51 protein-coding genes and 1 riboswitch (2 of these 52 running past the window's edge) are annotated in these 57,296 nt (G+C 64.4%); of the genes, 18 read left to right on the top strand and 33 right to left on the bottom strand.

Translation table 11 applies throughout. From position 1 onward, the window contains the following. The 3 genes from CUJ91_RS06890 to CUJ91_RS06880 form a co-directional block, all read right to left on the bottom strand. Positions 1 to 87, bottom strand: partial view of an NAD(P)-dependent oxidoreductase gene (locus CUJ91_RS06890; RefSeq protein WP_107708385.1) — the start only. Its footprint begins 561 nt before the window's first position; the window shows 87 of its 648 coding nt (coding positions 1–87); the start codon lies at positions 85 to 87; its stop codon lies off the left edge, out of view. A gap of 163 nt (positions 88 to 250) precedes the next feature. Further along, entirely contained in the window at positions 251 to 706 is a 456-nt protein-coding gene (locus CUJ91_RS06885; protein ID WP_006052942.1) for an Rrf2 family transcriptional regulator, read from the bottom strand. Positions 707 to 829: 123 nt separating this feature from the next. Continuing rightward, complete coding sequence (locus tag CUJ91_RS06880; protein WP_107708386.1) at positions 830 to 1,306, bottom strand: BCAL1086 family glycoprotein; 477 nt, start codon at positions 1,304 to 1,306, stop codon at positions 830 to 832. Between the two features lie 209 nt (positions 1,307 to 1,515). On the opposite strand from CUJ91_RS06880, the gene CUJ91_RS06875 reads away from it, so the two are divergent. Both CUJ91_RS06875 and CUJ91_RS06870 read left to right on the top strand, forming a co-directional pair. Next, complete coding sequence (locus tag CUJ91_RS06875) at positions 1,516 to 2,097, top strand: DJ-1/PfpI family protein (protein ID WP_029969212.1); 582 nt, start codon at positions 1,516 to 1,518, stop codon at positions 2,095 to 2,097. A gap of 117 nt (positions 2,098 to 2,214) precedes the next feature. After that, on the top strand, positions 2,215 to 2,541 hold the full coding sequence (locus CUJ91_RS06870) for a hypothetical protein (protein ID WP_006052945.1): 327 nt from the start codon (positions 2,215 to 2,217) through the stop codon (positions 2,539 to 2,541). Between the two features lie 172 nt (positions 2,542 to 2,713). Here CUJ91_RS06870 and CUJ91_RS06865 read toward each other — a convergent pair whose 3' ends face one another. After that, complete coding sequence (locus CUJ91_RS06865; protein WP_029969211.1) at positions 2,714 to 4,414, bottom strand: sensor histidine kinase; 1,701 nt, start codon at positions 4,412 to 4,414, stop codon at positions 2,714 to 2,716. Positions 4,415 to 4,832: 418 nt separating this feature from the next. On the opposite strand from CUJ91_RS06865, the gene CUJ91_RS06860 reads away from it, so the two are divergent. From CUJ91_RS06860 to CUJ91_RS06850, 3 genes are all read left to right on the top strand, one after another. Further along, the gene (locus CUJ91_RS06860) at positions 4,833 to 6,035 is read left to right on the top strand and encodes an ammonium transporter (protein ID WP_107708387.1); all 1,203 of its coding nucleotides are present in this window, start codon (positions 4,833 to 4,835) and stop codon (positions 6,033 to 6,035) included. 89 nt (positions 6,036 to 6,124) lie between these two features. Then, positions 6,125 to 6,230, top strand: a riboswitch (Fluoride riboswitch). Between the two features lie 75 nt (positions 6,231 to 6,305). Beyond that, complete coding sequence (gene crcB, locus CUJ91_RS06855) at positions 6,306 to 6,686, top strand: fluoride efflux transporter CrcB (RefSeq protein ID WP_006052948.1); 381 nt, start codon at positions 6,306 to 6,308, stop codon at positions 6,684 to 6,686. A 76-nt stretch (positions 6,687 to 6,762) separates the two neighbouring features. Then, entirely contained in the window at positions 6,763 to 7,236 is a 474-nt protein-coding gene (locus CUJ91_RS06850) for a PRC-barrel domain-containing protein (RefSeq protein ID WP_006052949.1), read from the top strand. 123 nt (positions 7,237 to 7,359) lie between these two features. Here the strand turns inward: CUJ91_RS06850 and CUJ91_RS06845 are convergent, their stop codons facing one another. Continuing rightward, positions 7,360 to 7,638, bottom strand: coding sequence for an ElaB/YgaM/YqjD family protein (locus CUJ91_RS06845; RefSeq protein ID WP_029969205.1), 279 nt, complete (start codon positions 7,636 to 7,638; stop codon positions 7,360 to 7,362). A gap of 235 nt (positions 7,639 to 7,873) precedes the next feature. Between CUJ91_RS06845 and CUJ91_RS06840 the strand changes: the two genes are divergently transcribed. Further along, complete coding sequence (locus CUJ91_RS06840; RefSeq protein WP_006052951.1) at positions 7,874 to 8,326, top strand: DUF3597 domain-containing protein; 453 nt, start codon at positions 7,874 to 7,876, stop codon at positions 8,324 to 8,326. A gap of 64 nt (positions 8,327 to 8,390) precedes the next feature. Here CUJ91_RS06840 and arsN2 read toward each other — a convergent pair whose 3' ends face one another. Further along, positions 8,391 to 8,819, bottom strand: a complete 429-nt coding sequence (arsN2, locus tag CUJ91_RS06835) for an arsenic resistance N-acetyltransferase ArsN2 (protein ID WP_244230980.1) — start codon at positions 8,817 to 8,819, stop codon at positions 8,391 to 8,393. A 44-nt stretch (positions 8,820 to 8,863) separates the two neighbouring features. After that, entirely contained in the window at positions 8,864 to 10,126 is a 1,263-nt protein-coding gene (locus CUJ91_RS06830) for an MFS transporter (protein ID WP_181324918.1), read from the bottom strand. A gap of 304 nt (positions 10,127 to 10,430) precedes the next feature. Between CUJ91_RS06830 and arsH the strand changes: the two genes are divergently transcribed. From arsH to CUJ91_RS06790, 8 genes are all read left to right on the top strand, one after another. After that, on the top strand, positions 10,431 to 11,132 hold the full coding sequence (arsH, locus tag CUJ91_RS06825) for an arsenical resistance protein ArsH (RefSeq protein ID WP_232292400.1): 702 nt from the start codon (positions 10,431 to 10,433) through the stop codon (positions 11,130 to 11,132). Positions 11,133 to 11,141: 9 nt separating this feature from the next. Then, the gene (locus CUJ91_RS06820) at positions 11,142 to 11,492 is read left to right on the top strand and encodes an ArsR/SmtB family transcription factor (protein WP_006052955.1); all 351 of its coding nucleotides are present in this window, start codon (positions 11,142 to 11,144) and stop codon (positions 11,490 to 11,492) included. Positions 11,493 to 11,556: 64 nt separating this feature from the next. Next, positions 11,557 to 12,072: an arsenate reductase ArsC gene (locus CUJ91_RS06815; RefSeq protein ID WP_107708390.1), complete on the top strand. Its 516-nt coding sequence runs from the start codon at positions 11,557 to 11,559 to the stop codon at positions 12,070 to 12,072. Between the two features lie 2 nt (positions 12,073 to 12,074). Next, on the top strand, positions 12,075 to 13,148 hold the full coding sequence (arsB, locus tag CUJ91_RS06810; protein ID WP_053857902.1) for an ACR3 family arsenite efflux transporter: 1,074 nt from the start codon (positions 12,075 to 12,077) through the stop codon (positions 13,146 to 13,148). A 464-nt stretch (positions 13,149 to 13,612) separates the two neighbouring features. Then, positions 13,613 to 14,449, top strand: a complete 837-nt coding sequence (locus tag CUJ91_RS06805) for an IclR family transcriptional regulator (RefSeq protein ID WP_107708394.1) — start codon at positions 13,613 to 13,615, stop codon at positions 14,447 to 14,449. Positions 14,450 to 14,878: 429 nt separating this feature from the next. Then, positions 14,879 to 16,306 carry an MdtA/MuxA family multidrug efflux RND transporter periplasmic adaptor subunit gene (locus tag CUJ91_RS06800; RefSeq protein WP_107708396.1) on the top strand — a complete coding sequence of 476 codons (1,428 nt, stop codon included), beginning with the start codon at positions 14,879 to 14,881 and terminating at the stop codon, positions 16,304 to 16,306. Between the two features lie 18 nt (positions 16,307 to 16,324). After that, positions 16,325 to 19,447 carry an MdtB/MuxB family multidrug efflux RND transporter permease subunit gene (locus CUJ91_RS06795; protein ID WP_029969190.1) on the top strand — a complete coding sequence of 1,041 codons (3,123 nt, stop codon included), beginning with the start codon at positions 16,325 to 16,327 and terminating at the stop codon, positions 19,445 to 19,447. Positions 19,448 to 19,451: 4 nt separating this feature from the next. Then, a complete protein-coding gene (locus CUJ91_RS06790) occupies positions 19,452 to 22,772 on the top strand; it encodes an efflux RND transporter permease subunit (protein ID WP_107708400.1) in 3,321 nt (1,106 codons plus the stop codon). Between the two features lie 44 nt (positions 22,773 to 22,816). On the opposite strand, the gene CUJ91_RS06785 is transcribed toward CUJ91_RS06790, so the two are convergent. The 3 genes from CUJ91_RS06785 to CUJ91_RS06775 all read right to left on the bottom strand — a co-directional run bounded on the left by CUJ91_RS06785 (position 22,817) and on the right by CUJ91_RS06775 (position 25,356). Continuing rightward, positions 22,817 to 23,281 (bottom strand): hypothetical protein, encoded by a 465-nt coding sequence (locus tag CUJ91_RS06785; RefSeq protein ID WP_107708402.1) that lies wholly within the window; start codon positions 23,279 to 23,281, stop codon positions 22,817 to 22,819. A gap of 22 nt (positions 23,282 to 23,303) precedes the next feature. Then, a complete protein-coding gene (locus CUJ91_RS06780) occupies positions 23,304 to 23,864 on the bottom strand; it encodes a peroxiredoxin (protein WP_006051082.1) in 561 nt (186 codons plus the stop codon). Between the two features lie 157 nt (positions 23,865 to 24,021). Beyond that, a complete protein-coding gene (locus tag CUJ91_RS06775; RefSeq protein WP_107708404.1) occupies positions 24,022 to 25,356 on the bottom strand; it encodes an EAL and HDOD domain-containing protein in 1,335 nt (444 codons plus the stop codon). A 298-nt stretch (positions 25,357 to 25,654) separates the two neighbouring features. Here CUJ91_RS06775 and CUJ91_RS06770 point away from each other — a divergent pair, with 298 nt between their 5' ends. Both CUJ91_RS06770 and CUJ91_RS06765 read left to right on the top strand, forming a co-directional pair. Continuing rightward, entirely contained in the window at positions 25,655 to 27,493 is a 1,839-nt protein-coding gene (locus tag CUJ91_RS06770) for a putative bifunctional diguanylate cyclase/phosphodiesterase (protein WP_107708405.1), read from the top strand. Positions 27,494 to 27,584: 91 nt separating this feature from the next. Then, a complete protein-coding gene (locus CUJ91_RS06765; RefSeq protein ID WP_006051085.1) occupies positions 27,585 to 29,042 on the top strand; it encodes an HDOD domain-containing protein in 1,458 nt (485 codons plus the stop codon). Positions 29,043 to 29,196: 154 nt separating this feature from the next. On the opposite strand, the gene CUJ91_RS06760 is transcribed toward CUJ91_RS06765, so the two are convergent. The 15 genes from CUJ91_RS06760 to CUJ91_RS06685 all read right to left on the bottom strand — a co-directional run bounded on the left by CUJ91_RS06760 (position 29,197) and on the right by CUJ91_RS06685 (position 46,230). Further along, positions 29,197 to 30,612: an EAL and HDOD domain-containing protein gene (locus CUJ91_RS06760; protein ID WP_107708407.1), complete on the bottom strand. Its 1,416-nt coding sequence runs from the start codon at positions 30,610 to 30,612 to the stop codon at positions 29,197 to 29,199. Positions 30,613 to 30,918: 306 nt separating this feature from the next. Further along, complete coding sequence (locus CUJ91_RS06755) at positions 30,919 to 31,713, bottom strand: ABC transporter substrate-binding protein (protein ID WP_053857895.1); 795 nt, start codon at positions 31,711 to 31,713, stop codon at positions 30,919 to 30,921. Positions 31,714 to 32,012: 299 nt separating this feature from the next. Further along, positions 32,013 to 33,065, bottom strand: a complete 1,053-nt coding sequence (astE, locus tag CUJ91_RS06750) for a succinylglutamate desuccinylase (RefSeq protein ID WP_029969182.1) — start codon at positions 33,063 to 33,065, stop codon at positions 32,013 to 32,015. Next, positions 33,049 to 34,389, bottom strand: a complete 1,341-nt coding sequence (astB, locus tag CUJ91_RS06745; protein WP_006051089.1) for an N-succinylarginine dihydrolase — start codon at positions 34,387 to 34,389, stop codon at positions 33,049 to 33,051. Before astB ends, astE begins: the two co-directional genes overlap by 17 nt. Positions 34,390 to 34,398: 9 nt before the next feature. After that, positions 34,399 to 35,862, bottom strand: coding sequence for a succinylglutamate-semialdehyde dehydrogenase (gene astD / locus CUJ91_RS06740; RefSeq protein WP_107708520.1), 1,464 nt, complete (start codon positions 35,860 to 35,862; stop codon positions 34,399 to 34,401). Between the two features lie 2 nt (positions 35,863 to 35,864). After that, positions 35,865 to 36,902, bottom strand: coding sequence for an arginine N-succinyltransferase (gene astA / locus CUJ91_RS06735; protein WP_107708409.1), 1,038 nt, complete (start codon positions 36,900 to 36,902; stop codon positions 35,865 to 35,867). After that, positions 36,899 to 37,975, bottom strand: coding sequence for an arginine/ornithine succinyltransferase subunit alpha (gene aruF, locus CUJ91_RS06730; protein ID WP_053857893.1), 1,077 nt, complete (start codon positions 37,973 to 37,975; stop codon positions 36,899 to 36,901). Before aruF ends, astA begins: the two co-directional genes overlap by 4 nt. 68 nt (positions 37,976 to 38,043) lie before the next feature. After that, complete coding sequence (locus tag CUJ91_RS06725) at positions 38,044 to 39,279, bottom strand: aspartate aminotransferase family protein (RefSeq protein WP_029969174.1); 1,236 nt, start codon at positions 39,277 to 39,279, stop codon at positions 38,044 to 38,046. Between the two features lie 141 nt (positions 39,280 to 39,420). Continuing rightward, entirely contained in the window at positions 39,421 to 40,470 is a 1,050-nt protein-coding gene (locus CUJ91_RS06720) for a GlxA family transcriptional regulator (protein ID WP_006051094.1), read from the bottom strand. A gap of 49 nt (positions 40,471 to 40,519) precedes the next feature. Continuing rightward, entirely contained in the window at positions 40,520 to 41,311 is a 792-nt protein-coding gene (locus tag CUJ91_RS06715) for an ABC transporter ATP-binding protein (RefSeq protein WP_107708412.1), read from the bottom strand. 44 nt (positions 41,312 to 41,355) lie between these two features. Next, the gene (locus CUJ91_RS06710; RefSeq protein WP_107708414.1) at positions 41,356 to 42,069 is read right to left on the bottom strand and encodes an ABC transporter permease; all 714 of its coding nucleotides are present in this window, start codon (positions 42,067 to 42,069) and stop codon (positions 41,356 to 41,358) included. 4 nt (positions 42,070 to 42,073) lie between these two features. Continuing rightward, positions 42,074 to 42,763, bottom strand: a complete 690-nt coding sequence (locus tag CUJ91_RS06705) for an ABC transporter permease (protein ID WP_006051097.1) — start codon at positions 42,761 to 42,763, stop codon at positions 42,074 to 42,076. A 325-nt stretch (positions 42,764 to 43,088) separates the two neighbouring features. Continuing rightward, positions 43,089 to 44,042, bottom strand: a complete 954-nt coding sequence (locus CUJ91_RS06700) for a patatin-like phospholipase family protein (RefSeq protein WP_006051098.1) — start codon at positions 44,040 to 44,042, stop codon at positions 43,089 to 43,091. A 47-nt stretch (positions 44,043 to 44,089) separates the two neighbouring features. Next, positions 44,090 to 44,641 carry an outer membrane protein assembly factor BamE domain-containing protein gene (gene bamE, locus CUJ91_RS06695; protein WP_107708417.1) on the bottom strand — a complete coding sequence of 184 codons (552 nt, stop codon included), beginning with the start codon at positions 44,639 to 44,641 and terminating at the stop codon, positions 44,090 to 44,092. A gap of 611 nt (positions 44,642 to 45,252) precedes the next feature. Further along, entirely contained in the window at positions 45,253 to 46,230 is a 978-nt protein-coding gene (locus CUJ91_RS06685) for an ABC transporter substrate-binding protein (protein WP_107708420.1), read from the bottom strand. A gap of 179 nt (positions 46,231 to 46,409) precedes the next feature. Here CUJ91_RS06685 and CUJ91_RS06680 point away from each other — a divergent pair, with 179 nt between their 5' ends. After that, positions 46,410 to 47,375: a LysR family transcriptional regulator gene (locus CUJ91_RS06680; protein ID WP_107708422.1), complete on the top strand. Its 966-nt coding sequence runs from the start codon at positions 46,410 to 46,412 to the stop codon at positions 47,373 to 47,375. On the opposite strand, the gene CUJ91_RS06675 is transcribed toward CUJ91_RS06680, so the two are convergent. The 4 genes from CUJ91_RS06675 to CUJ91_RS06660 form a co-directional block, all read right to left on the bottom strand. Next, positions 47,363 to 48,964 carry a rhodanese-related sulfurtransferase gene (locus CUJ91_RS06675; RefSeq protein WP_107708424.1) on the bottom strand — a complete coding sequence of 534 codons (1,602 nt, stop codon included), beginning with the start codon at positions 48,962 to 48,964 and terminating at the stop codon, positions 47,363 to 47,365. The genes CUJ91_RS06680 and CUJ91_RS06675 overlap by 13 nt on opposite strands. Then, the gene (locus CUJ91_RS06670) at positions 48,961 to 49,569 is read right to left on the bottom strand and encodes a cysteine dioxygenase family protein (RefSeq protein WP_107708522.1); all 609 of its coding nucleotides are present in this window, start codon (positions 49,567 to 49,569) and stop codon (positions 48,961 to 48,963) included. The genes CUJ91_RS06675 and CUJ91_RS06670 overlap by 4 nt, the downstream gene beginning before the upstream one ends. A 193-nt stretch (positions 49,570 to 49,762) precedes the next feature. Further along, complete coding sequence (locus CUJ91_RS06665; protein WP_244230978.1) at positions 49,763 to 50,611, bottom strand: class II aldolase/adducin family protein; 849 nt, start codon at positions 50,609 to 50,611, stop codon at positions 49,763 to 49,765. An 11-nt stretch (positions 50,612 to 50,622) separates the two neighbouring features. After that, entirely contained in the window at positions 50,623 to 51,699 is a 1,077-nt protein-coding gene (locus tag CUJ91_RS06660) for an LLM class flavin-dependent oxidoreductase (protein ID WP_107708426.1), read from the bottom strand. A 316-nt stretch (positions 51,700 to 52,015) separates the two neighbouring features. Here CUJ91_RS06660 and CUJ91_RS06655 point away from each other — a divergent pair, with 316 nt between their 5' ends. Then, positions 52,016 to 53,011 (top strand): LLM class flavin-dependent oxidoreductase, encoded by a 996-nt coding sequence (locus CUJ91_RS06655; RefSeq protein WP_006051107.1) that lies wholly within the window; start codon positions 52,016 to 52,018, stop codon positions 53,009 to 53,011. 64 nt (positions 53,012 to 53,075) lie between these two features. Here the strand turns inward: CUJ91_RS06655 and CUJ91_RS06650 are convergent, their stop codons facing one another. The 4 genes from CUJ91_RS06650 to CUJ91_RS06635 all read right to left on the bottom strand — a co-directional run. Continuing rightward, positions 53,076 to 53,846 carry an alpha/beta hydrolase gene (locus tag CUJ91_RS06650; protein ID WP_107708428.1) on the bottom strand — a complete coding sequence of 257 codons (771 nt, stop codon included), beginning with the start codon at positions 53,844 to 53,846 and terminating at the stop codon, positions 53,076 to 53,078. A 165-nt stretch (positions 53,847 to 54,011) separates the two neighbouring features. Next, positions 54,012 to 55,415 carry an NAD-dependent succinate-semialdehyde dehydrogenase gene (locus tag CUJ91_RS06645; protein WP_107708430.1) on the bottom strand — a complete coding sequence of 468 codons (1,404 nt, stop codon included), beginning with the start codon at positions 55,413 to 55,415 and terminating at the stop codon, positions 54,012 to 54,014. Between the two features lie 97 nt (positions 55,416 to 55,512). Next, positions 55,513 to 56,319 (bottom strand): helix-turn-helix transcriptional regulator, encoded by an 807-nt coding sequence (locus tag CUJ91_RS06640; RefSeq protein WP_029969150.1) that lies wholly within the window; start codon positions 56,317 to 56,319, stop codon positions 55,513 to 55,515. Positions 56,320 to 56,706: 387 nt separating this feature from the next. After that, positions 56,707 to 57,296: the 3' portion of an alkene reductase gene (locus CUJ91_RS06635; protein ID WP_107708432.1), read on the bottom strand. It continues 568 nt past the right edge of the window; only the last 590 of its 1,158 coding nucleotides appear in the window; its start codon lies off the right edge, out of view — the gene reads right to left on this strand; it ends in the stop codon at positions 56,707 to 56,709.

The following is a 57,296-nucleotide window of genomic DNA, read 5'->3' as shown; positions in this document are numbered from 1 at the left end:
ATGCCCGCGACGCGCCGCTTCGGCCGCAATTCGCGAACCGATCATGCCGGTCGCGCCGAACAATGCGATCTTCAACTGCCTGCTCATTTCAATGCTCCTGTCATTTGTTTATATGTAACCAAGATGATTACATATATGCCGCAAAAAAGAGGGGCCTCGGCCCCCGTCTGTCATTCCGCGCTTATTGCGCGCTCATTGCATGCGCATTAGCAATCATCGGCGAACGCGGTTTCTGCGCCAAGCACCCGCGTCATCCATGCGGCCGCCGCTTGCGTTCGCGCGCTCGCTCCGCGCGCAGCAAGTCCGCCGTCGCGTCGGCCAACGTGCGCTGCGCGAGCGACGCCTCCATCGCCTGCTGCGCTTCGTCGATGATTCCGCGCAGCACGACCTGGATGTTGCGCCCCACCATGCACGCCGGATTCGGCTCCTCGCGATGAAGCGCGAAGAGCTGCGCGTCGTCGACTGCGCGGTACACGTCGAGCAGCGAAATCTGCTCGGGCGCGCGGGCGAGCAGCGCGCCGCCGCCCGCGCCGAGCTGCGAGGTCGTGAGGCCGGCTTCGGCCAGCATGGTCAAAAGCCGCCGGATCAGCGCGGGATTCGTATTCACGCTGCCCGCGATCATCTCCGACGAAAGCGGCGTGCCCTCCTGCAAAGACAACAGCGCGAGCACATGCACCGCAAATGCAAACCGGCTACTGGTGTTCACAACAACCCGCCCTGCGACGACAATGTGTAACCATAGTAATTACATTTATCGGCACTGTCAAACCCGTCCGCTCTTCCCGGCCGAACGCACGAACGCGCGCGATGGAATCGGCTCACGCGCATCTCACTTGTCCATCTGCTTTTGCGCATCGCCGCCGTAGCCCGAACCGGACGACGAAGCCGCTGCGCTCGTCGACGAAGCCGAGCTTTGCGCCGACCACTGCTGCAGTTTGCGCCCCGCGTTTTCCAGGCTCTCGCCGGTCAGCGACGCGGCTTTGCCGAGCTGCGCCTGCGCCGCGCTGGCGGCGTTCTGCAGATTGGCCTGAGCGCTCGACGCGAGCGCATTCGGATCGATCGTGACCGTCGGCGCCGAAGCCGATTGAATGTTCTGCTGCGCCGCGGATTTGGTTTCGTCGACCTTCTGGCCGACGTAGCTCGCGGCCTGATCGAGCTTCTGCGACGCGGCCTGCGCGGCGTCGTTGAGCTTGCCGGCAACCTGCCCCGCCGACGCATCGTTCTTCTGGCAGGCCGCGAGACCGGCGAATACGAACAGGACCACGGCGGCACGGCGCAGCAACGGCGAACGGATGGATGAATTCATGTGTGTATGTGAACCGCGCGAAGCGGCCTCTCTGACGAAAACGCGCTCATCATACGCTGTTGCCGCCGCCTGCCGGACAACGGCTTCATGCGCGATAAATCGACGCGCACGGCGGGCGGCGGCCGTCGCGGTTCTGTCAAAGCTTGTGCGGTAGACTGGCCAACGCAATCGAGCATTGCTGTGTTCACTTGACCCACTGGAGGCATACGATGGCGGCAAAGAAGATTCTGTTTCTCACCGGCGATTTCGCCGAGGATTACGAAACGATGGTGCCGTTTCAGGCGCTGCAGGCAGTCGGACACGTGGTCGACGCGGTGTGCCCGGACAAGAAGGCCGGCGACCGGATCAAGACCGCGATTCATGATTTCGAGGGCGATCAGACCTACACCGAAAAGCCGGGGCATCTGTTCGCGCTGAACGCATCGTTCGAAGACGCCGATCCGCGTCAGTACGATGCGCTCGCGATTGCCGGCGGGCGCGCGCCCGAGTATCTGCGGCTCAATCCGAAAGTCATCGACATCGTGCGGCAGTTCGCCGAAGCCGGCAAACCGATCGCCGCGATCTGTCACGCCGCGCAGTTGCTCGCGGCCGCGGACGTGATCCGCGGCAAGCGCATCTCCGCGTATCCGGCCTGCGCGCCCGAGGTGAAGCTGGCCGGCGGCGAGTACGCCGACATTCCCGTCGACGCCGCGATCACCGACGGCAACTTCGTGACGGCGCCCGCGTGGCCCGCGCATCCCGAATGGCTGCGTCAATTCCTCGTTCTGCTCGGCACGCGTATCGAGCTTTGAGCCGGCTCAAATGCCGCGGGCGGCCACGGCGGTCGCGCGCGGCATTTGAGAGTCGTCCTATGGTTCGCGCCGGAGGGCCTTCCTATAGTCACGGGCTGACTTGTGGAGCGCTTTTCGATGGAACTTACCGACTGGATCGTCATTCTCGCCGTCGCGTTGATCGCGATTGCTTTTCGCTGCGCGCGCACGCCGGCCGGCTGGGCTCGTGAAAACCGCGCGCGGCGCCTCGCCGGCACGCGAATGCTGGTGCTGGCAGCCTGCTCGGTCTGGGCGGCTTTGTTGATTCTGGCGCGCTGCGTGTTCGCGCTCGACGGCCTGCTCGGCCTGCGCCCCACGCTCTACCAGGTGCTCGTCGTGGTCGCCGTTCTGCTTGCCTGCGCGTGCTACTGGTCGGTTCGCGGCCGGCAACTGCTGAAGTCGCGCCGTTTGTTTGCTTCTTGCTGAGCTGATGTAGCCTGCGGTCACGCTGGCCCACCATCCTGATCGGTTCCGAGCCATCACCTCGGTTTCCGCTTCACGCAACCTTCCTGATTTTCGATTCGCTCGCGCCTGCGCCGTCCGCAGGCCGTCGCGGGTGCTCCCGCATCACCCGCTCGACTGCAACCCACGTCAGCCCTTACGGGCCCATCCGCAGATTCCCCGGCTTGTCCATCGCCTGATCGTTGGCCGCCACGGATAGCGGTCGCCCGCCGCGCCCTTCACCGCCTTCACGCGCTCGCCCCGCCGCCGGCCGGGCCCCCGCTTCGGGCAGCGACAGATAGAACGTCGTGCCCACGCCTTCGGCCGACTCCGCCCAGACCCGCCCGCCGTGCCGCTCGACGACGCGCCGCACCAGCGCGAGCCCAATCCCCTCGCCCGCGGCCGCCGTGCCGTGCAAGCGCTGAAACGCGTTGAATAGCCGCGGCAGCGCGATCGCCGGAATGCCCAGGCCGTTGTCGCGCACGTAAAAGATCCGCAGCGACTGAACGCCCGGCGGCGCGGGCGTCGTGCCGATTTCGATCCGGCCTTCGCGCGACGGGTCCAGATAATTCACCGCATTGCCGATCAGATTCGCGAACACCTGCTCGAGCGCGGTCGGATCGCCCCACACGGCCGGCAAGTCGCTCACCTGCACCTGTGCCCGCCGCGCGCGGATCGAGCCCTGCATCGCGTCGATCACGCGCGGCACGATATCGCGCACCTCGACTTTCTGATGCCGGTATTCGACGCGGCCGATGCGCGACAGCCGCAACAACGCGTCGATGATGTGCGACGCGCGCAGCACCGCCGTCTGCAGATAATGCAGCGCTTCGCCGATGTCCTCGTCGACCACGCGCTCGATGCGTTGCCGCATCTGCGCGTCGATCGACGAATCGCTCAGGGCCGCGCGCAGTTCGTCGCACGCGCGGATCAGTTCCTTCGAAAAGCCCTGCAGATTGACGAGCGGCACACGCAGATCATGCGACACGCTGTAGATGAACATCTCGTTTTCCTGCGTCTGCTGCCGCAGCGTCTCGTTGATGCGCGCAAGCTCGTCCGCGCGGCGCGCAAGGTCCGCCTGAAAGCGCGCCTGGATGCGCTCGGCTTCGAGAAGACGCCGGCTGGTCTCGTGCAAGGTCAGGTCGAGTTGCGCGATTTCGTCGTGGCCCGGCCCGATCGGCGCGAGCGGCTCGTTGCCGGCAAGGCGCCCGGCGTTGTCCGACAGGACCGCAAGCCGGCCACGCAAGCCGCGCGTGAAAAGCCACACGGCCAGCGCCACAAACAGCAGAGAGCCGAACACCGCCGCGCCGACCAGCGCCTGTTGCCGCTCGCGCGCGGCGTCGGCGGCATTGGCGCGCTGGCTGTCGAGACGCCGCTCTTCCGCCTGGAAGGCGGCCACCTGCTGGCGAAAGCGGTCGAGCACGTCGGTCTGCGCAAGATCGCCGAAGCGCTCGACGATGTCGTTGCCGCGCCCCGAGCGCAGCATGTCCTGCATGCGGTCGGACCATTGCCGATAGGCCTGCACCGCCTGGCGTACCTGGACGACGCGTTCGACCTCGGCCGGGTTGTCCGAGACGAGTTCCGCGAGCTGATCGATCCGCCGGTCGACATCGACCCAGACGGAGAGCGGTGTCACAAAGTGGTTGTCGCCGGCAAGCACCGCGCCGCGCAGCGCGACAGACTCGCCGAGTACCGGATCGAGAATCGACGTGGTCTGGCGCAGCACTTCCTGACCGTGGACGGCCCAGCGCTCGGCGTCGGCCGCGTCGGACTGCGCCTTGACCAGTCCTGACAGAAGCGCCAGTTCGAAGACCGCCGGAATCGCGATCAGCAGCAGGCCTTTAGTGGTAAGTCGCATGCGAGCGCATTGGAAGGTGGGCCGCCAGTCGTGTACGGGACGGGACATTATGTCGGCGTTTGCTGCGGAAACAAAGGGTCGGGCTAGCGCCCAAACTTTGGCGGCAGGCGTGTCGATGCAGGCTGCAGGTCGGGCTGCACCGATGTGCTCGCACACCTTCAGGCTCGACGCCGCGCCCGTAAGCCGGACGAAAACTTTGGACCCGTAATGGATCATAGGAACCAAAACGGGACGTTTCCGCACATCTTTTGTGCTTGGACGCGTGCATTGAAGGTGCAGACTGCGCGACTCGGGGCTCGCCGTCGCAGGCGACAATCCCAATCCGGTGCCCGTTTGCACTGCGTTCGCCGGACAAGCACCTTTTTGGCCCGCTTCTTGCATCCAATGCCCGACTTTTTGGCATAAGCGGAAACAACCGATGGCTAGCTTGAAAACCGGCACCGATACGCTCTTTCTTTTGCTCGGGGCCGCCATGGTGCTGGCGATGCACGCGGGATTCGCCTTTCTCGAGCTCGGCACCGTGCGCAAGAAGAACCAGGTCAACGCACTGGTCAAGATTCTGGTGGACTTCTCGGTCTCCACGATCGCCTATTTCTTTATCGGCTACACGATCGCGTACGGCGTGCAGTTCTTCGACAACGCCGGGACGCTCGCCGCGCACAACGGCTACGCGCTCGTGCGCTTCTTTTTCCTGCTGACGTTCGCCGCCGCGATTCCCGCGATCGTCTCGGGCGGCATCGCCGAGCGCTCGAAGTTCAATCCGCAGCTTTTCGCGACCTTCGTGCTGGTCGGCTTCGTCTATCCGTTCTTCGAAGGCATCGCGTGGAACGAGCGCTTCGGCGTGCAGGCGTGGATCGCGCAGATGTTCGGCGTGCCGTTCCACGACTTCGCCGGTTCGGTCGTCGTGCACGCGTTCGGCGGCTGGGTCGCGTTGCCGGCCGTGCTGCTGCTCGGCGCGCGCCACGGCCGCTATCACCGCGACGGCGGGATTGCCGCGCATCCGCCGTCGAATATTCCGTTTCTGGCGCTCGGCGCGTGGGTGCTGGCCGTCGGCTGGTTCGGCTTTAACGTGATGAGCGCGCAGACCGTCGACAAGATCAGCGGACTCGTCGCCGTCAATTCGCTGATGGCGATGGTCGGCGGCACGCTGACCGCCTGGCTCGCGGGCCGCAACGATCCGGGCTTCACGTACAACGGGCCGCTCGCCGGGCTGGTCGCCGTATGCGCCGGCTCGGACCTGATGCATCCGCTCGGCGCACTCGTCACGGGCGGCATCGCCGGCGTGCTGTTCGTCTATATGTTCACGTGCGTGCAAAACCGCTGGCGCATCGACGACGTGCTCGGCGTGTGGCCGCTGCACGGTCTGTGCGGCGCGTGGGGCGGCGTCGCGGCGGGCATCTTCGGCTTGCGGGCGCTCGGCGGAATGGGCGGCGTGTCGTTCGGCGCGCAGGTGCTCGGCACGCTCGGCGGGATTGTCGTGGCGACGCTCGGCGGCACGCTCGTGTACGGCGCGATTCGCCTGACGGTGGGCCTGCGGCTCGACCAGGAGGACGAATACAACGGAGCCGACCTGTCGATCCACAAGATTTCCGCGACGCCGGAGCGCGAAAGCCTCGGCTGACGCAGCGGCTCGCGTGGGCGCAAGCCAATGCTCGTGGGCAAGCCGCGGCCTGGTCCGACCTGTCCCCATAGAGCCGCCGAATGTTAGACTTGCGCGCTGGAGATGGCATTCTCCAATGGGTGTCCGGCGTGCGCTTCAACGCACACGCTCGCGCCAATCCATTAACCGCCTCGTGCTGATGATGCCTGCTTCCCCGGACCCATGCGGAGGCGGCATCGCGTCTTCCCGCTCAGCCCGGCTTGTCGACTCCGGTTTCAGCAAAGTCCACTCATGTACTGGTCCATCTTGGCCGTCGCTATCGGCGGTGCGCTCGGTTCGCTGTTTCGCTGGTTTCTCGGCCTGCGTCTGAATGCGCTATTTCCGTCGCTGCCGCTCGGCACCTTTGCCGCCAATGTGATCGCCGGCTACGTGATCGGCGTGGCCGTCGCCGGCTTTGCGCGCGCGCCGCAGATCGCGCCGGAATGGCGGCTCTTCGTGATCACCGGGATGATGGGCGGACTCTCCACCTTCTCGACCTTCTCCGCCGAAGTCGTGCAGCATCTGCAGGACGGCCGCCTCGGCTGGGCCGCGGGCGAAGTCGCGATCCACGTCGGCGCATCGCTTTGCATGACGGTTCTCGGCATCGCCACGGTCGCGCTTTTATCGCGTTGAGAGAGCGGTTTTGCCGCCGGGCGGGCACATCGCTTGCGCACCTTCGGACGCACCCTTTTCGTTAAGGAGGTGAAAGATGGGCTCAATCAACCCGCAAGGCGCCACTCGAGGCGGAGCGAAGATTGTCGGCGGCGGCATCGGCGAAGGTCCGGGGCCGGAAGTCATGGCGGCTGCCACGCTGGACGGAACGAAGGTGATGTCGTCGGATGGTGAACATGTCGGCAAGATCTCCGACATCATGCTCGACGTGCGCAACGGACGCATCGCCTACGCGGTGCTGTCGGAAGGCGGTTTTCTCGGGATGGGCGCGAACCTGCACGCCATTCCGTGGAGTGCGCTGACGCTCGACACCGACCAGAAGTGCTTCTTCGTCGACATCACCGCACAGCGCCTGAAGGACGACCCGGGTTTCGACAAGGACCACTGGCCGTCGATGGCCGACCGTGCCTGGGGCGAATCGACGTACAGCTACTACAACCGGGAACCGTATTGGTCCGCGACACGCGGCGTCGTCGAGGACGACCCGGCCATCCGGCCAAGCGAACACTAATGCAGGATGACGCTCGCGAAGGAGCGCGCGTCTGACTGACCATGCCACCGCGTCGCAATGCGGTGGCATGGATCGCGCGCAAGCAACGCACGATCCCTCTTCACATGGCGCAACGCGCGTGAGTTAGCGCGCAGCCAGCATGCCGATGATGAGCCCGCCGATCAGCGCCATCGTCACCGCTTTCCACGGACTGTCGTGAACGAAATCATCGGTCGATTCGGACACGACGCGATATTTCGTTTTGACCACGTCCTGCGCGTCAGCAAGTTTGTCCTTCAATTCCGAGAGTTTCATCGTGCTGCGGGCACGCAATTCGTCGCTGCCGTTGGGTCGTCCCGCGAGGCTGTCGTCGCGCGACGCATCGGCGGAACCGGAACTGGTGGATTGATAAGACTCGGCCATTTTCAACCTCCCTCTCTTTGCGTTGAGTGGACAACGTTCAGCAAACCTTGTGCCTCGCGTGCGGCTTATCGTTATTAGTTAGGATGGCGATGCTTTTTTACTGCGCACGCAAATGTCTGATCAGTGACTGCGCCCCAGCAGACGACGGCATCTATGCCGAAGCCGGCCGCACAGGCACAGCCATTGCGCTCCGTGAAGGCCGGCCGCATTGGCCGGTACGAACGAGGAGCGACACATGAGCATTTTTTCAAGCATTCTCAACAAGATTTTCCCGCACGATCATCCGGCCAACACCGGCTCCGGCGCAGCGGCCGGCGCGGCGGCCTCGCCCACTGCGGCACCCGGCAGCGCGAGCGCTCCGGCGGGCACGCCGGCCACGCCATCCACCACGGCCGCCGGCAATTCGCAACCGCCTGTCACGCCGATGCCGACCGTCGACGTCGAAGCGGTGCTCGCGAAAATGCAGGAAAGCAGCGGCGAAAAGTTGAACTGGCGCACATCGATTGTCGATCTGCTGAAACTGCTCGGTCTCGACAGCAGCCTTGCCGCGCGTAAGGAGCTCGCGTCGGAACTGCACTACACCGGCAGCACGGAAGACTCGGCCGCGATGAACATGTGGCTGCACAAGCAGGTCATGCAGAAGCTCGCGGAGAACGGCGGCAAGGTGCCGGACGATCTGAAGAGCTGATAGGCCGGCGCGATAGTTGGTGTGCAACGCCGCGGTCACCCGCGGCTTTTCGCGCGACCGATTGCTACAACGTCTTCCTCATGCAAGCGGCAGTCGCCGGACACAGTTGCGCGAACTGCGTGGTGGACTTCACTTCCGCGGCCACTTTGCTTCTGTCGACATCCACGTAGCCCATGCGCCTGAAGAACCCGGCCGCGGTCGTCGTAAGCAGCCACAAGTCGGATATGTCCGACGCTCGCGCCATCGACTCTGCATGAGCGACCAGCATGGTGCCCAATCGCGCGTGACGAGCGGTCCGCGCGACTGCCAGCGAGCGTAGCAACGCATCGACTCCCAACCGCTCGAGCCCAACGCTGCCGACAATCCTCCCACCCTCGTCTTCCGCGACGAGGAAGTCCGCGAGCATGGCTGCATTCACATCGGCGACCGGGAGTTCGTTTTCTGCGAGCAATGCCTTGATGGCCTCAAGGTCTTCGCTTTGTGCAGCGCGCATCTTCATAGTCGATGTTGTCCCCTGTGACGATCCCTGAAGCGAAGTCAGGCGGCTCGGACTGTCGCGTGTCGGCTAAACCGGATAGCCGCAAAGAAAGCAATTGCCGACAGTATCGAGACGAGAAACACTGTCCACTCGACGGCCACGTAACCGTGCGTAAAGCTCCATATGCTGGCAGCGGCAATCGGTGCTACGCCCTTCGCAACGTTGGACGGAAACGAAAGCATGCCACTGACCGCGCCGTAGCCTTCGGTCCACATCAGGTCCTGAACAATGGTGCCGCGAAGGATCGTCATCATCCCATTCGCAGCGCCGTAGCACAGCGCGAAGAGCCATAGCAGCGCGGCCGAATGACCCGCGCCGATCAGGATAAGCGTCGAGACCGGGAACAACGTCACGATGACGATACCCACCGTGCTGATATGCACCCCTCGACCGAACATGAACCAGATTGCTCGAGCGGCGACCTGCGCCGGTCCGATGAGCGCCATGGTTGTCACGAGCACTGCGTTCGATATGCCGCGCTCGACCATGAGCGGCACGAGATGAAATGTGAGCGCGGCGAACGTCGCGTAGTAGGCGGTGAAGCAGACGGCGAGCGCCCAGAAAACGGGCGAACGAAGCGCGCGTTGCGTAGCGGCATCGTTCGTCTGTTTCACTTCGGCGCTGGTCGGCCGTGCTTCGGCGTCAAGCCTCGATGAACGGATTGCCGCCACGTGAACAGGAAGGCATATAAACACATTCAATGCGGCGAGGACAACAAGCGACGTGCGCCAGCCGACGGCGCCAACGAGGAACTGCGTCAACGGAATAAAGACCGTGCTCGCGAATCCGGCGACCAATGTAATGAGCGTGATCTTGGTGCGGAAGCTTCGCGGATAACGGTGCGTCACGACCGCGAACACCGGGTCATAAAACGTGGCGGCCATCGAAACGCCCAGGCCAATCCACACGACGAAGAGCACCGTCAACGATTGCGCATCGGCCCACAGCAGCAGCATCGCCGCGGCGATGATCGAGCCGAGGGCCATGACGCGGCGGCCAAATCCGTGGTCGATCCAGCGGCCGATCGGATAGGCCGCGACGCCCGAAACGAGTAAGCCCACGGAAAGCGCCGCGTTCATCGCCGTCCGGCTCCAGCCCATGGCCTGCTCCATTGGCACGACCAGCAGCGAAAAGGAATAGTAGACGGAGCCCCACGATACGAGTTGAGCGACGGCTAGTGCCCACGTCACCAGTCTGTCGCGACTGTCCGTTGTTTCTGTGTCGGCTCTTGCGCTCTCGTCCGGATTCGACGTCGTGCTCAATTTTTTTGGCCTTTCATTTGGCTTCGTGGATTAAAGGTCCGGAGTGCAGCCTTTCTTTTCACGCCGTGGTCGTTACTTTGACATTTCCAGAATACCGGAAACGTCATAGAATGCAAAGCACCAACAGTGATGTATTGCTCGTCATCCGCCGCAATGCCCGCGTTGACTCGCCAAACATCCGTGTGCAATTGCAAAGATCAAATAGCAAGGTAATCAGATGACCGTTGATGCAACGAAAGACGACCACAGCTTTCCGGCCGCCAGGACAGATTTTTTCGACACCGATATCGCAGCGCGCCTCGGCATGAATGGGCAACCGCCCGTGAGGATTTTGCTGCTCTACGGTTCGCTGCGTGAACGCTCGTATTCGCGGCTGCTAGTCGAGGAAGCCGCCCGCCTGCTGCAGACGTTCGGCGCTGAAACGCGGATTTTCGATCCGCGCGGTCTGCCGCATGCAGACGACGTCGACGTGAAGAACCATCCGAAAGTAAAAGAGTTGCTCGAGTTGTCGCTGTGGTCCGAAGGACACGTGTGGTGCAGCCCCGAGCGCCACGGCACGATCACCGGTTTGATAAAGACGCAGATCGATCATCTGCCGCTCGTCAGCGGCGGCATCCGCCCGACACAGGGGCGCACGCTTGCCGTCATGCAGGTCAGTGGCGGTTCGCAGTCGTTCAACTCCGTCAATCAACTGCGGCAGCTCGGACGATGGATGCGCATGTTCACCATTCCCAATCAGTCGTCGGTAGCCAAGGCGTTTGAAGAGTTCGAAGAGAACGGGCGAATGAAACCGTCCTCGTATTACGACCGCCTCGTCGACGTCATGGAAGAACTCGTGAAGTTCACGCTGCTGCTTCGCGGCCGCGCCGATTATCTCGTCGACCGGTACAGCGAACGCGTGAAGGAAGACCGTCTGCTCGACCCGGCGACCGACTTGGTGACCGACCCAACATCGCAGGCAATTACCGACCATTCGCGGAAAGAAGCACAGACGAGCAACCAATAAAGGTACGTCATGGCAACGTTCGATTCGAAGCTCGCAGTCAAGGCGCTGGCAGCGCTCGCGCATGAGACTCGCCTCGCCGTCTTCCGCCTTCTGGTTACGGCGGGCCCCTCGGGCATGAGTCCGGGCGCCATCGCCGAACAAATGGGACTGCCCGCGCCGACGCTGTCGTTCCATCTGAAGGAGCTTGCGCACGCGGGGCTTATCGAGGGAAAAAGTCAGGGGCGGTTCATCATTTACAGCGCCAGTTATGACCACATGCTGACGCTCATGGACTTCCTGATGGAGAACTGTTGCGCCGCGGATCAGGCAGAGCAATGCGACTGCGCGATCAATGAGACCCAGGCGTGGAGGAAGCCTTAGTGAAGCGCTTCTGCAGATGTCGATTTAAAACTCAATCGCGGCGAGACGTCGTCAGGAGAAATGTGTGACAGAAAACCGAAAGTACAACGTCTTGTTCCTTTGCACCCACAACTCGGCGCGTTCCATCCTTGCCGAGGCTGCGCTTAATCAGCTCGCCGGTGACCGCTTTGTCGGGTACAGCGCGGGCAGTCATCCGGGAACGGCGCCGAACCCCTACGCAATCGCCTTGCTCAAATCGCAAGGTATCGAAACGGACCGGCTGCGCAGCAAGAGCTGGGACGAATTCGCTAAAGACGGCGCGCCGCAAATGGACTTCATCTTCACAGTCTGCGACGATGCAGCCGGTGAAGTCTGCCCGATCTGGCCGGGCCATCCTGCGAAAGCACATTGGGGCGTCGCGGACCCATCGAAGGCAAAAGGTTCGGACGACGACAAGCGCGAGGCATTCCTGCAAGCCTTCGTGCAGATGAAAAAGCGCATAGAGCTTTTCACGAATCTCCCGCTCGAAAAGCTCGACGGTCTCGCCATCCAGCAGCAGATGCAAAGTATCGGCACGTCGCTGCGTGAGAAGGGAGAGTAACGATGGCGGGCAGTCAAACCGTCGCGAAAGCCGCGCGGCGCGCGCCAGGCGGCATCGGATTTTTCGAGCGCTATTTGTCGCTGTGGGTCGCGCTCTGTATCGTGGTTGGCATCGTGCTTGGCAAGCTGTTGCCCGGCGCAGTCCACACCGTGTCGATGCTCGAATTGGCCCACGTCAACATCCCCGTCGGCATTCTGATCTGGGTAATGATTATTCCGATGCTGTTACGCATCGACTTCGCGTCGCTCGGCAAGGTGCGGACTCAACTCAGGGGCATCGGCGTGACGCTGGTCATCAACTGGGCGGTGAAGCCGTTCACGATGGCCTTCCTCGCGTGGGTCTTCGTGCGGCACGCGTTTGCGTCGCTCTTGCCCGCCGACCAGTTGGACAGCTACGTCGCCGGGCTGATTTTGCTGGCCGCAGCACCTTGCACCGCGATGGTCTTCGTCTGGAGTCAATTAACGAAGGGCGACCCGTACTTCACGTTGTCGCAGGTCGCGCTGAACGACCTGATCATGGTGTTCGCGTTCGCGCCCGTGGTTGGCCTGTTGCTGGGCATCTCGAACATCGCCGTACCGTGGGATACGTTGCTGACTTCGGTGGTGCTCTACATCGTCGTGCCGGTCATCATCGCGCAGCTTGTCCGCAGGGCGCTTTTGCGCCAGGGCGAGGCGGCGTTCCAACGCGCGCTGACGAAGATCGGACCGTTCTCCATCGCGGCGCTTTTGCTGACGCTCGTGTTGCTGTTTGCCTTCCAGGGCGAGCAGATCATCGCGCAGCCGGTTGTGATCCTTCTGCTTGCAGTGCCGATCCTGATTCAGGTTGTGGTGAACGCTTCGCTCGCCTACCTGGCGAATCGGCAACTGGGCGTGTCGCATGAAGTCGCCGCGCCGTCGTGTCTCATCGGCGCGTCGAATTTCTTCGAGCTGGCTGTGGCAACGGCAATCAGTCTCTTTGGCCTGAAGTCCGGGGCGGCGCTAGCCACTGTGGTTGGCGTGCTCATCGAAGTGCCGGTGATGCTCGCAGTCGTGAAAGTCGTCAACTCGTCGCGGCGCTGGTATCAACGAGAGTCCTGAGCGAGCTCAGCCGCGCGCACAAAAAAAAGGCGCCACGTTTCCGTAGCGCCTTGAAAAGTTCTAGCCATTCCGAGGGCCGTGCTAGAACCTGAGAGACGGTATTTCGAAGAGAACCAGGCGACCGGGCGGTCACGCGAACTACGCGGTGCAAAGCATTTGATTGCCGCGGCAGACCGGGAGCCAACTCACCGCATTGGCACGGTGGAAAGCCAACGCTCGCGGCAAGAAACCGCCAACCCTGCTACTTTCTTTCGAAATGAGGTTCCATTTTTTATGGTTATGCTGACTAAGTCAAGCAAAATCTAAACAGCCGCCGCGCGCCGCGGAAAAAAATTCCGATACAATGAATAATACGAAGAAATCTGTGACAAGGCGCTCACGGCGGCGCATTGCGGCGTGCCAAACCCGCGCGCTCCGCTGTCCGTCCCGGCGCTGGTAATCTGAAATATCGTTCCACAATTTACATGAATCCACGAACGCGATCCCGCTCCGCCGCCGAGACCGTCAAGGACAAAGACGGCTCCGGCGACGAGGTCACCGCGCTGGCGCGCGGCCTGACGGTGCTGCGCTCCGTTGCCGCGGCGGACGCGCCGCTCAGCAATCGCGAGCTGACCGAAATCACGGGCATTCCCAAACCCACGGTGTCGCGAATCACGGCGACGCTCGTCGGCACCGGCTTCCTGTTCCGGCTGCCCGACAGCGAACGCTTCGTGCTGACGTCGTCGGTGCTTGAACTGAGCAACGGCTTCTTGCGCAACTTCGACATTCGCGCGCGCGCCCGGCCCTTTCTGATCGAACTCGCCGAGCGCACGCGGCTCTCCGTGCATCTCGCGGTGCGCGACCGTCTCGACATGGTGGTGATCGACGTGATCCGGCCGCGCTCGGCCGTGCTCGTGTCGCGCCTCGAAGTCGGCGCGCGCATGAGCCTGAGCCGCACCGCGATCGGCCGCGCGTATCTCGCCGCGCTCGACGAGCCGGATCGCGCGAAACTGCTGACCGGCCTGCAGGCCGCCGAAGGCGACGACTGGGGCCACGTCGGCGGCCCGCTCGAAACGGCGCTGCAGGAAACCATCGAGCGCGGTTTTGCCGTCGCGACCGGCGAGTGGTACGACGGCCTGAACGCCATCGCGCTCGGGTTCACCGGGCCGTCGGGCGAGCGCTACGCCGTCAACTGCGGCGGCTCGGCCGACCAGTGCCCGCGCGATTGGCTCATCAGCCGCGCGGGGCCCGATCTGCTCGATTGCGTCGCGCGCATCGTGCTGGAAATCGGCGGCACGCCAGGGCGCCGCCTCGACAACTGAAAGCGCCGCGCCGCCAGCCGCCCGCTTCAACCGGACCGCTGCGATCCCGTCACCGACACTGTCTCCATCCTGTAACCGGCGTAATCAAAAGAAAAATACACGGGTGGACTGTTACAGAGCGCGGGACGTAGGATCATGCATTCCTGTCGCGGGGCGCCCGCGCAGTGCGGCGCGAGGCGCCTGATACAGCCTGCCGGAGCCCGGCATGCGCGGCCTTCACCTTAGGCGCGCGGCGCAAGCCTCTTCGCTTGCATCTCCGGTAGCATCGCGGTGAATCTGCGCGGCCGGTCCGCTGTCGAGACCGCCTGTCATGCGATCCGCAAGTGTGAGCGTCAGGCACGCGCCCGGCAATCGCCCAACAAGCGCCAGGCCGCGATGCGGCACAATCGCGCGTACGCCTCACTTCCAAGCCAGTCACTGACCGAACCGATGGACGAACAACAACAGCATTCGGAAACTTCACGCCCCGCCGCTCCGGCTTCCCCGAAGTCCCCCGGCGGCGCTCCAGGCCGTCCGACGGACAAGCGGGACACACCGCCTGGCGTCGTCAAGAGCCATCGCGGCCGCAATATCGCGCTGATTGTCCTCGCGCTGCTGATCCTCGGCTTCGTGCTGTGGCGCTGGCATCCGTGGGGCTCGCCGGACGGCGCGTCGGCGCCGGGCGCGAGCGGCACGCATAGCGGCCGGGCCGGCCGCGGCGGTCCCGGCGGCATGGCCAACATGCCGCAGCCGGTTCATGTCGCGACGGCGACGCAAGGCGAAATGCCGGTCGTGCTGACCGCGCTCGGCACCGTCACGCCGCTCGCGAGCGTGACCGTTCTGCCGCAGTTGAGCGGCATCCTGCAGGACGTCTACTTCAAGGAAGGCCAGATGGTCAAGAAGGGCGACCTGCTCGCGCAGATCGACCCGCGCCCTTATCAGATCTCGCTCGACAACGCCCAAGGCACGCTCGCCCGCGACGAAGCGCTGCTGCAAACCGCGCGTCTGGACCTGAAGCGCTATCAGACGCTGCTCGCGCAAGATTCGATTGCGAGCCAGCAGGTCGATACGCAGGCGTCGCTCGTGCGTCAGTACGAAGGCACCGTGAAGTCGGACAAGGCCAACGTCGACACCTTCAAGCTCGACCTCGTGTATGCGCGCATTACCGCGCCGGTGTCGGGGCGCGTCGGCTTGCGCCAGGTCGATCCGGGCAACTACGTGACGCCGAGCCTGACCAACGGCATCGTCGTGATTACGCAGTTGCAGCCCATCAGCGTGATCTTCACCACGTCGGAAGACAACCTCCAGCAGATTCTCGAGCAGACGCAAACCGGCGCCAAGCTGTCTGTCACCGCGTACGACCGCAGCAACACGAAGTCGCTCGAAGGCGGCGCGCTCGAGACGCTCGACAACCAGATCGACACCACCACCGGGACGGTGAAGCTGCGCGCGCTCTTTCAGAACAGCAGCAACCTGCTGTTCCCGAATCAGTTCGTCAACACACGCCTGCTCGTCAATACGATCAAGGACGCGGTGATCGTGCCGACCTCGGCGGTGCTCAACGGCTCGATGGGCCAGTTCGTGTATGTCGTGAAAGCCGACAACACGGTCACCGTGCGGCCGGTGAAAATCGGGCCCGTCGACGGCGAGCGCACCAGCATCAAGTCGGGCTTGCAGGTCGGCGAGCGCGTCGTGATCGACGGTTCGGACCGCCTGAAGGAAGGCGCGAAGATCACCATTCCGGCCGACAAGCCGCGCGGCGCTTCGGGCGCGCGTGGCGCGTCGGGCGCATCGGGCGCGTGGGCTGCTTCGGCCGCTTCGGGCGCCTCCGGCGCGCGCGCGCATCACGGCAGGCACGCGTCGCAAGCGTCGCAATAAAGGCACGGCACTTACCGCATGAATCCATCCCGCGCTTTTATTCTGCGTCCCGTCGGCACCGCGCTGCTGATGGCGGCAATCATGCTGGTCGGCCTCGTCGCGCTGCGCTTTTTGCCGCTCTCGGCGCTGCCCCAGGTCGACTATCCGACCATCCAGGTGCAGACGTTCTATCCGGGCGCGAGCCCGGACGTGATGACGTCATCCGTGACTGCGCCGCTCGAGCGTCAGTTCGGACAGATGCCGTCGCTCAATCAGATGTCGTCGCAAAGCTCGGCCGGCTCGTCGATCATCACGCTGCAATTCAACCTCGATCTGCCGCTCGACATCGCCGAGCAGGAAGTGCAGGCCGCGATCAACGCAGCAGGCAACCTGCTGCCGTCCGACCTCCCCGCGCCGCCGATCTACGCGAAGGTGAATCCCGCCGACGCGCCGATCCTCACGCTCGCGATCACGTCGAAAACCTTGCCGCTCACGCAGGTTCAGGATCTCGCCGACACGCGTCTCGCGCAGAAAATCTCGCAGGTCGCGGGCGTGGGTCTCGTGAGTCTTTCCGGCGGTCAGCGGCCGGCCGTGCGGATTCAGGCGAACCCGCGCGCGCTTGCCGCGTACGGCCTGAATCTCGACGACCTGCGCACCACCATCTCGAACCTGAACGTCAACACGCCGAAGGGCAACTTCGACGGTCCGACGCGCAACTACACGATCAACGCGAACGACCAGTTGACCGACGCCGACGCCTACAAGAGCGCGGTGGTCGCGTACAAGAGCGGCCGCCCGGTGATGCTGACCGACGTCGCGACCATCGTGCAGGGTCCGGAAAACACCAAGCTGGGCGCGTGGGTCGACGGCACGCCCGCGATCATTCTGAACGTGCAGCGCCAGCCTGGCGCGAACGTGATTCAGGTGGTGGACAACATCAAGAAGTTGCTGCCGCAATTGCAGCAGTCGCTGCCCGCCGCGCTCGAAGTGCGCACCGTCACCGACCGCACCACGACGATCCGCGCCTCCGTGCGCGACGTGCAGTTCGAACTGGCCATGTCGGTCGTGCTCGTCGTGCTGGTCATGTACCTCTTTCTCGCCAACGTCTACGCGACCATCATTCCGAGTCTCTCGGTGCCGCTTTCGCTGATCGGCACGCTCGCCGTGATGTACCTGTGCGGCTTCTCGCTGGACAATTTATCGCTGATGGCGCTGACCATCGCGACCGGCTTCGTGGTCGACGACGCGATCGTGATGATCGAGAACATCGCGCGTTACGTGGAAGAAGGCGAGCCGCCGCTCGAAGCCGCGCTGAAAGGCTCGAAGCAGATCGGCTTCACGATCATTTCGCTGACCGTCTCGCTGATCGCCGTGTTGATCCCGCTGCTGTTTATGGGCGACGTGGTCGGCCGCCTGTTCCATGAGTTCGCAATCACGCTCGCCGTGACCATCGTGATTTCGGCGATCGTGTCGCTCACGCTCGTGCCGATGATGTGCGCGAAGCTGCTGCGCCACACGCCGCCGCACGAAAGCCACCGCTTCGAGGCGCGCGCGCACCGCGCAATCGACTGGGTCATCGCGCGTTACGCGGTCGCGCTCACCTGGGTGCTCGATCGCGAGCGCTCCACGCTGGTCGTCGCGGTGCTCACGCTCGTGTTGACGGCGCTGCTTTACGTGTTCATTCCGAAGGGCTTCTTCCCGGTGCAGGACACGGGCGTGATCCAGGCGATCACGCAGGCGCCGCAGTCGGTGTCGTATGCGTCGATGGCCGAGCGTCAGCAGGAACTCGCCGCCCAGATCCTGAAGAACCCGGATGTGCAAAGCCTGACCTCGTTCATCGGCGTGGACGGCAGCAATATCACGTTGAACAGCGGCCGCATGCTGATCAACCTGAAACCGCGCGACGACCGCAGCAGCACCGCAAGCGAAGTGATCCGGCAATTGCAGCAGGACGTCGCGCATATCGCGGGCGCGTCGCTGTACATGCAGCCGGTGCAGGATCTGACAATCGATTCGACCGTCAGCCCCACGCAGTATCAGTTCATGCTCACGGACCCGAACATGAGCGAGTTCACAACGTGGGTGCCGAAGCTCGTCGAGCGGCTCAAACAGGCGCCCGAACTCGCCGATGTCGCCACCGACCTGCAGGACAACGGCCAGTCGGTGTATGTCGAGATCGACCGCGCGACCGCGTCGCGTTACGGCATCACACCCGCCACCGTGGACAGCGCGCTTTACGACGCATTCGGCCAGCGCATCGTCTCGACTATCTTCACGCAGTCGAACCAGTACCGCGTGATTCTGGAAGCGCAGCCGTCGATGCAGCATTACACCGAGTCGCTGAATTCGATCTATCTGCCCTCTTCCACGTCGTCCGGCGGCCAGGTGCCGCTCTCGGCCATCGCGAAGTTCATCGAAAGGCCGGCGCCGCTGCTCGTCACGCACCTGAGCCAGTTCCCCGCGACCACGGTCTCGTTCAATCTCGCGCCCGGTTCGTCGCTCGGCGCGGCCGTGAAGGCGATCGACCAGGCGCAGAAAGACATCGGCTTGCCGGCGTCGTTCCAGACGCGTTATCAGGGCGCGGCGCTCGCGTTCCAGGCCTCGCTGTCGAACGAACTGTTCCTGATTCTGGCCGCCATCGTCACGATGTATATCGTGCTCGGCGTGCTGTACGAGAGCTTCATTCACCCGATCACGATTCTGTCGACGCTGCCCTCGGCGGGCGTGGGCGCGTTGCTCGCGCTGCTGATCACGGGTCACGATCTCGACATCATCGGCATTATCGGCATCGTGCTGCTGATCGGTATCGTGAAGAAGAACGCGATCATGATGATCGACTTCGCGCTCTACGCCGAACGTGAAGAAGGCAAGGCGCCGCGCGAGGCGATTTACCAGGCGTGTCTGCTGCGCTTCCGGCCGATTCTGATGACCACGCTCGCGGCGCTGCTCGGCGCGCTGCCGCTGATGCTCGGCACCGGCGCAGGTTCGGAGTTGCGCCGGCCGCTCGGCATCGCGATTGCCGGCGGTCTGATCGTGAGCCAGTTGCTGACCTTGTTCACCACGCCGGTGATCTATCTCGCGTTCGACTCGCTCGCACGCCGCGCGCGCGAACGGTTCAATCGCGGCGGCCCGACGGCCGGCGCGACCGACGCAGGGAACTGATGCGATGAACCTGTCGCGTCCTTTTATCTCGCGCCCCGTCGCGACCACGCTGCTCGCAATCGGCATTGCGCTGTCTGGCATCTTCGCGTTCATGAAGTTGCCGGTCGCGCCGCTGCCGCAAGTGGATTTCCCGACCATTTCGATCCAGGCGTCGTTGCCGGGCGCGAGCCCCGATACGGTCGCCACCAGCGTCGCGAGTCCGCTCGAACGGCATCTCGGTTCGATCGCCGACGTCACCGAAATGACCTCGATGAGTTCGGTCGGCTCCGCGCGCATCACGATGCAGTTCGGCCTGAACCGCAATATCGACGGCGCCGCGCGCGACGTGCAGGCGGCCATCAACGCCGCGCGCGCCGACCTGCCGGCGAGCCTGCGCAGCAACCCGACGTACCACAAGGTGAATCCCGCCGACGCGCCGATCATGATTCTCGCGCTGACGTCGAAAACGCTGACCGCCGGCCAGTTGTACGACTCCGCGGCGACCGTCCTGCAGCAGTCGCTGTCGCAAGTCGAAGGTGTCGGCGAAGTGGACGTGAGCGGGTCGGCCAATCCCGCGGTGCGCGTCGAACTGGAACCGCAGGCGCTGTTCCACTACGGCATCGGTCTCGAGGACGTGCGCGCCGCGCTCGCCGCGGCCAACGCGAACAGTCCCAAGGGCTCCATCGAGTTCGGCGCGAACCGCGTGCAGATCTACACGAACGACCAGGCGAGCAAGGCGTCGCAATATCGCGACCTCGTGATCGCGTATCGCAACGGCTCGGCGGTCAGACTCTCGGATGTCGCCGAAGTGGTCGATTCCGTCGAAGACCTGCGCAACCTCGGTCTCTTCAACGGCAAGCGCTCGGTGCTCGTGATTCTGTACCGGCAGCCGGGCGCGAACATCATCGAGACAATCGACCGCGTCACCGCGATGCTGCCGCAACTGCACGCGTCGCTGCCCGCCGACGTGGACATCACGCCGACCGCCGACCGCTCGACCACGATCCGCGCGTCGCTCAAGGACACGCAGTACACGCTGATGATCGCCGTCGCGCTCGTCGTGATGGTGGTGTTCCTGTTCCTGCGCAACTGGCGCGCGACGCTTATTCCGAGCGTGGCCGTGCCGATCTCGATCATCGGCACGTTCGGCGCGATGTATCTGCTCGGCTTTTCCATCGACAACCTCTCGCTGATGGCCTTGACCATCGCGACCGGCTTCGTGGTGGACGACGCCATCGTGGTGCTGGAAAACATCTCGCGTCATATCGAGAACGGCGTGCCGCGCATGAAGGCCGCGTTCCTCGGCGCGCGCGAAGTCGGCTTCACGGTGATGTCGATCAGCATCTCGCTCGTCGCCGTCTTTCTGCCTATCCTGCTGATGGGCGGCATCGTCGGACGGCTGTTCCGCGAATTCGCGCTGACGCTGTCGCTCGCAATCGGCGTGTCGCTGATCGTCTCGCTCACGCTCACGCCCATGATGTGCTCGCGCCTCTTGCGCGAGCCGCACGAACAGAAAGAGGAAGGCCGCTTCGGGCGCTGGCTCGAACGCGGCTTTGCGTCGATGCAGCGCGGCTACGAACGCACGCTCGGCTGGGCGCTGCTGCATCCGCGGCTGATCCTGATGGTGCTGCTCGCGACCATCGGCCTCAATGTGTGGCTCTACATCATCGTGCCCAAGGGCTTCTTTCCGCAGCAGGACACCGGGCGGCTCATCGGCGGCATTCAGGCGGACCAGAGCACGTCGTTCCAGGCGATGAAAGGCAAGTTCTCGCAAATGATGGACATCGTCGGCAAGAATCCGGCGGTGGATAGCGTGGTCGGTTTCACCGGCGGCCGGCAGACCAATTCGGGCTTCATGTTCGTCTCGCTGAAGCCGAAGAGCGAGCGCAAGATTTCCGCCGATCAGGTGATCCAGCAACTGCGCGCGCCGCTCGGCGACGTGGCGGGCGCGCGCACTTTCCTGCAAGCGGTGCAGGACATTCGCGTGGGCGGTCGGCAGTCGAATGCGCAATACCAGTTCACGCTGCTCGCCGATTCCACGCCCGACCTGTACCTGTGGGGACCGAAGCTGACTGAGGCGCTACAAGCGCGCAAGGAACTGGCCGACGTCAACTCCGACCAGCAGCAAGGCGGCCTCGAAGCGATGGTGACGATCGACCGCGCGAGCGCCGCGCGCCTCGGCATCAAGCCCGCGCAGATCGACAACACGCTGTACGACGCGTTCGGCCAGCGCCAGGTGTCGACGATCTACAACCCGCTCAACCAGTATCACGTTGTGATGGAAGTCGCGCCGAAGTACTGGCAAAGCCCGGACATGCTCAAGCAGGTCTACATCAGCACGTCGGGCGGCAGCGCGAGCGGCGCGCAGACCACCAACGCGCCGGCCGGAACCGTGACGAAGGAGACCACGTCCACGTCGTCGTCCACTAGCGCTTCGGCGGGCGGCACGGCGGGCACGACTGCATCGAGCGCCGCCTCCATTGCCGCGGATTCCGCGCGCAACCAGGCGATCAACTCGATTGCGACGAGCGGCAAGTCGAGCGCATCGTCGGGCGCGGCGGTGTCCACATCGAAGGAAACGATGGTGCCGTTGTCGGCCATTGCGAGCTTCGGGCCCGGCAACACGCCGCTCTCGGTGAATCACCAGAGCCAGTTCGTCGCATCGACCATCTCGTTCAATCTGCCGCCCGGCGTGTCGCTTTCCACGGCGACCGACGCGATCTACCAGACCATGGCCGAGATCGGCATGCCGGCGACGATACACGGCAGTTTCCAGGGCACCGCGCAGGCGTTCCAGCAGTCCATGTCGGATCAGCCGATCCTGATTCTGGCCGCGCTCGCCGCCGTGTATATCGTGCTCGGCATTCTGTATGAGAGCTATATCCACCCGCTCACCATTCTGTCGACGCTGCCCTCGGCGGGCGTGGGCGCCTTGCTCGCGCTGCTGCTCTTCAAGACCGACTTCAGCATCATCGCGTTGATCGGCGTGATTCTGCTGATCGGCATCGTCAAGAAAAACGCGATCATGATGGTGGACTTCGCAATCGAAGCGTCGCGCCACGGCCGCTCGTCGAGCGACGCGATTCGCGAGGCGTGCCTGTTGCGCTTTCGCCCGATCATGATGACGACCTTCGCCGCGATGCTCGGCGCGTTGCCGCTCGCGTTCGGACGCGGCGAAGGCGCGGAGTTGCGCGCGCCGCTCGGCATTGCGATTGTCGGCGGGCTCATCATGAGTCAGATGCTCACGCTCTACACCACGCCGGTGGTCTACCTTTATATGGACCGGATTCGCGTGCGGTGGGAGTCGAGGAAGGCGCGCAGAGGCGGTGTCGCACCGTCTGCGTGAGGTTCTTGCATGGGATGCGCGGCGGGCTTTGAAGCCGGGCAACGCTAAAGCTTCTGCTCCATCGCGAGCAGAAAAATGCGCTGCCATTGCTTTGCCTGCCGCTCGTTCTGCATCGGCAGCAGCCACAGGCCGTGAGCGGCGTCCTTCACCTTCAGCGCGAGTTGCCATTGCGTTTCGCGACGCTCGACATCCGCGCCAAGCAGATCCGCGAAGATATACGCGCCGTGCTCAGCGCCGACGCGAATCTCGCAGAAGCGCTGACCCGCTGCGAGCCGCACCGAGCCCCAACTGCCGTCGAGCGCATGCGTCCAGTTGCCGTCATGAATATTCGGCGCGACTTCCTTGCGGCGGCGCAGCCAATAGGCGAGCGCGGCCATCAGCAGCAGCGCTACCAGCACGGCAACGCCCACGGCGACCGCCGTCCCCGCCGCCGCCTGTAACGCGTCGAACGCACGCACGGCGCCATACACGAGCGCGATCAGCGCAAGTAGTGCAATCAGAATCGGCATCGCGAACTCTCGACAAAAAGCCTTATTGCTTGTGCGCCGCGGCCCAATCCTTCACGGCCTTCAGCGTGTTCTCGACATGCTTTTCGGGCGAAAGGCTCGTGTATTCGTAGATGATCTTGCCGTCCGGCGCGATCACGTACGACACGCGATTGGCCATCGAGCTATGCATCGGCAGGCCCGCGTCGTAGGCGCCGATCACCTTCGACTCCGCGTCCGCCGCCACCGGGAATTTGCTGCGGCACTCGCTGACGGAGAACTTCGTCAACGTGTCGATGTTGTCGTGCGACACGCCGATCACCGTCGCGCCGTATTTGCTGTATTCGTCGACGGCCTCGGCGAATTCATGCGCCTCGATCGTGCAGCCCTTCGTGAAAGCCGCCGGGTAGAAGTACAGCACCACCGGTCCTTTCTTGAGCTGGTCGGCGAGCGAATACGTGTACGTCTTGCCGCCGAGCGACGCCTGCGCGGTGAACTGCGGCGCGGTGTCGCCGGGCTTGAGCGTCGCGCCCGCGGTCAACGACCAGGCGGCGCATGCCACCGACACGGCAGCGGCCAGCACGGCGGGCAGGAGTTTTCGTTTCATCGGCTGATCCTTTGAGCGTTGCGTTGATGCACGGCGTCTCCCTCGCAAAGGAGTCCGTCGGCCTTGTGCTCTATTGGACCACGTACGCGAAAAACACGCGCGGAACGCAGCGCCGCATGCAGCAATCGGCGCCGGGCAAAGAACCAGGGGCAAAGAATCAGGCGGCTTCCTGCACATGCGCGCCGAACCACGCGGCCGCCGACAGATTCAGCTCGGCCAGTATCTCCGGCGTGAGCGCGGCGAATTCCGGCGGCGCATCCGCCGAGCGCGCGATCGACGCCGCGTCGGCGCCCTCGCCGGCCGCCTCCGCGATACGCAACAGCATGCCGAGCGGCCCACGCAGTTCGACGATCGCCTCGCGGATCTGCGCCGCGAGACCGAGCTTCTCGAGCACGGCCTTCGGCGTCGTGCCGAGCAGCACATGGACGAGCGAAAAGATGCCGGTCATGAACGCGGCGTCGGCAAATTCGTCGTCGGCGGGACGCATCCAGCTTGCCGCCAGCTCCATGAAGCGCGAGCGCGTGGCCGCCAGTTGCACAAGCGGATCGGCGCGCCACGGCAGATCGCCGCTGTCCGCGTAAAGCAGCAGTTGCGCCCAGCGCGCGATCTGCCGCGTGCCGGTCGCGATGATCGCCTCGCGCAACGACGCGATATTGCGTCCGAGACCAAACGCGCTCGAATTGACGAGCCGCAGCAGTTGCACGACCACGCTCGGATTCAGCTTCAGTTCGGCTTCGAGTTCGACGATGCCCGCATCGCGCGAAAGCAGCGCGAGCAGACGCAGCAAACCCGGCCGCGGCGAGCGGTTGCGCGGCGCGGCCAGCACTTGCGGCCGCGCGAAAAAATAGCCCTGGAACAGATCGAAGCCGAGATCGCGAGCCAGCGCGAAGTCTTCGCGCGTCTCCACTTTCTCCGCGATCAGCGTCTTGCCCTGGCCGCGCATCGCGGCCGCAAGCTCGGGCAAATGCGCGCGCTCGGTCTGCAAAAAGTCGATCTTGACGATGTCCGCATGCGGCAGCATCGCGAGCAGTTCGTCGGACAGCGCGGTCACGTCGTCGAGCGCGACCTGGAAGCCGCCGCGCCGCAGCTCGCCGAGCCGGCGGCCGAGTTGCGCGTCGAACTGAACGGTTTCGAGGATCTCAAGCACGAAGCGCTCGGGCGGCATCACATGCACGATGTCGTCGAACAGCATGGTCCGGTCGATGTTCACGAAGCCGCGATGCGGGCCGAGCACGGCCGGCACGCCGATTCCGCCGAGCGCGCGCGCCACCACCTGCGCGGTCGCCTGCGCGTCGTTGGTCACCTCGGCGTAATTGTGGGCGCCGGCCCGGAACAGCAGCTCGTACGCGTTGAGCGCGCCCTGGCGATCGAGGATCGGCTGCCGGCCCAGATAAACGAACTGCGGGGCGGCAGCCGCGTCGGGATCGTCGCCGGACGCGTCGCGCACCTCGATGCGCCGGGCGGAGGCCCTGACCAGATGTAGTTCAGACATGGATCGTCGATGCAGCTTTCGAAGGACTGCACGGCAGCGGCGCGCGCCACCGCACAGGGGGTTTGCCGTATTAACGGACGTGAGGCAACCGCACTTTAACGGAATCGGCGGTTGGGAATTGCCGCCGCGCGCAGTCTCGTCCCTTACGGGATGTTTTTCTCGCGCAAGCACTAAAGATTCCAGGGCGCAGGCCGTTATCTAGTCCTGATGGGGCGGCCTGATAGTTTTTCACCGCCCTCACCTGGCGGACCGTCAAACCGCTCCGCCCGCAGACGAACACAGGTTGCCAGCGACAAACATGGAAGCGAACAGGATCACCGCGCCCCGCCGGGGCTCCTTGCGCACGGTCGTCGACCGGCTTCTGGCGCTTGGCCGGCGCGTCGAACAGAAGCCGCAATCCAGGCCGCAAGCCCGACCGCAAGCCGAGCCGCCCGCCGCGCTGCACTTCGAGCACGTGGTCGGCGCCGTGGACCTGCTGGCGCACGTGGACACCGACCTGCGCTTTATCTATGTTTCGGACGCGAGCCTGCGCTTTATCGGCTATCACCGCGAGTATCTGGAGACGATCACGCTGCATGAGCTGGTGGCGCAGGCCGACGTCGCGCGGCTCGACGCGCTGCTGGTTCGCGCCTCGGCCTCCGGCAATGTCGAGAAGGCGACGCTTGGGCTCATCAAGTCGCTGACCTATCCGATCACCGTCGAGCTGCGTGTGGTGCGCAACAGCCATAACGGCATCGACGGCTTTGCGATCGCCGGCTTCGACGTGTCCGCGTGGCGCGCAAGCGAAGAGCGCCTGATCCAGGCGCTGCATCTGGACCGGCTGACCAATCTCGCCAACCAGTCGGCGCTGATTCCCGCGCTGCTCGAGGCGCAGCAGCAGGCCGACGCGCACGGCACGCCCGCCGCGCTGCTGCTGCTCGACATCGACGATTATCAGCGCGTGAACCGCGCGCTCGGCTACGACGCCGGCGACGACATGCTGCGCGACACGGCGCGGCGCATCCTGAACATGACGGGACCGAACGAGACGGTGGCGCGCGTGGCCAGCGACGAGTTCGCGATTCTCGTGAAGCCCGCCGCGAACCGCACCGACGCCGCGGCCGCCGCCGAAGCGCTGGCGCGGCGTCTGTTGACCGCGATCCAGCAGCCGTATGTCTTCAGCGGCCAGCAGGTGCATCTGTCCGCGAGCATCGGCATTGCGCTCTATCCGGACGTGCGTCACGCCAACGACACCGCCGCGCACGACACCCATCTGCTGCGCTGGGCCGATCACGCGCTGCTGCAGGCGAAGTCGGCGGGCGGCAATACGCTCGCGTTCTACGTGCCGGACGACAATCCCGCCGACGCCGAGCGCCTGAAGCTGGAGGCCGATCTGTACGACGGCGTGCGCAACGGCGAGTTCTCGCTGCACTTCCAGCCGATCACGAGCAGCCGCACGCACGGCGTGGTCGGCGTCGAGGCGCTGATCCGCTGGATGCATCCGGTGCATGGACTCGTGCCGCCGTCGATGTTCATTCCGCTCGCGGAGTCGGTCGGGCTCATCAACTTCCTCGGCAACTGGGTGCTCAAGGTCGCCTGCATGCAGTTGATCCAGTGGGACGCGCGCGGCATCTCGCTGCAATACGTCGCGGTCAACGTGTCGCCGCAGCAGTTCCGCGACCCGCGCTTCAAGGACGCCGTGCGCGAGGCGATCGAGCTGACCGGCATCGATCCGCGGCGCCTCGTGTTCGAGATCACCGAAAGCCTGCTGATGCACGACCCGGCGCACGCGAAGGTGCTGCTCGAGGATCTAACGGCGATGGGCATCCGCTTCGCCGTCGACGATTTCGGCACCGGCTATTCGAGCCTGGCTTACCTGCAACGGTTTCCCCTTGCAAAACTTAAGATCGACAGGAGTTTTGTCGAGAATCTGCTAACCTCCCGGAACGATCAGGCGATCGTCAGCGCAGTGGTCGGGCTCGCCCAGACGCTCGACCTCGAACTGGTCGCCGAGGGCGTCGAAACGGAAGCGCAGCGCAGCCTGCTCACCGAAATGGGATGTGACCACATACAGGGATGGCTCGTCTGCAAGGCGCTGCCCTCCGACGAACTGGCGCAGCGTTTCGAAGCGCGTTCGCTTCATCTGCACAGCGCATAGCGGTGCGGCTCAAGCGCTCAAGCAGCGGCATCAGCCGGCCTCGCGCCGGCATGGCATTCATTGGAACACGTATGGCTTTTGCGGGACTCACATGGTAAAGGCGGCGGTGCTCGACCGGCTCTGGACGCGAATGAGCGAGCGCGGCGATTTCCCCATGCTGTCGCAGTCGTTGCGCACCACCATGGCGGCAATGAACAACGACGACCTCGACTTCACCGGCCTCGTGCAGGTGGTGCTGTCGGACTTCGCATTGACGCAAAAAGTGCTGCGGCTCGCGAACTCGGCCATGTACATGGCGTTCGGCGGCAATATCACCACGGTGTCGCGCGCGTTGATGGTGCTCGGCATGGACGCGGTCGGTCATCTCGTCGTCGGCCTGAAGATCGTCGATCACTTTCATCACAGCGCGCCGCGCCGCATCGACGCGAAACTCGAACTGAACCGCACGCTGCTGTCGGGCTGCGTCGCGCGCAAGCTGACGGAGCGCGGCGATCTGCGTGCCGGCGAGGAAGCCGTGGTCTGCACGCTGATGCGGCAAATCGGCAAGCTGCTGGTGGTGTTCTATCTCGACGCGGAATGGGATCAGATTCGCCGGCACATCGAAGGCGGCACGCTCGAAGCGGATGCGTGCGTGCTGGTGCTCGGCGTGACGTTCGACGAAATCGGCGCCGAAGCCGCGGTGCGCTGGCGCCTGCCCGACATGATCCGCTCGGGCATGGGCGAGTTCGATCCGCAAGACACCGAACAGCCGCGCCAGGTGCAGTGGCTGCGCGCGATCACCAATTATTCGACGGCGGTCGCGGACGTCCTCACGCAGCAGAACATGCCCGACTTCGAGCGCGAGGAGCGCATCGCCGAGCTCGCGCAGGAATATAGCCGCGCGCTCAACACCGATCCCGAAGTGCTGCTCGAAATGAGCGTGGCGTTGGCGCGCGAGGAAGGCGGCGACGGCGTGATGCGCGAGATCGTCGAGTTGCGCGCGAATGCGGACGCAATGGCGCGCGAGGCGCTGGACCCCGAGTCGCGCATTGCGGCGGGCGTCCAGGATTTGCGCAATCTGCCTGACAGCAGCTCGCTCGCGCCGGCCCTCGGCATGGCGTCGGAAACGGTTCTCGCGGCGCTCGGCTTTGCGCGCACCGTGGTATTCGTCAAGCACAGCAACGGCACGTTCCGCGCACGTCTCGGCCTCGGCCCGAAAATCGACGCGGCGCTGCCCAAGCTCACGTTCAGCTCCGCGTTCGAGCCCGATGTGTTCCATCTGGCCATCGCGAATTCGGTGGGCATCTTCATCGAAAATGCGCGCGATCCGAAAATGGTCGCGCGGCTGCCCGAGTGGTTCCGCCGTTCGTTCGACGACGCCCGCGCCTTCGTGCTGTTACCCGTGGTGGATGAAACGGACCAGACGGTCGCGTTGCTGTATGGCGACTGGTCTCATACGCAGGAGCCACGCCGTATCTCGCAGAAGGAGATGAGCGTGCTGAACGAACTGGCCAGGGAGTTAGGCCGTTTTTTCGGCCTGGGGCAGATGCGGGAAATGGAGACGATGTAAAGACGTGGCGTGATCGCTGATCACGTCGCGTGAGTCTGCAGTTTTCTGTGTTTGCCCGACGCCAGGTGTTTTTAAGCTGAATTGCGAAGCTGATTTCCAAGGCTGATTTTGAAGCCGGCATGCGCTGCATGCCGGCTTCGTCGCAGGTGCGGCCTCAGTCCTCGATTCTTTCCAACCCTTCCGCGCTGCGGTCCGCGACGCCTGCCCAGGCGCCGGCCGCGAGTCCCATTTGCGCGACCTCTTCGATCGTCAACGGCGCAAGCTGCGCGCAGCGCGCGGCGAGCGTGTCCCACGCGCCGTTTTCCAACGCCTCGACGGCGGCGAGCAGTTGGCCGAGCACGCCCTCGCGATGCAGAATCGCCGCCTGAATCGGACGCGACAACGTCAGCACATTAAGCGTGCTTTCGAGCGAGCCGCCGAACACCGCATCGACGAATGAAAACACACCCGTGAGAAAGGCCGCGTCCGCTTCGTCGCGGCCCGCGTCCGGCAGACGCTCGATCGCCAGTTCCATGAAACGCGCGCGCGTGGCCGCGAGTTGCAGCAGAGGATCGTCTTCGAGCGCGACCTTGCGGCCGTCCGCATACAACAGCAACTGCGTCCAGCGCGCGATGCGGTCGGTGCCGGTTGCGTTGATCGCCTCGCGCAGCGTCGTGACCTTATGGCCGACCGCGAAGCCGCTCGAATTCGCGAGCTTCATCAGATGCATCACCAGCACCGGATTGAGCTTGAGCTCCGCTTCGAGCTGCGCGACGGTCGGGTCGCCGGCGAGCAATTGCAGCAGATTGAGCAACGCGTGGCGCGGTGCGCTGACACGGCGCGTCAACGAGGTTTGCGGACGCGCGAAGAAGTAGCCCTGGAAGCGGTCGAACCCGAGGCCGTGCGCCGTTTCGAAATCGGCTTGCGCGTCGAGCCCCGCTGCGATCAGCAGCTTGCCCGCCGATTTGAGCACGCTCGTCAGCTTGGGCAGCAGCGCGGCGGGCGCGCGCGTGATGTCGATCTTGATGGCTTCCGCGTAGGGCAAGAGCTTCGCGAAAGTCTCGTTGGGCTGCGTGACGTCGTCGAGCACGAAGCGATAGCGCCGGCCATGCAGCAGCACGATGCGCGCGATCAGATCGTCGTCGACGTGCATGTCGGGCGGCAGTTCGAACAGAAAGCGCTCGGCGGGCAGCCGCTCGATTGCGTCGTCGAACAGCATGTCGCGGTTCGTGTCGATATACGCAGGATGCCCGGTCAGCGCGTTGCGCACATTGCTCTCGACCAGTCCGCGGATGATCGCGCGGGCCACGCGTTGCGCGGGCGTGGGCGCCCGCCCGGCTCGCGGGTCTTGATCGTCTTGATCGTCTGCGCCGCTTTCGGTGTCTGCCTCAGAGCCGAGGTCGAACTGCGCCTCTGCCGGCGCTTCCGGCGCGCGTATCTTTAGCTCGTAGCCGCACAGCATGCCGTCCCGATTGAGGATGGGCTGCCGCGCGAAGCTGGCGTTCAACTGCGCATCGTCCGTGGCGTCGCTGGCGTCGCTGGTGTCGCTGGCATATGCACGGCCCGGATTTTCGACTGCAATGGTGCTCATTGTGGTCCCCCGCGAGGCGCCGCCCCGGCGCTTGCTGCTGTCTTGTGGTTTTCGCCGCACGGCAACGCGCGCGGCGTGTTTATCGTTTGCGACGTCGCGTTGGCGACGGCAACTTCGCCATCGCAGCGCGCCCGGCGATTTTAGCGCAGGCTGTCTTGCGCGCACATGTCCACAAAACAATATCTGGAAATATTTGGCAAGTGGACAAAGCCGATAACGCCCATGACGAGGCGGACAACCACGCGCACCATGCAAAACGGCCGCAAGCAGCGGCCGTTTTTTGTTGAGGCGTCAAGCAGCAACGCGTTACTTCAGCACCACTTTCACGTCGAAGTATTTCGCCGCGAAACGGTCGATCGTGCCGTCGGCCTTCAGTTCCTTCAGCGCCTGGTTCAACGCATCCTTCAACGCCTTGTCGCCGCGGCGAATGCCGAAGCCCACGCCCGCGCCGAGCAGCTTTTCGTCCGTGACGGCCGGTCCAGCGAACTCGAAGCCCGCGCCTTGCGGCTTCTTCAGAAAGCCCTTCGATGCCGCTTCCGCGTCCTGGAACGATGCATCCAGACGCCCGGACGAGAGGTCCGCGTAGATCTGATCCTGCGTCTGATACGGCACGACGTCGACACCGGCCGGCGCCCAACGCGCCTTCGCATAGGTTTCCTGAATCGTGCCCTGCAGCACGCCGACGTGCTTGCCCTTCAGCGACGCGGGCGTCGGCTGCAAGCCGCTGCCCTTCTTCGCGATCATCTGATTCGGGATCGTGTAGATCGGGTCGGTGAAGTCGATGGCCTGACGACGCTGCTCGGTGATCGTCATGTCCGAGTTGATCGCGTTGAATTTGCGCGCCTGCAACGCGGGAATCAGGCCGTCGAACGAATTCTCGACCCACACGCACTTCGCCTTCAGCTTCGCGCACACGGCATTGCCGACGTCGATGTCGAAGCCCTGCAGTTCGCCCGACGGCGACTTCGATTCGAACGGCGCATACGACGCCTCGACACCGAAGCGCACTTCCTTGATGTCCGCCGCCGAAGCGGACGCTGCCGTGAGCGTTGCCGTCGCGAATAGCGCGAGCGCAGCCGTGTTTCGCCAATTCATCTTCATTACGGGTGTTCCTCTACGGTATTGAACAGGACGGAGCCGAATCCGGACAGGCATGATTGCCGCGCCAAAAATGCGATTCAAACTCGCGCGGCCGTTGTGGTGCAGCGCAACAGCCGCGAGGCGGGGATTGTACAGGCTCGTTTGCCGCGGCTGCGTGGCGTTGGGGTGAAGGCTGCGTCGCGAGCGCGGGGCAGCGCTGAAGCGCAAAGCTGCAAGTTGATGTCGCGGTGGCGCAAGCAATGCAACGAGCTCAACCGGCGCGAATAGTATGCGCCTTCGTGTCTTTACACATCGCGCCGCTAGACGAGCGCGCCGTGCGTCTCTTCAGTCGTCTCGATCACCATCAAGCCCGCGCGCAAACCGGGCTTCACCGTCGCATTCGGAAACACGAGGCGCTCTTCGTCATGCTGCACGACGTAGCGATAGTCGCCATCGCGTGCGAGCAAGGTGTGCTTCGCGAACGGCGTGAAGTTCGCGACATCGGGCGCGACCAGCAATTCGAACGCGTCGCTTTGCTTCGTGATCTGGTCGATCACCGTGAAGGCGCGCGGCAGTTCCGCTTGCGTATTGCCATTCGTGCCCGCGAGCAGATGACGCAACGCCTGATCCGCGCCCGCAAAACGCGTGAGGTCGTTCTGGCCGAACGGACGCACCTTGCCGAGTTCCAGCGTGCACGCGTCGGCAGCGCAAGCCTGCGCGGTGAAATGCGAGTACGTGTTGCCCTTCGTGGTGTGCAACAGCACTGCGCTAATGCGCGCCTCGCCGAGCCACTCGAACATCGCGCGCGAAAATGGCCTGCCCGTATGCGGCAGCAGCGCGAAGCGCTCGAACGCGGACGCGCGGATCGCCGTGTGCATGTCGATATGCCAGCGCGCGCCCGGCTCTTTCGAAGCGGCATCGAAGAACTGCACAGCGGCCCGCTCGAGCGCCGCGGCGCGCGGCGCCTCGTGACTGTGCGGCAGTTGCAGATGCCGGCCGCTGAAGAGGCGATTGAGATCGTCGTCGCGATAGCGGCACGCGTCGCGCATCGCATCGACATTGCCGAGGATCGCGAGCAGGCGGCAGGTCAACGCTGCGTCGCCGCGCGCGATGTCGCGCACGAGATGCGACAGCAGTTCGATCGGCGCGGTTTCGTCGCCATGCACGCCGGCCGATGCAAGCACGCTGCGTGTGTTGTTCAAAGACGCGGCCGGCTCGAGCAGCAGCACGCCGTCATCGAGCCACGACCAGCGCACGCCGCCGGCGCACGTGCCTTGCATGTCGTTCGCGGCAGGCCGCGTGCCCGCGAGCGTATAGGCGAGGAAATCGTCGAGCATTGCGACCGGCTCGCCGCGCTCAGCGCTGGAAGTCATAGAGCGATCCGAGGCCGAGAATCTGCGTGAGTTCATCGAGCGCGGTGCGCGACTCGACGAGCAGTTTAGGATCGGCGAGATCAGACGGTGCGAGACGGTCGCGATAATGCTTTTCGATCCACGTATCGAGCCGCCCGAACAACGTGTCGTCGATCCACACGCCGCGTGTGACCGCCGCGCGCTCCGCTTCGTTCAGCACCACACGCAGACGCAGGCACGCCGGCCCGCCGCCGTTCTTCATGCTTTCGCGCAGATCGAACACGAGCACCTCGTCGATCGGACCCGTGTGCGACGTCAGATCGTCCAGATACGCGGCCACGCGCGGATTTTCGCGGCACTCCTGCGGTACCACCAGCACCTGCTTGCCGTCGGGGCGCGTCAGCAACTGGCTGTTGAACAGATACGACGAGACCGCGTCCGCCACGTTCACCTGTGCATCGGGCACTTCGATCACGTTGAAGTCCGCCTTCAGGCCAGCGAGTTTCGCGCGCAACTCGTCGTACACCGCCTGCTGTTCGACAAACGCAAGCTGATGACAGAACAGCGTATTGCGATTGCCGACCGCGATCACGTCGTTATGAAAAACGCCTGCGTCGATCACTTCGGGATTCTGTTGCGCGTAGACAGTTGCTTCTTCCTGCAAGCCATGACGATGCGCGACCGCGCGGCTCGCTTCGAACGTCTGACGCGCGGGAAAGCGTTTCGGCTCGGGTCCGCGGCGATACTCGCTGCGGCCGTACACGAAGAATTCGACGCCACGTGCGCCATATTCCGCGCTAAAGCGCGTGTGGTTCGCCGCACCTTCATCGCCGAGCGCGGGCGTGCCGGGCAAAGCCTCATGCACCGCGAAGCGATCGGCGTCGCTGAAAATCGCGCGCAACGTGCGGCGCGTCGATTCGTGTTCGATCGCGCGATGCAGTTTGCTGCACAGATTGGCCGGCGTGAAATGCACGCGGCCGTCGTGCGTGTCGGCGGACGGACTCACGGTCGCGGCATTCGCGGTCCACATCGCCGAAGCCGAACTCGCGGCGGCCAGCAACTCGGGCGCATTCTTCGCCACGTTGGCGATCACCGTGGCATCGTCGCCGGAAAAACCGAGCTCGCGCAACAGACGCACCGACGGCCGCTCCTGCGGCGGCAGCACGCCCTGATGAAAGCCGAGATCGGCCAACTGCTTCATCTTGCGCAGACCCTGCTTCGCGGCCGCCTTCGGATTCGCAACCGACTTCTCGTTGTTCTGCGACGCGACGTTGCCGAACGACAGCCCCGCATAGTTGTGCGTCGGGCCGACCAGGCCGTCGAAATTGGCTTCAGTGGCTTGCATCGTCGATCCTTAGAATTGAAGGCCCGGCGAGACGCTCGCGGGCATTTGCAGTTGCGCGCTTTCAACCGACGCCATCGGATACGCGCAGTAATCGGCCGCGTAATAAGCGCTCGGCCGGTGATTGCCCGAACGCCCCGGCCCGCCGAACGGCGCACCCGACGACGCGCCGTTGGTCGGCCGGTTCCAGTTGACGATGCCCGCGCGGATGGTGCGCTGGAAATGCGTCCACAGCGATTCGTCGTCGGCGAGCAGGCCCGCGGACAAACCGAACTCGGTGTCGTTGGCTTTTTCGAGCGCTTCGTTAAAGCTGTCGTAACGGATGATCTGCGCGAGCGGCCCGAAGTGTTCCTCGTCGGGCAGATTCTTCACGGCGCTCACGTCGAGAATGGCCGGCGTGACGAAGCCGAGCTTCGGATCGCGCTGCTCCATTTTCAGCAACGCATGTGCGCCATCCGCGAGCAAGCGTTCCTGCGCCGCGACGAGGCGCGAGGCCGCGCGCGCCGAGATCACCGCGCCCATGAAAGGCTGCGGCTCGGCGTTATATTCGCCGACGCTGATGCGCGAACTCACCTCGACGAAGCGCGCGAGAAAGCGCTCGCCGAACGCGTCGTTCGGTACGAAAATGCGGCGTGCGCAAGTGCAGCGCTGCCCCGCCGACAGAAACGCCGACTGGATCGTGTGATGCACGGCGGCGTCGATGTCCGCGACCGGCCCGATCACGAGCGGATTGTTGCCGCCCATTTCGAGCGCGAGCACGATCTCCGGCCGTCCGCCGAACTGCTTGTGCAACAACGTTCCGGTATCCGAACTACCGGTGAAGAACAGACCGTCGATCTGCCGATGATTCGCTAGCGCAACGCCCGTGTCCTTCTCGCCCTGCACGAGGTTCAGCACGCCGGCCGGCAAGCCCGCATCGGCCCAGATTTGCACGGTCAGCGCGGCGACGCCCGGCGCGAGTTCGGACGGCTTGAACACGACCGCATTGCCCGCGATCAGCGCCGGCACGATATGCCCGTTCGGCAGATGCCCAGGAAAGTTATACGGCCCGAACACGGCGACCACGCCATGCGGACGATGCCGCAAAACCGCGGTGCCGTCCGCCATCGACGAACGCTTTTCGCCGGTGCGCTCGTTGTACGCCTGAATCGAAATCTCGACTTTCGCGGCCATCGAAGCCGCTTCGGTGCGCGCTTCCCACAGCGGCTTGCCGGTCTCGCGGCCGATCGCTTCAGCGAGCGCTTCCTTGCGTTCGGTGACGAGCGCGGCGAAACGGCGCACCACCGCGCAACGCTCATCGAGACTCAGCGCCGACCATGCCGCGAACGCTCGCCGTGCGCCGCGCACCGCGCGATCCACGTCGTCCGCGGACGCGCTATTGCCTTCCCACACCGTCGCGCCCGTACCGGGGTTGCGCGACGCGAATGCGGGTCCTGTGCCGGCAGCCCATTCGCCGCCGATGAAAAGCTCGCTCATGATCATCCCTGTTTATGTTTCAGCGGCAGCACCCGCACCGGGTCGCCTGCCTTGACGCCGAGTGCCGACGCTTCGATCGCGTTCATGCGGAACACGCCGTCTTGCGGCACGCCCGCCGCCACGCCCACGCGAAAATCGCCGAGCGACGTGTTCGACACCATTGAACGCGGCGCATCCTGCGGCGCGCCCGCCGGCACGTCGGCCATTTCGAGCGGCACCATCACGCTTTCGCGCACCGTGCGCAAGTCGGAGATATGGCACTCGAGCACCGGACCGGCATCGAAAATATCGACGTGGTTCTCGTAGCGCAGCCCTTCCGCTTCGAGCATGCGGCGCGCCGGAATCGTGTCGCTATGCGTGAGGCCGACGCATTGCTGCGCTTCTTCAGGCAGCAACTCGACATACACCGGATAGCGCGGCATCAGCTCGGCAAGAAACGCCTTGCGTCCATGAGAACTGAGGTAATCGGCCGCGTTGAAGTCGATCTGATAGAAATGCGAGCCGACCGCGCGCCAGAACGGCGACGTGCCTTGCTCATCGAAATGGCCGCGCAATTCCGCGCACAAACGCTGCGGAAAGCGCTCGCGAAACTGCGCAAGAAACATGAAGCGCGAACGCGACAGCAGGCCGCCCACTCCGCTCGTGCGATAACGCGGGCTCAGAAACAGCGAGCACACTTCGGCGTAACCCGTCAGGTCATGCGAGATGTTGAGCGCGCGCATGCGCGTCCAGATGCCGAGGTCCTGGCTCGCGTGCACCACCGTGCTCACGCGATAGTTGTAGAACGGCTGCTGCAGGCCGACAGCCGCTTCGATGCCGCAGACGCCGGCGACGTCGCCGGTTTGCGTGTCTTCCATCACGAAGAAGTAGCCTGCTTCATGCGGCGCGGCCTTGTCTTCCATCGTGCGGCGCGCCCGTTCGACGCGTGCGGCAAGCGCTTCGCGGTCCGGCTTGAAGGTGGTGAGGCCTGGGCCGGTTTCCTGCGCGAGCCGCATCAACGCGTCCACATCGCCTCGTTGCACAACGCGAACGACGATCATTGCGCGTCTCCCGATTGTTCGTGCTGCTGTTGATCTTCTTCGTCTCCCGGACGATGCAGCGGCGCGCAACGCACCGCATTGCCGTCCTGCACGCCGAGTGCCGCCCGCGCCGCCTGCGCGAGGGGTGCCCCTTCGCTTTTCGTCGACGGCAGATCGCCGAGCACGCAGCGGAATTCGCCATCCACGCCGTTGTGCGCGATCAGATACGCAGCGCCGCTCGCGGCTGCGGCCGTCTCGTGCACGACGCGCGTTTCATTGCGCGCGACCGACGCACTGCGGTCCACCTGCGCGGTGAGCACCGGCCCCGCGTCGAAAATATCGATGAAGCGGTCCGTCTCGAAGCCTTCTTCCAGATGGATTTCATACGCCAGTAGAGCGTTCGAATCCGGCTCGCCGAGCACGCGCTGCGCGGCTTCGGGCAGCAAAGGCACATAGATCGGATACGTCGGCATCACTTCGGCGATAAACGTTCGGCTGCGTCCGCCCGATTCGATTTCGATGTCGGCAAAATCGCGGCCGAAGAACTTGCGCCCCACCGCTTCCCAGAATGGCGACACGCCATGCTCGTCGGTCACGCCGAGCAGCAGCGAGAACACCTCGGACGTAAAGCGCCTGCGATTCGCGGCGATGTACATCATGCGCGCGCGCGACAGCAGATGCGCAGCGGCGTCGCCACGCAGCGACGGGTCGATGTAATAGCCCGCGAGCCGGCTCTTGCCCGTCAGTTCATGCGACATGGTGAGCGCGTGAATCTTGCGGTTCACGTGCAATTCGCGCGACGCATGAATCAGCGCGTCGTTACGAAACGCGTAGAACGGGTCCGAATAACCCGCCGCCGCAATGATGCTCGCCGTGCCCATCAGTTTGCCGGTCTCGCTGTCTTCGAGCACGAACAGATAGAACTCCTCGCCCGGAAAGTCGACGTCCGCGCGAAACGAATCTTCCGACAGCGCGACGCGTGCCTCGAGCGCGCGCCGGTCGTGCGGCAGGGAATGCAGCACCGGTTGCGCGGTGCGCGCCATATGTTCGAGCGCATCGAGATCGGCGAGGCGGCCGGGGCGTACGAAGAGCATCATCGTTCCTGTTGAATGTGACGCATGAGTTCCCCTATGCGTCGGTGCGAGGCGTTGAACGCGCCGTTTTATTTCGACGCCGCTTCGGCCTTCGCGCCGACCACTTCGGCAATCGCTTTCGCGAGCCGTTCGAAGCCTTCGTTCATGTCGTCGAGCGGCATGATCAGCGACGGCACGAAGCGCAACACGTCCGGTCCCGCCATCAGCATGATCACGCCATGCTGGCCCGCGGCCGTGACGAAGTCTTTCGCGCGGCCCTTGTACGCATCCGTCAATTCGGCGCCGATCAACAGGCCCTTGCCGCGCACTTCGGTGAAGAGGCCGAAGCGCTCGTTGAGCTTCGCGAGATGACCCCTCAGCACGTCGCTGCGCGTGCGCACGCCTTCGAGGAGCTTCGGATCGCTAACCAGTTCGACCACCTTCTCCGCGATGGCCGAGCCAAGCGGATTGCCGCCATACGTGGTGCCATGCACGCCGACCTTGAAATGCGCGGCCAGTTCGTTCGTGGTCAGCATCGCGCCGATCGGGAAGCCGTTGCCGAGCGCCTTCGCGGTGGTCAAAATGTCCGGCGTGACGCCGGTGTCCTGATACGCGTAGAAGTAGCCGCTGCGGCCCACGCCCGTTTGCACTTCGTCGAAAATCAGCAGCGCGCCGTGCTGGTCGCAGGCTTCGCGCAGCGCTTTCAGGAACGCCGGATCGGCCGGAATCACCCCGCCCTCCCCCTGAATCGGCTCGACGATCACCGCGCAGGTCTTCGCGCCAATCGCCTTCTTCGCGGCCTCGATGTCGTTGTACGGCAAATGCACGATGCCTTGCGGCACCGGTCCGAAGCCTTCCGAATACTTCGGCTGACCGCCGACGCTGACAGTGAAGAACGTGCGGCCATGAAACGACTGCGTGAACGAGATCACTTCGAATTTCTCGGCGCCGTGGCGGTCGAACGCGACGCGGCGTGCGAGCTTCAGCGCCGCTTCGTTCGCTTCGGCGCCCGAGTTCGCGAAGAACGCGCGGTCCGCGAAGGTCAGGTCTTCGAGACGTTTCGCAAGACGCAACACCGGCTCGTTCGTGTAGCCATTGCCGATATGCCACAGCTTGCTGCCCTGCTCCTGCAAAACTTTCAGCAGTTCGGGATGCGCGTGACCGAGCGCGGTGACGGCGATGCCGCCGGCGAAGTCGATATAGTCGCGGCCCTGCGTATCCCAGACGCGTGAGCCGAGACCGCGATCCGGCACGAAGGCGGCGGGCGCGAATACCGGCACCATGACTTCGTCGAAGGTCTTGCGTGTCACAGTCAGGTCGTTCATGGCAAATCCTCGTTACGGTGAGAGGTAATACAGGTAGTGTAGGAAACCGCGCGCGATACGTCTTGCGCATACGCGACGCTTTCTATGAGCTTCCACCTCGCGGCGCGCTGCGAGCGGCGCCCGCCGCGAGCCGAGATGCTTTCAATCCGCGAGATCCGGCCGCTCGATCAACGCGCCCGCGCGCGGCTCGCTCGCCGCCGCGCCGCCCGCGCCCGTCTGCCGGTCGAGCCAGTTGCGGCGATCCTCGCGCGGCGTCACGCCGAAGCGCTCGCGGTATGCATTCGAAAAGTGCGCCGCCGACGAAAATCCGCACGCGAGGCTGATCTGCACGACCGATTTGCTGGTGCGCTGCAATTGCGTGCGCGCTTTCGAAAGGCGCAGACCCAAGTAGTATTTGGACGGCATCGAGCCGAGATACTGGCGAAAGAGGCGCTCCAGTTGCCGCCGCGAAACGCCGACGAGACCGGCGATTTCGTCGGTGGTGAGCGGGTCTTCGATATTCGCTTCCATCAGCATCAACGCATCGTTCAGACGCGGATGGCGCTCGCCCGGCGCGGTCACGAACGGAATGCGCTGACGTTCCTCGCCCGCGCGCAACACGCCGACGCCGAGCGTATCCGCGATGCGATCCGCGAGTTCGGGGCCGTGTTCGCGGCCGATCATCGCGAGCATGAAGTCGACGGTGGCCTGACCGCCCGCGCAAGTCGCGCGATCGCGGTCGATTTCGAAAATCTGCTGCGTGACGATGGAGCGCTCGAACTGCTCGGCGAACTGCTGATAGGTTTCCCAGTTCACGCTCACGCGATAGCCCGACAATTGCCCCGCCATCGCGAGCCACCACACGCCGTGATGAATACCGGTGACGAGCGGCGTGCGTTGCCCGACGCGCGCAAGGCTCGCGAGAAACAGCCGATAGTCGGCAAATTGCTGAAAGCGTTCCGTGATGACGATCAGCCAGTCGCACGCGATCGCGTCGCCGAATGCGGCGTCGGCGGGCCATTGCGCTCCGCCCGCGAGCGGCACCGCGCGGCCGTCCCACGAGCAGACCTGCACGCGATACAGCGCGCGGCCGTCGATTTCGTTGGCGAGATTGAGCGCGTCGACAATCGGCCCGACGCCCGACATCGACACGGGCGGCAATGCGACGATTGCAACCTGCGTGGTGCGTGCGGGACTGGACGTGCGGGCCATCAGCGGATCACAACGCGGCGAGCGGGCGAACGGGCGGACGCGGCGCGCGTTACTTCAGGCTGCCGGAGAGGAACTGCTTGAGCCGCTCGCTGCGCGGCGCGCTCAGCACTTCGGCGGGCAAGCCTTCTTCTTCCGTGCGGCCTTGATGCAGGAACATCACATGGTTCGACACGTTGCGCGCAAAACCCATTTCGTGGGTGACGACGATCATCGTGCGCCCTTCTTCCGCGAGCTTCTGCATGACCTTCAACACTTCGCCGACGAGTTCGGGATCGAGCGCCGAAGTCGGCTCGTCGAACAGCATCACATCGGGATTCATCGCGAGCGCGCGGGCAATCGCCACGCGCTGCTGCTGACCGCCGGACAGATGCGCCGGATACTGTTTTTCGACGCGCGGCGCGAGGCCCACCTTCTCGAGATATTCGCGCGCGCGCTCTTCGGCTTCGCGACGCGGCAGGCCGAGCACGTGAATCGGCGCCTCGACGACGTTCTCGATCACGTTCATATGCGCCCACAAATTGAAGTGCTGGAACACCATCGCGAGTTTCGTGCGAATGCGTTGCAACTGCTTGTGATCCGCGACTTCGAGATTGCCCGCGCGGTCGGCCTTCGTCTTGACCGCTTCGCCGTCGACGACAATCTGCCCCGCGTTCGGCCGCTCGAGAAAATTAATGCAGCGCAGGAAGGTGCTCTTGCCCGAACCGCTCGCGCCGATGATGCTGATCACGTCGCCCTTGTTCGCGTTCAGCGACACGCCCTTGAGCACTTCGTTGTCGCCGTAGCGCTTGTGGATGTCCTGCACGGCGAGCTTGCAAGCCTGGGTTTGCGTGGTGTGGAGCAAGGTGCTCTCCCTTTGAAAATACGATCGAACTTGCGACGGCGCGCTCAATGCGTGCGGACCGCCAGATAACCGAGCCAGTGACGCTCGGCGCGGCGGAACAGCGCGACGAGAGCAAACGACACCACGAGGTAGATCAACGCCGCGAGGCCGAATGCGTCGAACGAACGATAGGTTGCCGAATTCGCGTCGCGCGCCACCTTCAGGATATCCGGCACGGTAGCCGTGAACGCGACGGTGGTCGCGTGCAGCATCAGGATCACTTCGTTACTGTACAACGGCAAGGCGCGGCGCAGCGCGGACGGTATCACAATGCGGCGGTACATCGTGAACCAGCTCATGCCATAGGCACGGGCCGCTTCCACTTCGCCATGCGAGGTCGAACGAATCGCGCCGGCGAAGATCTCCGTGGTGTACGCGCAGGTGTTCAGCGCGAAAGCGAGAATCGCGCAGTGAAAGCCGCTGCGGAAAAACGCATCCAGCAGTTCATGCGAACGCACGAATTCGAGGCTGTACATGCCGGTGTAGATAAGCAGCAGTTGCACGTACAGCGGCGTGCCGCGAAATACATACGTGTAGAGACGCACGGGCGTCGACAGCCAGCGCTTTTTCGACACGCGCGCGACCGCGAGCGGAATCGCAAGACAAAAGCCGATGCCGACGGACACGACCAGCAGCCACAACGTGACCGCGAGGCCGGACATGCGCTGGCCGTCCCAGTAGAGAAACGCGCGCCAGAAGTCGTTGAGAATGTCGATCATGGTCTTAAAGCTCCGCGTGCCGGACGCCGATCGAATAGCGGCGTTCCAGCCAGATCAGCGCGAGGTTCGAGACGGTCGTCAGCGCGAGATAGATGAGCGCCGCGATCAGGATGAAGAAGAACATGTTGAAGGTGCTTTTGCCCGCGTCCTGCGCGGCCTTGACGACATCCGCGAGACCGATGATCGACACCAGCGCCGTCGCTTTCACCAGCACCTGCCAGTTGTTGCCGATGCCGGGCAGCGCGAAACGCATCATCTGCGGAAAGAGAATGCGCGCGAACACGCGCACGCCGCTCATGCCGTAGGCGCTGCCCGCTTCGAGCTGGCCGCGCGGCACGGCGAGAAACGCGCCGCGAAACGTCTCGGTGAAATACGCGCCGTAAATGAAGCCGAGCGTCAGCACGCCGGCGACGAATGGGTCGATGTCGAACTGCGCCACATCGAGCGCGTCGGTCAGATTGTTGACCGCGATCTGGATGCTGTAGAAAAGCAGCAGCATCAGCACGAGGTCGGGCACCGAGCGGATCAAGGTCGTGTAGCCGGTGGCGAGCGCGCGCAACGGCCGGTTGAGGGAGAGTTTCGCCGCCGCGCCCGCGAGGCCGAGCAGCACGGCGGCCGCGAGCGACAGCACCGACAGTTCGACCGTCTGGATCGTGCCGGCCAGCAGGACCGGACCAAAGCCGTATAGCACCACGCGTGTCTCCATCCAGTTTGGTTTGAGAACGCCTCGATGCAGCCGGCTCGTCGGACCCCGGCTCATCAGGCATGGCGCGGAGTCTCCCAAGCGAAAATTAATTTCTCAAAGGCCGACGCAAAGTTTGCTGCGCCGCAACAGGGTACGCGGAAAGCGCCGGGCGGCTCGCGGCGCTTGGTGTTGGGGGACGCGGCGGGATGCAGTCACCAGCGTGGCGCGGACGCGCCGCCGCGATTTAGCAAGTTTGAGGTCGCTTTTTCGATAGACGGCGCGCGCTTCGCGCAAGGCGAAGCGCGGCCGTGCGAAGACCAGGAGCGGGCCGCCGCTAGTCCATGCCGAGCCGCGCGCGGATCGCGGGCAGCATGTATTCGACCGCCGCGCGCCCTTCCTCGATGGCCGGCGCCGCGCGATGAAAATCGAAGATGCCCATGCCGCCCAGGCGCGGCTGGATCAGGATGTCCGCGGGCTCGCCCGCGAGGCGGCTGCGCGTGATCCGCACCTGCATGATGTCGATGCTTTGCGCGATCGAACTCAGCATGGACGGCACGCGCGCGCTCGGCGCGGGCGGCACGCGCACGTCGTCGGTCGCGCGCTCTTCGGCGGGCGCGAGCCAGCGCGGCCAGGGCTTGCCGTTGCGGCGCATCGAAACGGGCGTCGGTGCGTTCGGATCGATGGCGGGCGTGTCCACGACCGCGCCGCCGAAATCGCGTCCGTTGAGAATGTCGTTGTTCAGATCGACGGCAATCACGCAGTCGGCCCGCATGCCGCGCGCGACCGACACCGGCACCGGATTGCTCAACCCGCCGTCGACGAGCCATACGCCGTTGTGCCAAACCGGCGTGAAAATGCCGGGAATCGCAATCGACGCACGCACCGCGTCGACCACGCTGCCGTCCTGCAGCCAGCTTTCGCGGCCGGTGTCGAGTTCGGTGGCGACGGCGGCGAACGGCATGTTCAGTTGCGCGATGGACCGGCCGTTGAATTTGTCGGCGAATAACTGGATCACCTTGCGCCCGCCAAGCAGACCGCCGGACAAACGCAAGTCGAGCAGGCGCACGACCGTCTGCCACGTGAGCCGCGACACCCACTCCTCGAGCCAGTCCAGATCGCCGTTCGCATAGACGGCGCCGACCAGCGCGCCAATCGACGTGCCGCATACCACGTCGGGCTTGATGCCCGCGTCGTGCAGCGCGCGGATCGCGCCGATATGCGCCCAGCCGCGCGCGGCGCCGCCTCCCAACACCAGCCCGATACGGCTGTATCGACGTCGACGTATCATGATGCCCCCCGTCTTTCTTCGTCTGCTTCTCGTTGTTTACAGCGTTTCTAGCGCCCGCGCATGACGTCCGAACGCGATGTCGTGTACACCGTGTGATTCTGGTCGAAGTGCACGTTGAAAATGCCTTCTTCCGTCACGCCGCCCTCGCGCCACTTCCAGCTCCACACCGTTTCCGGCTTGAGCGGAAACACCGCGACCTGACCCGGTTTGCCGAGCAGCCGCCGCACTTCGTCCTCGCTCATGCCGATGCGGATCTTGCCGAAGTTCGCCGCGGTCAGCACTTGCGTGATGGATTGCAGTTTACCGTCCCGGTCAATGTCCACCATGTACGTATTCATACCTTGCGGACCACGTGGATACTCGAAGCGCTTCGAGCCGTCCGTAAAGGTGCGTTCGGTTTCGGGCTTGCCCATCTGCTCGCGGATCTGCGCTTCGGTCGTGACGCCCGGCGTCATGTCCTTGAGCAGCAGCGCGTCGGGCTTGACGGCGTTAAACAGGTCCTTGATTTTTTGCACGGCGTGCTCGCTCTGTTGGTCGTCGCACGCGGTGACCACGAGGCATGCAGCCAGCATGGCGACAAGAGGCAGTTTCAGGCTCACAGCAAATTTCCTGTAGCGATGCGGACGCGAATGACCGCATCGGTCGTGTAGTGATTCCCCGCTGGATTTCCCGCTCGACATCCGCTGGACGTTCCTTAGGGCGCGCTACAGGATAACCGCGTGACGCAAAAACCGCGAGCGCGCACACGGCGCGCAAAGACACGGCGAAACCGGCCTCGCAGGCGAAAAATGCAGGACGTAAAGCGCTTTTCCGACGATGACGCCCTCTGCGCGCCAATTATTGCAAAGCGCAACAGACGCAACAGAAAGCAAAAAGGCGACGCTGTGCAAAGCGTCGCCCATGCCGGACGGCAGTGAAGCGATGGTCGTGACGGCGGGTACGGTCAGTACGCCGGTCTTGAAGATGTGCGAAAACCGCGTGAAGGACGACGCGCAGCGGTCCGTTCCGGCGCGGCGATGAACGGCCTTGGCCGTACACCTTGCGCCATCGCCGGAAGTGGCGAACCGCTGCTTGACTGGCCGCCCTGGTCCCCTCAATAAGCCTTCCAAGTGACGTTAATCTAACGGGATTGGAAGCGCTAGACGAGAGCGCGTTTACACCGAATTTGCAGAGGATTTCGCGGCGCTGTCAGTGGCACCGCGGGACGCGGTCAGGGCAACGGGAAACTGCGGTCGAAACTTGCACGCACATCCAGATGCGCGCGAATCACGTTGGCCGCTTCGTAGGTGTCCGCGGTGCGCTGCTGCGCGGCCACGACCGTATCGTCGATTGCGACCGGATGCACCTGGCCGCGCTGATAGACCGTCTTCAACACATCGGTGGGCAAGCCCGTGACGCGCGATTGCATCGCCGCGACTTCGTCGGGATGCGTGAGCGCCCAGCGCTGGCCGATCGCCACGCGCCGCAGGAAGTCCGCCAATTGCGCGCGTTTGCCGGCAATCGCGGCCTCGGTCGCGACCTGATAGCTGAGCCCTTCCGACAAACCCACGCCGTTCGCGATGATGCGGTCGTGATCGCGCGACTCGCCGAGCGCCGTGTACGGGTCCCACACCGACCACGCGTCGACGCTGCCGGACGCGAGCGCGGCCTTGGCGTCGGCGGGCGCGAGGAACACGAACGCGACGTCGCTTGCGGACAGGTTGGCCTTTTTCAGCGCGGCGAGCGCGAGATAGTGGCCGATGGAGCCGCGCGTCGTCGCGAGACGCTTGCCCTTCAGACCCGCGACGTCCGTGAGCGGCGAATGCGGACCGACGACGATCGCCAGATCGAGCGGATTCGAGCGCGTCGCGGCGACCGCCCTCACCCGCGCGCCCGCTGCGAGCGCGAAAACGAGCGGCGCGTCGCCGAGGCCGCCGACGTCCACCGCGCCCGCGTTCAATGCTTCGCCAAGCGGCTGCGCTGCCGGAAAATTGAACCATTCGATCTTGTACGGCAGGTCTTTCAGTTGGCCGGACGCTTCGAGAATGCCGCGCGTCTGCAACGACTGATCGCCGACCTTGAGCACGGGTAAGTCGGCCGCGGCGGCGGGCATCGCGCAGAACACCAACATCGCGGGAATGGCCACGATAATTGCGGCAAGCGGTTTGACAAGTGCCCGAGGCACGACGGAGAAAATCGCAAAAGACATGATGAGGATGACGTTCCAGGAAGGTGTCGAGCAATAGATTCGACGACGATAAGCGAGCGTCTTGTATAAGACAAACGCATTATCGTGCTAAGCAAATATGCGAATTTTTGTTGCTTGCAAAGTATGCGGGAACAGCGATGCAGGTATCATCGGGCGCACGAACCACCTCATCGCTCATCATGAAGATCGACGAAATCGACGCCTACGTCACCGTTATTCGCTGTCAGTCGCTGCAGCAGGCGGCGCTCTCGCTCGGGCTCACGCAACCGGCCATCACGCGCCGTCTGCAGAATTTCGAGGAAGCGCTCGGCGTCGAATTGCTCGACCGCAACACGCGTCCGCTGAAGGCGACCGCGACCGGCCGGATCGTCTACGAGCAATGCCGCGCGATTCAGCGCGAACTCGACGTGCTGCGCGAAATGGTCGCGACCGACACGCCGCCCACCGGCACGCTGCGCGTGGGCGTCGCGCAGACCATCGCCGACGTCGCGCTCGGCGACGCGCTGCGGGCGGTGAAAGACGCCTACCCCGATTTGCAGGCGCGCGCGTCGACCGGCTGGGGCGGCCAGTTGCTCGAACGGCTGCAAGACGGCGAACTGGATGTCGCCGCGATCCTGCTCCCGGCCAACAAAACCTTCGACGACACGCTGTCGGCGCGCTCGCTCGGCCGCATCAAACTCGCAGTGGTCGCGCGCAAGGGTTTGCTCACGAAACGCGCGCATACGCTCGCGCAGTGTCAGTCGATTGGCTGGGTGTTGAATCCGGACGGCTGCGGCTTCCGCGACGGTCTGCAACGCGCGCTGACGGGTCTCGGTCTCGCGCTCAAGCTGAATCTGGAAACGCTCGGCACGGAGTTGCAGTTGCAACTCGTGGCGGACGGTCATGGTCTTGGGCTCGTGCCGCTGCCGCTCTTCAATGCGAGCGCCTATGCCGACAGGCTCGACGTGGTGTCGGTCAGCGACTTCAAGCCGCTCATCGACATCTGGCTCGTGCAGCCGCGCGCGCTCGGCAAATTGCAGCAGCCGGTGGAGCGGTTCGGCGCGGCGATCGCGCGGCAATTCAAGGACACGCGCGCAGCCGCGGGCGCGCGTCGTCAGTCGCCGTCCCTGTCCCCGCGATCCGCCGAACCCCGTCAGATCACATGAAAACCATGCGTGCCGTCGCGAGCCAGTTGCGCGACGAGCCCGTATTCCCACTCGAGATAGGCATTCATCGCTTCGCGCGCGTTATCGGTGCCCTCATAAGGACGCCGGTAACGGTCGATGCGCGGTGACGCCAGCCGCGTCTCGCCGCTTTCCACCGGCAGGCCCGCTTCGATCCACGCCGCCGTGCCGCCCGTCAGCACCTGCACCGGCTTGCCGGCGAGCGCCGCCACGTCGGGCGCGGCGAAGCGCGCGAGCAGACTGCTGCCGCACGTCAGCACATAGCGGCGCGCGTCCGGCAGCTTGTGCAATGCCGTCTCGAGCTGGCTGCGGATCACGAACCACGCGCCCGGTATGTGGCGCTTCACGTAGTTCGCGCTGCTCGTGAAGTCGAGCACCACCGTGCCCGGCGACTGAAGCAGCGCGGCCAGTTCGGCGGGGGCGATTTCATCGGCGTCGGGCGGCTGCGGGGCCAGGCGCGCCGCGGGCGCCGCGCCCTTTTCCGCGAAGTCGGCGGCCGTCAAACCGTCGACCACATAGACCTCGATGTTCATCTGCGCGAGCCACGACGCGGTCATGTTCGCGCGCACGCCGTCGCTGTCCGCGAGAATCACGCGTGCGCCGCGCACCGGCGCGAACATTTCGGTTTCCTGCACAAGCTGGCCGCCTGGCGCAGAACGAAAGCCCGGCACGTGGCCCGCTTCGTATTCCTCCGGCGTGCGTACGTCGAAGCGGTACACGGTGCGCACCGCTTCGTCGGCCCAGCGGCGCGCTTCATCGCGTGACGTGCGGCCCACTTTCGCACGGTCGGCGACGGCGCGCGCGCCATCGGCTGCGATGAGACGCAACGCGTCGTCGACGACGGGACCTGGCCGCCGCGAACTGCCGTGCGCGAGCGGCTGCCCCGCGAGCGTCCAGCCGATGGTGCCGTTGCGCAGCGCGGCAACCGGGTTCGGCAAACCCGCGTTGATCAGCGACTGCGCGCCGATGATGCTGCGCGTGCGCCCCGCGCAATTGACGATGATCCGCGTGGCCGGGTCCGGCGCCAGTTCGCGCGCGCGCAGCACGAGTTCCGCCCCCGGCACGCTGATGCTGCCGGGAATGTTCATGGTCTGGTATTCATCGAAACGGCGCGCGTCGAGCACGACCATGTTCTCTTCGCGGTCGAGCAGCGCCTGCACCTGCTGTGCCGGGAGCGACGGCGTGTGGCGCACGCTTTCGACCAGTTCGCCGAACGCCTTGCTCGGCACGTTGACGTCCTGGAACAACTCGCCGCCGGCTTTGCGCCAGCCTTGCAGGCCGCCTTCGAGCAGCGCGACGTCGCTATAGCCGAGGCTTTCGAAACGTTCAGCGGCGCGCGCGGCGAGCCCTTCGCCGTCGTCGAGCACGACGATCGGCACGTCGCGGCGCGGCAAGCGCACCGGTGCATCGAGTTCGAGCCGCGACAGCGGCAGATTCGCGGCAAAGAGCGGATGACTGCGCGCGTGCGGATCTTCCTCGCGCACATCGACGAGCGCGATTTCCTCGCGTTCGAGCAGTGCGCGGCGCACGTCTGCATAAGATCGGGTACGAAAATCTTTCACGAAAGTCATGGGATCGGAGACTCCTTCGACACATTCCAGATGTTCGGCAACACGTCGTTCGAGTAGCCGGACACAAACTTTTTTCGACGGGCGCCGCCCGGGTACACCGAGCGGTTCACTGCGCCGATATTTCCACCGTACACGTGAATGCTGATCGACGTACGGTCACTAAATGCGTTGCTCACGCGATGAATATCGCCGATGCGTGGCGACACGGCATCCACGGCGCCCGCGCCAAGGCGCTCGGGGGCGCCCTCGGCGACGACTTCGCCGTGCGCCGCGACACGGTAACGCTGCGCAATTTCCGCGCCACGCAGCACGCCGATCAAGCCCCAAACCGTGTGGTCGTGAACCGGCGTCGCCTGCCCCGGCCCCCACACGAAACTGACGACCGAAAAGCGCTGCCGCGAGTCCGCGTGCAACAGGTACTGCTGATAGCGCTCGGGATCGGGCCGCGCGAATGCGTCGGGCAGCCAGTCGTCGTGAGCGATCAGTTCACGCAGCGCGGTCGCGCCGGCGTCGAGCAGCGCCGCTTCGGGCGTGTCGCCGTCGACGAGCGCCGCGATCTGGCCGACGAACGTGCGCAGCCGGTCCGGCCGCAGGGTCTGGGTCATCGCTAACATTGAAGGATAGGTCCGAAGATTGATGCGCGCGAGTTCTCTTCGTCTTTTACGCACATCGAGAGAGCATCGCGCGGCAGCGGCGGCCCAAAGCGGTGCAACATCGACCGCGAACGGCTGCCGCCTGCACGACGTGGCGCGCAGCGTCTCGCGAAGAAACGCTGCGCGTGGCATGCGTACGCGCGCTTCAATTCAGCACGTCGGGCTCCGCTTCGACGAGCCCTTCCAGCAGGCTCTGAAACGCGAACAATGCGCCATTCGCGCGGCCCACCTGCTCGTGCGTGAGCTTGGCAACGTCGTGCGGGATACGTTGCGGCGTGCCGGCCGCTTCGGCGAGCAGTTGTGCATGACACGCGTTATCGAGCGCGATGTACCACCACGCGGCCGCCTCGACGCTCGGACCTGCCGTGAGAATGCCGTGGTTCTTGAGGATCACCGCCTTGTGCGTGCCGAGCGACGCCGCGATGCGCGAGCCTTCGCCGGTATCGAGCACGACGCCGCGAAAATCGTCGAACAGCGCGTGGTCCTCGTAGAACGCGCACGAATCCTGCGTCAGCGGATCGAGCGTGCGGCCCAGCGTGGACCACGCCTTGCCGTACAGCGAATGCGTGTGCGCCGCCGCGATGACATCGGGACGCGCCTCGTGAATCGCCGCATGAATCGCAAACGCCGCCTGATTCACGGGCCCGTCGCCCACCACGATCTCGCCTTGCGCATTCACGAGCAGCAGATCCGACACGCGGATGCGGCTGAAATGCTTGCCGAACGGATTGACCCAGAAGTGATCGGTCCATTCCGGATCGCGTGCGGTAATGTGACCGGCGAGCCCCTGATCGAAGCCGTAGCGCGCAAAGAGACGAAACGCGACGGCAAGCCGCTCCTGGCGATAACGGCGCTCGGCGGCGAGATCCGTGCGCGGCGGCACGTCGTCGAACCAGAATTTGCGCAGCGGCGCGTGGCGTTGCAGGGTCGAGAGCGTGCTGGCCGGCGAACGTGCTTCGTCAGCCCGTGGATGCGCGTGAGAAAGGTCGGTCATCGCGGCTCCGTTCACGCGGCCAGCGCAACGCGCGCCACGCGTTCGCGTGTTGCGGGAATCAGTTCGCGGCCATAGTCGATGGCGTCTTCGAGCGGATCGAAGCCGCGCACGAGGAAGGTCGTGACGCCGAGCGCGTAGTACTCGGCGAGCGTGTCGGCGACCTGTTGCGGCGTGCCGACGAGCGCCGTCGAATTCGAACGTCCGCCGATTTCCTTCGCGATGCCGGTCCACAAGCGCTCGTCGGCGCGATCCGATTCGCCCGATGCCGCGAGCAAGCGCCGCGCGCCTTCGCTTTGCGCGGGGCCGCCCACGCCGAGTCCTTGCAGCGCGCGCAGCCGCTTCGTCTCGGCGAGGATGCGCTCGGCGCGCTCCCATGCCGCGCTTTCTGTCGCGGCGAGGATCGGCCTGAACGACACGGAAAAGCGCACGGTGCGCCCGTGCTTCGCGGCCTCGGCACGCACGCGCGTCACCTGCTCGCGCACTTGCGCCTTCGACTCGCCCCATAGCGCGTAGACATCCGCATGACGTCCAGCGATTTCGAGTGCGGGCACCGACGCGCCGCCGAAATACACCGGTATATGCGGCTGCTGAACCGGCTTCACTTCCGAGAAGCCTTGTTCGAAACGATAGTACTGGCCGTGGTGATCGAACGGCTTCGCTTCTGTCCAGAGACGGCGCAGGATCTGCAGATACTCGTCCGTGCGCGCGTAGCGTTCGTCGTGCGAGAGGAAGTCGCCGTCGCGGCGTTGCTCCGCGTCGTCGCCGCCCGAGATGATGTGCACCGCGAGACGGCCGCGCGAATAATGATCGAGCGTCGCCAGTTGCCGCGCGGCGAGCGTCGGCGCCACGAAGCCCGGACGATGCGCGAGCATGAAGTGCACGTTGCTCGTCACGCTCGCGGCGTGCGCGACGGTGAGCAATGCATCGGGGCTCGTCGAATGATGCGGCACGAGAATGCGGTCGAAGCCCGCCGCTTCATGCGCGCGCGCGAACTGTTCGAGATAGCCGACATCGATAACCGGCCCTTGCGGCGCGTGCGTTTCCGATACCTTGCGAGTCTGGATCATGCCGATGAATTCGATGGACACGCGAGTGCCTCCATGAATGATTGCTGCCCGGCGAGGCCGCGGCGTTGCGGGCCGAATGCAATGGCAGTGCATTGTTCGAGGCGTTCACGGTAGCAGGCCGTCATGCGCTTGTTAAATATTGATCGGCCATATCTATATCGAACTTGCATGTAACGGCAGAGGTGCCGGGGAAAGCGTTGCGGCGGTTCAGTGCCCATGATGCCGCCGACAAACCCTTTCGCAAACGTGGACATGCGGGCGTCGCCAGCAGAAAGCCGGAAGCTTTGCGAGAATGCCCCATCGCGTGAAAGCGCCAGAAACAGCAAGCCAACAGACAATGATCCCTTTTTCGGTCCTCGACCTTTCGCCGGTCATCGCGGGCGCCACGCCAGCGGACGCCTTCAGGAACACGCTCGATCTCGCGCAGCACGCCGAGCGGTGGAACTACCGCCGCTTCTGGCTTGCCGAGCATCACAACATGACCGGCATTGCGAGCGCGGCCACTTCGGTCGTGATCGGCTATGTGGCGGGCGGCACGAAGACGATCCGCGTTGGTTCGGGCGGCGTAATGCTGCCGAATCACGCGCCGCTCGTGATCGCCGAACAGTTCGGCACGCTCGAATCGCTTTATCCCGGCCGCATCGACCTGGGACTCGGACGCGCGCCCGGCACCGACCAAAGCACGGCGCGCGCGCTGCGCCGTGACCTGCAAAACAGCGCGGACTCGTTCCCCGACGACGTCGCCGAATTGCAGCGTTATTTCGCGGACCCGGTCGCCGGCCAGCGCATTCGCGCGGTGCCCGGCGCGGGCTTGCATGTGCCGCTGTGGCTGCTCGGGTCGTCGCTTTTCAGCGCGCAGCTTGCGGCGGCGCTCGGCTTGCCGTTTGCATTCGCGTCGCACTTCGCGCCGGATTACATGCTGACGGCGTTGCAGGTTTATCGCGCGCAATTCCGTCCGTCGGAGACGCTCGACAAGCCGTATGCGATGGTCGGCGTGAATCTGTTCGCAGCCGACACCAATGAAGAAGCGCGGCGGCTTTTCACGTCGCTTCAGCAGCAGTTCATCAATTTGCGGCGTGGCACGCCGGGGCAATTGCAGCCGCCGGTGGACCGGGTTGCGGCTTCGGAAATGGAACTGAATTCGGTCGCGCATTCGCTCGCGTGCACGGCGATCGGCGATCGCGATGCGGTGCGCGAGGGCTTGAAGTCGATCATCGAACAGACCGGCGCCGATGAGTTGATGCTCACCGCGCAGATCTATGATCATGAGGCGCGGTTGCGGTCGTTTGAGATTGGGGCGGAGATTTGGGAGGAAATGGCTGGGGGGAAGTGAGGCTTTCGAGGTGTATGAAGACGGCGGTGCGTCGATGCGCCGCCGTTTTGCTTTGGTCGGTTCCTCAGCGGCTGCCCGTTGCAGTGGCCGCCCGCTCGATCACCCGGGCGACTTCTGCCGGATGCGACAGATAGGCGACATGGCTCGACGGAACCTCCACGACCGTGCTCTTCGCGCGGCTCGCCATCCAACGTTCGAGATCGGGATTCACGGTTCGGTCCTGAGTCGCCACGACGGCCCAGCTCGGCTTCGTTTTCCATGCCGGCTGGCTCACCGGCGCGGTGAACGACTCATGCGCCGGCATGACCTGCGAACTCGCCATGAATGCGGCCTCCGCGGCGGGTACGTCGGCAGCGAAGTCGGCTCTGAAGTGCTCTGCGTCGAAGTAGAGGTGGCCATCGTCGGTTGCCTTGATGGCTTTTGTCGCGGCCGGCATTTTCGTCGTCAGGTCCTTGAGGCTTTCGCCCGCATCCGGTTCGAACGCGGCGATGTAGACGAGGCCCGCCACGCGCGCATTGTTGCCCGCCTCGGTAATCACCGCTCCGCCATAACTATGGCCGACGAGGATTGTCGGGCCGTCCTGCGCATCGACGATACGCGTAGTCGCCGCGACGTCTTCCTTGAACGAGGTCTCCGGCTCCTGAACCACCGAGACGTTATAGCCGTCCCGCGTGAGGATCTTCGACACGGCTTGCCAGCCTGAGCCGTCGGCGAAATAGCCGTGAACCAGGACGATGTTCTTGACAGGTGCGGCTTCGGCGAACTGCGTGGCGAATGCGCCGGCGCCAATGGTCAAGGCTGCGGCCAAACGGCGAATCTTGTTGATGGTTTTCATTTTCGACTCCAGAAGCTAACGATGATTGGACAATTGGTTGCAATGGTTCAGCTTGCAGGCTGCCGCCGATGACCCGTTAGCGTACGGGTCATGCGAAAGCCTGCGCGAATGTTTTGGATGCCTTAACGATACGCGAGGTGATCGGGCGAACCGGGGAACGTCGGATCAATCGACGGTCTTGGCCCACACCGCCTGAGCGTTGGTGAACTCGCGCAGACCGAAGTGCGACAGTTCACGGCCGTATCCGCTCTTCTTGACCCCGCCCACCGGAATGCGCGGATTCGAAGCGGAGAAGCCGTTGATAAAGACGCCGCCCGTTTCCAGCCGGCGCGCGATTCGCTGCGCACGGGCGACGTCGCGCGTCCACAGGCTGCCGCCGAGACCGTAGTCGCTCGTGTTGGCAAGTTCGATAGCGTGCTCGGCGTCGTCGGCAACGGTGATTGCGGCGACCGGGCCAAAGGTTTCTTCGTCGAAAGCAGCCATGCCGGGGGCGACATCCGCGAGCACGGTCGGCGCGTAGTAATTCCCGGCGCCTTCCACCTTGCTGCCTCCGAGCAGCAGCGTCGCGCCTGCTTCGATGGTGCGTTGCACCTGCCCGTGCAGCTCGTCGCGCAAGTCGGCGCGCGCCATCGGCCCGATGGTGCTTGCCGGATCGTGCGGATCGCCCGCCACGACCTGACGCGCGGCGGCCACGAACTTGCGCGTGAACTCTTCTGCAACGGGTCGCTCGACAATGAACCGCTTGGCTGCGAGACAAACCTGGCCGGCGTTCTGAAAGCGGGCCTCGATGGCCGCTTTCACGGCCAGATCGATGTTCGCATCGGCCAAGACGATGAAGGCGTCGGCGCCGCCGAGTTCCAGCAGCGTCTTCTTTAGCGCCCGGCCCGCCGTGGATGCGACGGCGGACCCGGCCCGCATGCTGCCGGTCAGCGTGACGGCGGCAACGCGCGGATCTTCGATCACGTGGGCCACGGTTTCGTTATCGGCATTCAGGTTGGCGAAGAGTCCGACCGGGAAGCCGGCGGCTTCATAAGCATCCTGCAACGCGTACGCCGAGCCCATCACATTGGCGGCATGCTTGAGGATGAAGCCGTTGCCCGAGAGCATGATCGGACCCGATGCGCGAATCACCTGCCACAACGGAAAATTCCATGGCATCACGGCGAGAATGGAGCCAATCGGCAGATAGGAGACATGCACCTGATCGTCGCCTTCGACAGGCGCCGGTTCGTCGGCGAGGAAAGCGGGACCATGCTCGGCGATCCAGTCGATCGCGCTGGCGCATTTTGCGACTTCGGCTCGTGCGGCGGCGAGCGTCTTGCCCATCTCCTGAGTAATCAGCGCGGCCAACGCTTCCGAGCGCTCGCGCAACGTCGCGGCCAGGCGGCGGTAAGTTTCCACGCGCACAGCCATGGGCGTCGCGCGCCACAGCCGGTAGGCCGCGGCGTTGTCCTCCAGCATGCGCTCGACTTCGTCGGCGGTCTGAAACGGATAGTGCGCGATGAACTCGCCGGTTGCGGGATTGCGCGACGTTGCGCCGATGGCGGTGGGAAGGTTCAGGTTCGACATGTTTGCCTCGATTGAGTGAAGTGACGAGCAGTGGAAAGTCGCTGCAGTGGTGTCACTTTATGCAAACCGGGGCGGGTCAAGAAGGCGTCTTGTGATCCTATGAGTCGGACTCACTGGCAGAGTGCCGGGGAATGTAAGTCACGAGCGACAGGTCCGGTCTGCCGGTGGGCGTCAACGCAACGTAAGTGAATTCGATGTGGCCGCCGGCTGGATGACGAAGCCGTTTGTCGCCTTCATCGAAACCTTTGACCTCGGTGTCCTGCCACCAGTCGCTGAACTCGGGGCTCAGTTCCGTGAGCTCGTCGATGAGGCTATCGAACGGCGCCTTGTCCGGCGCCTGCGCGCGCGCGGCGCGGAACGCGGAGATCATGCCGCGCGTCATCTGCTCCCAGTCGAGAATCAGCGTGCGATAAGGCTTGTAGAGAAACAGCAGACGCAACGTATTGCGCTCGTGCGGCTCCAGCGATCCATAGTCGACGAACAGGTCGGCAATGGCATCGTTCCACGCCAGAATGTCGAGCCGCGTGTTGCGGACATAGGCCGGAACGTTGATCGAGCGAACCAGTCGTTCGAGGCCTTCGGTGACGCCGCTGCCGGTTGCTACCTGCGAAAGCTCGCGCGATGAAAGCGCGAACAGATGCGCCGACTCCACGGTGTCGAGCTTGAGCACGCGCGAGATTCTGCGCAGCGCATCGGCGGACGGTTGAATGTCGCGGCCCTGTTCGAGCCAGGTGTACCAGCTAACGCTGACGCCCGCGAGTACGGCGACCTCTTCGCGGCGCAGGCCGGGGGTACGGCGGGGGCCGTCGGGCAGGCCGAATTCGGCAGGTTGCAGGCGGCCGCGGCGGCTTGAAAGAAACGCGCCAAGTTCGCGTCGCTGCTCGGCAGAGGGTCTTCTGGACATAGTGTCTCGGTTAACGGCGAATGGGCAGGCGGGCGGACGTGCCGGGCATCGTCGCGAGGCAGCTTACGACCAGCCAACTGACGGCCCGGGCATGCCTTGCTCGACCGGGAATGCGAACACTATCACGGCAAAATGTCCAGGTTGTGCCACGACGACTAGCGGCACTTCATACGAACGCGTCGAAACCGCTCTCGTATGAAGCGCCGCATTTGCGTGATGGCCACGCACAATATCTTGCGCGTGGCCCTGTCGCTGGAAAGTGTGAGTCAACGTTCGCTCAGAACTCCTGGCTCGTGGGACGGCTCGTGGGACGAAGCACGATCTCGTCGATGTCGACGTCGTCGGGCTGCCCGATCGCACAGGCGACGGCCCGCTTCGATCCCTTGCTCATGCGATCACCTCGTCTGCCTGAACGGATAACGATTCCGCGTAGGCCGGATAGTCCGTGAGTCCTTCGTCCCCCCCGCCATACAACGTTGCCGGATTCAGGGCATTGAGCGGCCAGCCGTTCGCGATGCGCTCAGGCAGATCCGGGTTCGCGATGTACGGGCGGCCGAATGCAATCAGGTCCGCAAGGTTCGCTTCGATCAGGCGCGCGCCGCGCTCGGCCGTGTAGCGACCCGCATAGATGATGCGGCCGCTGAACACCCGGCGGACTTCCTCGCGAAACGCCGCCGGCAGATCGGGTGCGTTATCCCAGTCGGCTTCCGCTATTGACACATAGGCCGCACCGGCAGCTTCCAGCACCTTGATTGCCTCGATATACGTGCGATGAGGATCGTCTTCGACGAGCCCGATGTACACGCGATCCTGATCGGTGCTCGTGAACAACGGCGTGAAGCGCACGCCCAGCCGTGCAGGCCCGACCACCGCGGCGACCGCCCCGACGATTTCGCGCAGAAAGCGCAAGCGGTTATGCAGCGAGCCGCCGTACTCGTCCTCACGTTTGTTCGAGTGTGCCGAGATGAACTGATTCA

It is taken from the genome of Paraburkholderia graminis (genome assembly GCF_003330785.1).
Taxonomy (GTDB): Bacteria; Pseudomonadota; Gammaproteobacteria; order Burkholderiales; family Burkholderiaceae; genus Paraburkholderia; species Paraburkholderia graminis.
This window is presented reverse-complemented; position numbering and strand designations above follow the sequence as displayed.

Bases quoted from the DNA above. Each gene is read 5' to 3' on its own strand.
- CUJ91_RS06880 (WP_107708386.1), bottom strand. From the start codon at position 1,306: ATGAATTCATCCATCCGTTCGCCGTTGCTGCGCCGTGCCGCCGTGGTC.
- CUJ91_RS06875 (WP_029969212.1), top strand. From the start codon at position 1,516: ATGGCGGCAAAGAAGATTCTGTTTCTCACCGGCGATTTCGCCGAGGAT.
- CUJ91_RS06870 (WP_006052945.1), top strand. From the start codon at position 2,215: ATGGAACTTACCGACTGGATCGTCATTCTCGCCGTCGCGTTGATCGCG.
- CUJ91_RS06865 (WP_029969211.1), bottom strand. From the start codon at position 4,414: ATGCGACTTACCACTAAAGGCCTGCTGCTGATCGCGATTCCGGCGGTC.
- CUJ91_RS06860 (WP_107708387.1), top strand. From the start codon at position 4,833: ATGGCTAGCTTGAAAACCGGCACCGATACGCTCTTTCTTTTGCTCGGG.
- crcB (WP_006052948.1), top strand. From the start codon at position 6,306: ATGTACTGGTCCATCTTGGCCGTCGCTATCGGCGGTGCGCTCGGTTCG.
- CUJ91_RS06850 (WP_006052949.1), top strand. From the start codon at position 6,763: ATGGGCTCAATCAACCCGCAAGGCGCCACTCGAGGCGGAGCGAAGATT.
- CUJ91_RS06845 (WP_029969205.1), bottom strand. From the start codon at position 7,638: ATGGCCGAGTCTTATCAATCCACCAGTTCCGGTTCCGCCGATGCGTCG.
- CUJ91_RS06840 (WP_006052951.1), top strand. From the start codon at position 7,874: ATGAGCATTTTTTCAAGCATTCTCAACAAGATTTTCCCGCACGATCAT.
- arsN2 (WP_244230980.1), bottom strand. From the start codon at position 8,819: ATGCGCGCTGCACAAAGCGAAGACCTTGAGGCCATCAAGGCATTGCTC.
- arsH (WP_232292400.1), top strand. From the start codon at position 10,431: ATGAATGGGCAACCGCCCGTGAGGATTTTGCTGCTCTACGGTTCGCTG.
- CUJ91_RS06820 (WP_006052955.1), top strand. From the start codon at position 11,142: ATGGCAACGTTCGATTCGAAGCTCGCAGTCAAGGCGCTGGCAGCGCTC.
- arsB (WP_053857902.1), top strand. From the start codon at position 12,075: ATGGCGGGCAGTCAAACCGTCGCGAAAGCCGCGCGGCGCGCGCCAGGC.
- CUJ91_RS06805 (WP_107708394.1), top strand. From the start codon at position 13,613: ATGAATCCACGAACGCGATCCCGCTCCGCCGCCGAGACCGTCAAGGAC.
- CUJ91_RS06800 (WP_107708396.1), top strand. From the start codon at position 14,879: ATGGACGAACAACAACAGCATTCGGAAACTTCACGCCCCGCCGCTCCG.
- CUJ91_RS06795 (WP_029969190.1), top strand. From the start codon at position 16,325: ATGAATCCATCCCGCGCTTTTATTCTGCGTCCCGTCGGCACCGCGCTG.
- CUJ91_RS06790 (WP_107708400.1), top strand. From the start codon at position 19,452: ATGAACCTGTCGCGTCCTTTTATCTCGCGCCCCGTCGCGACCACGCTG.
- CUJ91_RS06785 (WP_107708402.1), bottom strand. From the start codon at position 23,281: ATGCCGATTCTGATTGCACTACTTGCGCTGATCGCGCTCGTGTATGGC.
- CUJ91_RS06780 (WP_006051082.1), bottom strand. From the start codon at position 23,864: ATGAAACGAAAACTCCTGCCCGCCGTGCTGGCCGCTGCCGTGTCGGTG.
- CUJ91_RS06775 (WP_107708404.1), bottom strand. From the start codon at position 25,356: ATGTCTGAACTACATCTGGTCAGGGCCTCCGCCCGGCGCATCGAGGTG.
- CUJ91_RS06770 (WP_107708405.1), top strand. From the start codon at position 25,655: ATGGAAGCGAACAGGATCACCGCGCCCCGCCGGGGCTCCTTGCGCACG.
- CUJ91_RS06765 (WP_006051085.1), top strand. From the start codon at position 27,585: ATGGTAAAGGCGGCGGTGCTCGACCGGCTCTGGACGCGAATGAGCGAG.
- CUJ91_RS06760 (WP_107708407.1), bottom strand. From the start codon at position 30,612: ATGAGCACCATTGCAGTCGAAAATCCGGGCCGTGCATATGCCAGCGAC.
- CUJ91_RS06755 (WP_053857895.1), bottom strand. From the start codon at position 31,713: ATGAAGATGAATTGGCGAAACACGGCTGCGCTCGCGCTATTCGCGACG.
- astE (WP_029969182.1), bottom strand. From the start codon at position 33,065: ATGACTTCCAGCGCTGAGCGCGGCGAGCCGGTCGCAATGCTCGACGAT.
- astB (WP_006051089.1), bottom strand. From the start codon at position 34,389: ATGCAAGCCACTGAAGCCAATTTCGACGGCCTGGTCGGCCCGACGCAC.
- astD (WP_107708520.1), bottom strand. From the start codon at position 35,862: ATGAGCGAGCTTTTCATCGGCGGCGAATGGGCTGCCGGCACAGGACCC.
- astA (WP_107708409.1), bottom strand. From the start codon at position 36,902: ATGATCGTCGTTCGCGTTGTGCAACGAGGCGATGTGGACGCGTTGATG.
- aruF (WP_053857893.1), bottom strand. From the start codon at position 37,975: ATGCTCTTCGTACGCCCCGGCCGCCTCGCCGATCTCGATGCGCTCGAA.
- CUJ91_RS06725 (WP_029969174.1), bottom strand. From the start codon at position 39,279: ATGAACGACCTGACTGTGACACGCAAGACCTTCGACGAAGTCATGGTG.
- CUJ91_RS06720 (WP_006051094.1), bottom strand. From the start codon at position 40,470: ATGGCCCGCACGTCCAGTCCCGCACGCACCACGCAGGTTGCAATCGTC.
- CUJ91_RS06710 (WP_107708414.1), bottom strand. From the start codon at position 42,069: ATGATCGACATTCTCAACGACTTCTGGCGCGCGTTTCTCTACTGGGAC.
- CUJ91_RS06700 (WP_006051098.1), bottom strand. From the start codon at position 44,042: ATGATACGTCGACGTCGATACAGCCGTATCGGGCTGGTGTTGGGAGGC.
- CUJ91_RS06685 (WP_107708420.1), bottom strand. From the start codon at position 46,230: ATGTCTTTTGCGATTTTCTCCGTCGTGCCTCGGGCACTTGTCAAACCG.
- CUJ91_RS06680 (WP_107708422.1), top strand. From the start codon at position 46,410: ATGAAGATCGACGAAATCGACGCCTACGTCACCGTTATTCGCTGTCAG.
- CUJ91_RS06675 (WP_107708424.1), bottom strand. From the start codon at position 48,964: ATGACTTTCGTGAAAGATTTTCGTACCCGATCTTATGCAGACGTGCGC.
- CUJ91_RS06670 (WP_107708522.1), bottom strand. From the start codon at position 49,569: ATGACCCAGACCCTGCGGCCGGACCGGCTGCGCACGTTCGTCGGCCAG.
- CUJ91_RS06665 (WP_244230978.1), bottom strand. From the start codon at position 50,611: ATGACCGACCTTTCTCACGCGCATCCACGGGCTGACGAAGCACGTTCG.
- CUJ91_RS06655 (WP_006051107.1), top strand. From the start codon at position 52,016: ATGATCCCTTTTTCGGTCCTCGACCTTTCGCCGGTCATCGCGGGCGCC.
- CUJ91_RS06650 (WP_107708428.1), bottom strand. From the start codon at position 53,846: ATGAAAACCATCAACAAGATTCGCCGTTTGGCCGCAGCCTTGACCATT.
- CUJ91_RS06645 (WP_107708430.1), bottom strand. From the start codon at position 55,415: ATGTCGAACCTGAACCTTCCCACCGCCATCGGCGCAACGTCGCGCAAT.
- CUJ91_RS06640 (WP_029969150.1), bottom strand. From the start codon at position 56,319: ATGTCCAGAAGACCCTCTGCCGAGCAGCGACGCGAACTTGGCGCGTTT.